36 protein-coding genes, 1 pseudogene and 2 riboswitches (2 of these 39 only partly in view) are annotated in these 57,671 nt (G+C 65.7%); of the genes and pseudogenes, 16 read left to right on the top strand and 21 right to left on the bottom strand.

The annotated features are described in order from the left end of the window. The 3 genes in view from YP76_RS12835 to YP76_RS12845 are tightly spaced (at most 12 nt apart) and all read right to left on the bottom strand, a layout consistent with a single transcriptional unit that may run on beyond the window. Positions 1–334, bottom strand: the beginning of a protein-coding gene (locus YP76_RS12835) for an efflux transporter outer membrane subunit (RefSeq protein ID WP_046763965.1). The gene continues 1,043 nt to the left of window position 1, outside the view; the window shows 334 of its 1,377 coding nt (coding positions 1–334); its start codon is at positions 332–334; its stop codon lies off the left edge, out of view. Continuing rightward, entirely contained in the window at positions 331–3,474 is a 3,144-nt protein-coding gene (locus YP76_RS12840; protein WP_046763966.1) for an efflux RND transporter permease subunit, read from the bottom strand. The genes YP76_RS12835 and YP76_RS12840 overlap by 4 nt, the downstream gene beginning before the upstream one ends. A gap of 12 nt (positions 3,475–3,486) precedes the next feature. After that, a complete protein-coding gene (locus tag YP76_RS12845; RefSeq protein WP_046763967.1) occupies positions 3,487–4,617 on the bottom strand; it encodes an efflux RND transporter periplasmic adaptor subunit in 1,131 nt (376 codons plus the stop codon). 246 nt (positions 4,618–4,863) lie between these two features. On the opposite strand from YP76_RS12845, the gene YP76_RS12850 reads away from it, so the two are divergent. The 6 genes from YP76_RS12850 to YP76_RS12875 all read left to right on the top strand — a co-directional run bounded on the left by YP76_RS12850 (position 4,864) and on the right by YP76_RS12875 (position 12,500). Continuing rightward, on the top strand, positions 4,864–5,595 hold the full coding sequence (locus YP76_RS12850) for a response regulator (protein ID WP_046763968.1): 732 nt from the start codon (positions 4,864–4,866) through the stop codon (positions 5,593–5,595). Positions 5,596–5,602: 7 nt separating this feature from the next. Beyond that, entirely contained in the window at positions 5,603–6,973 is a 1,371-nt protein-coding gene (locus YP76_RS12855; RefSeq protein WP_052757411.1) for an ATP-binding protein, read from the top strand. A gap of 345 nt (positions 6,974–7,318) precedes the next feature. Continuing rightward, entirely contained in the window at positions 7,319–9,262 is a 1,944-nt protein-coding gene (locus YP76_RS12860) for a PrkA family serine protein kinase (RefSeq protein WP_046763969.1), read from the top strand. Positions 9,263–9,281: 19 nt separating this feature from the next. Beyond that, positions 9,282–10,589, top strand: a complete 1,308-nt coding sequence (locus YP76_RS12865; RefSeq protein WP_046763970.1) for a YeaH/YhbH family protein — start codon at positions 9,282–9,284, stop codon at positions 10,587–10,589. Next, positions 10,586–12,127 (top strand): SpoVR family protein, encoded by a 1,542-nt coding sequence (locus tag YP76_RS12870; protein ID WP_046763971.1) that lies wholly within the window; start codon positions 10,586–10,588, stop codon positions 12,125–12,127. Before YP76_RS12865 ends, YP76_RS12870 begins: the two co-directional genes overlap by 4 nt. Before the next feature lie 166 nt (positions 12,128–12,293). After that, positions 12,294–12,500 (top strand): hypothetical protein, encoded by a 207-nt coding sequence (locus YP76_RS12875; RefSeq protein ID WP_046763972.1) that lies wholly within the window; start codon positions 12,294–12,296, stop codon positions 12,498–12,500. A gap of 82 nt (positions 12,501–12,582) precedes the next feature. Here the strand turns inward: YP76_RS12875 and cobF are convergent, their stop codons facing one another. From cobF to YP76_RS12900, 5 genes and pseudogenes are all read right to left on the bottom strand, one after another. Continuing rightward, on the bottom strand, positions 12,583–13,323 hold the full coding sequence (gene cobF / locus YP76_RS12880; protein ID WP_046763973.1) for a precorrin-6A synthase (deacetylating): 741 nt from the start codon (positions 13,321–13,323) through the stop codon (positions 12,583–12,585). Further along, positions 13,320–14,644, bottom strand: a pseudogene (locus YP76_RS12885) (cobyrinate a,c-diamide synthase). Before YP76_RS12885 ends, cobF begins: the two are co-directional and overlap by 4 nt. Then, positions 14,641–15,423 (bottom strand): precorrin-4 C(11)-methyltransferase, encoded by a 783-nt coding sequence (cobM, locus tag YP76_RS12890; RefSeq protein ID WP_046763974.1) that lies wholly within the window; start codon positions 15,421–15,423, stop codon positions 14,641–14,643. Before cobM ends, YP76_RS12885 begins: the two are co-directional and overlap by 4 nt. Beyond that, entirely contained in the window at positions 15,420–15,785 is a 366-nt protein-coding gene (locus YP76_RS12895; protein ID WP_046763975.1) for a cobalamin biosynthesis protein, read from the bottom strand. Before YP76_RS12895 ends, cobM begins: the two co-directional genes overlap by 4 nt. Beyond that, positions 15,782–16,987: a bifunctional cobalt-precorrin-7 (C(5))-methyltransferase/cobalt-precorrin-6B (C(15))-methyltransferase gene (locus YP76_RS12900; protein ID WP_046763976.1), complete on the bottom strand. Its 1,206-nt coding sequence runs from the start codon at positions 16,985–16,987 to the stop codon at positions 15,782–15,784. The genes YP76_RS12895 and YP76_RS12900 overlap by 4 nt, the downstream gene beginning before the upstream one ends. On the opposite strand from YP76_RS12900, the gene YP76_RS12905 reads away from it, so the two are divergent. Then, on the top strand, positions 16,986–17,735 hold the full coding sequence (locus tag YP76_RS12905; protein ID WP_046763977.1) for a cobalt-precorrin-6A reductase: 750 nt from the start codon (positions 16,986–16,988) through the stop codon (positions 17,733–17,735). The genes YP76_RS12900 and YP76_RS12905 overlap by 2 nt on opposite strands. On the opposite strand, the gene cobJ is transcribed toward YP76_RS12905, so the two are convergent. The 12 genes from cobJ to YP76_RS12970 all read right to left on the bottom strand — a co-directional run bounded on the left by cobJ (position 17,711) and on the right by YP76_RS12970 (position 33,019). After that, complete coding sequence (gene cobJ / locus YP76_RS12910; protein WP_046763978.1) at positions 17,711–18,460, bottom strand: precorrin-3B C(17)-methyltransferase; 750 nt, start codon at positions 18,458–18,460, stop codon at positions 17,711–17,713. The two genes, YP76_RS12905 and cobJ, sit on opposite strands and share 25 nt — an antisense overlap. Beyond that, a complete protein-coding gene (cobI, locus tag YP76_RS12915) occupies positions 18,457–19,176 on the bottom strand; it encodes a precorrin-2 C(20)-methyltransferase (RefSeq protein WP_046763979.1) in 720 nt (239 codons plus the stop codon). The genes cobJ and cobI overlap by 4 nt, the downstream gene beginning before the upstream one ends. Then, positions 19,173–19,802, bottom strand: a complete 630-nt coding sequence (locus YP76_RS12920) for a precorrin-8X methylmutase (protein WP_046763980.1) — start codon at positions 19,800–19,802, stop codon at positions 19,173–19,175. The genes cobI and YP76_RS12920 overlap by 4 nt, the downstream gene beginning before the upstream one ends. Further along, positions 19,802–20,866 carry a cobalamin biosynthesis protein CobG gene (locus tag YP76_RS12925; RefSeq protein WP_046763981.1) on the bottom strand — a complete coding sequence of 355 codons (1,065 nt, stop codon included), beginning with the start codon at positions 20,864–20,866 and terminating at the stop codon, positions 19,802–19,804. The genes YP76_RS12920 and YP76_RS12925 overlap by 1 nt, the downstream gene beginning before the upstream one ends. A 175-nt stretch (positions 20,867–21,041) precedes the next feature. Next, positions 21,042–21,264: riboswitch (cobalamin riboswitch) on the bottom strand. Between the two features lie 82 nt (positions 21,265–21,346). After that, positions 21,347–21,955 (bottom strand): 5,6-dimethylbenzimidazole synthase, encoded by a 609-nt coding sequence (bluB, locus tag YP76_RS12930; RefSeq protein WP_084733139.1) that lies wholly within the window; start codon positions 21,953–21,955, stop codon positions 21,347–21,349. Positions 21,956–21,972: 17 nt separating this feature from the next. Continuing rightward, positions 21,973–22,578: a cob(I)yrinic acid a,c-diamide adenosyltransferase gene (cobO, locus tag YP76_RS12935; protein ID WP_046763983.1), complete on the bottom strand. Its 606-nt coding sequence runs from the start codon at positions 22,576–22,578 to the stop codon at positions 21,973–21,975. 1 nt (position 22,579) lies between these two features. Continuing rightward, positions 22,580–26,383 carry a cobaltochelatase subunit CobN gene (gene cobN / locus YP76_RS12940; RefSeq protein WP_046763984.1) on the bottom strand — a complete coding sequence of 1,268 codons (3,804 nt, stop codon included), beginning with the start codon at positions 26,381–26,383 and terminating at the stop codon, positions 22,580–22,582. Further along, a complete protein-coding gene (cobW, locus tag YP76_RS12945; RefSeq protein ID WP_046763985.1) occupies positions 26,383–27,423 on the bottom strand; it encodes a cobalamin biosynthesis protein CobW in 1,041 nt (346 codons plus the stop codon). The genes cobN and cobW overlap by 1 nt, the downstream gene beginning before the upstream one ends. Then, positions 27,420–28,487 (bottom strand): HoxN/HupN/NixA family nickel/cobalt transporter, encoded by a 1,068-nt coding sequence (locus YP76_RS12950; RefSeq protein WP_046763986.1) that lies wholly within the window; start codon positions 28,485–28,487, stop codon positions 27,420–27,422. The genes cobW and YP76_RS12950 overlap by 4 nt, the downstream gene beginning before the upstream one ends. A gap of 154 nt (positions 28,488–28,641) precedes the next feature. Then, positions 28,642–28,871: riboswitch (cobalamin riboswitch) on the bottom strand. Positions 28,872–29,172: 301 nt separating this feature from the next. Beyond that, positions 29,173–29,415 carry a hypothetical protein gene (locus YP76_RS12960; protein WP_046763988.1) on the bottom strand — a complete coding sequence of 81 codons (243 nt, stop codon included), beginning with the start codon at positions 29,413–29,415 and terminating at the stop codon, positions 29,173–29,175. 22 nt (positions 29,416–29,437) lie between these two features. Next, positions 29,438–30,361, bottom strand: a complete 924-nt coding sequence (locus YP76_RS12965) for a formylglycine-generating enzyme family protein (protein WP_046764131.1) — start codon at positions 30,359–30,361, stop codon at positions 29,438–29,440. Positions 30,362–30,589: 228 nt separating this feature from the next. After that, positions 30,590–33,019 (bottom strand): TonB-dependent receptor, encoded by a 2,430-nt coding sequence (locus YP76_RS12970; RefSeq protein ID WP_046763989.1) that lies wholly within the window; start codon positions 33,017–33,019, stop codon positions 30,590–30,592. Positions 33,020–33,322: 303 nt separating this feature from the next. On the opposite strand from YP76_RS12970, the gene YP76_RS12975 reads away from it, so the two are divergent. From YP76_RS12975 to YP76_RS13015, 9 genes are all read left to right on the top strand, one after another. Then, complete coding sequence (locus YP76_RS12975) at positions 33,323–36,424, top strand: CHAT domain-containing protein (protein WP_408640438.1); 3,102 nt, start codon at positions 33,323–33,325, stop codon at positions 36,422–36,424. An 8-nt stretch (positions 36,425–36,432) separates the two neighbouring features. Beyond that, positions 36,433–38,469, top strand: coding sequence for an adenylate/guanylate cyclase domain-containing protein (locus YP76_RS12980; protein ID WP_232307533.1), 2,037 nt, complete (start codon positions 36,433–36,435; stop codon positions 38,467–38,469). Beyond that, a complete protein-coding gene (locus YP76_RS12985; RefSeq protein WP_046763991.1) occupies positions 38,456–39,217 on the top strand; it encodes a hypothetical protein in 762 nt (253 codons plus the stop codon). Before YP76_RS12980 ends, YP76_RS12985 begins: the two co-directional genes overlap by 14 nt. Before the next feature lie 164 nt (positions 39,218–39,381). Beyond that, a complete protein-coding gene (locus YP76_RS12990) occupies positions 39,382–41,184 on the top strand; it encodes a ShlB/FhaC/HecB family hemolysin secretion/activation protein (protein WP_046763992.1) in 1,803 nt (600 codons plus the stop codon). Continuing rightward, complete coding sequence (locus YP76_RS12995) at positions 41,184–48,056, top strand: hypothetical protein (protein ID WP_046763993.1); 6,873 nt, start codon at positions 41,184–41,186, stop codon at positions 48,054–48,056. The genes YP76_RS12990 and YP76_RS12995 overlap by 1 nt, the downstream gene beginning before the upstream one ends. 113 nt (positions 48,057–48,169) lie before the next feature. Then, positions 48,170–49,561, top strand: coding sequence for a multiheme c-type cytochrome (locus YP76_RS13000; protein ID WP_046763994.1), 1,392 nt, complete (start codon positions 48,170–48,172; stop codon positions 49,559–49,561). Then, complete coding sequence (locus YP76_RS13005; RefSeq protein ID WP_046763995.1) at positions 49,558–51,525, top strand: heme-binding protein; 1,968 nt, start codon at positions 49,558–49,560, stop codon at positions 51,523–51,525. The genes YP76_RS13000 and YP76_RS13005 overlap by 4 nt, the downstream gene beginning before the upstream one ends. Before the next feature lie 3 nt (positions 51,526–51,528). Further along, positions 51,529–53,352 (top strand): hypothetical protein, encoded by a 1,824-nt coding sequence (locus YP76_RS13010; protein ID WP_046763996.1) that lies wholly within the window; start codon positions 51,529–51,531, stop codon positions 53,350–53,352. Further along, the gene (locus YP76_RS13015) at positions 53,352–57,338 is read left to right on the top strand and encodes an LVIVD repeat-containing protein (protein ID WP_046763997.1); all 3,987 of its coding nucleotides are present in this window, start codon (positions 53,352–53,354) and stop codon (positions 57,336–57,338) included. Before YP76_RS13010 ends, YP76_RS13015 begins: the two co-directional genes overlap by 1 nt. Positions 57,339–57,419: 81 nt before the next feature. On the opposite strand, the gene YP76_RS13020 is transcribed toward YP76_RS13015, so the two are convergent. Further along, positions 57,420–57,671, bottom strand: partial view of a BLUF domain-containing protein gene (locus tag YP76_RS13020; protein WP_046763998.1) — the 3' portion only. It continues 165 nt past the right edge of the window; 252 of the gene's 417 nt are visible here — the last part of the coding sequence; the start codon falls outside the window, past its right edge; the stop codon is at positions 57,420–57,422.

A 57,671-nucleotide genomic window follows, 5' to 3' on the forward strand; every position in this document is an offset into this window, starting at 1 on the left:
GCCGGGAAAAGTTGGCGGATGCCTCGCCCGTGACGGCGGGAAGCTGGGCGGCGCGCTGGATCCGATATTGGGCGCGGGCCGCCTCGATGGTGGCCAGCGCGGCGCGCAGGTCGCGATTATCGGCGAGCGCGCGGTCGATCACGGTCCGGAGGCGCGGGTCGCCCACCAGCGCCGTCCAGGGCAGGCCGGGTCTTTCCGTGGCCGCCGCCGGAACATAGGCGGGGCCGCTGGGGAAGCTGGCGGGCACGGGGGGCGCCGGACGGACATAATGGGGCGCCATGTTGCAGGCCGACAGAGCGGTCATGGCGCCGAGGGTGAGGAACGCGCGCTTCATGCCGGGACCTCCTCGGCGGAGGTGGGGGCAGGCGGCTGTTGCTTGCGGTTGAAGATGCGCATGATCGTCAGGAAGAAGAGCGGAACGTAGAAGATGGCGAGTATGGTCGCGGTCAGCATGCCGCCGATGACCGCCGTGCCGATCGCGACGCGGCTTTGCGCACCTGCCCCCGTGGCGATGGCGAGCGGGATGACGCCCGCGATGAAGGCCAGCGAGGTCATCAGGATCGGGCGGAAGCGCAGGCGCGCCGCCTCCAGCGCGGCCGCCATGGCATCCCTCCCTTGCAGATAGGCCAGTTCGGCAAACTCCACGATCAGGATCGCATTCTTGGCGGCAAGGCCCATGGTCGTGAGCAGGCCGACCTGGAAATAGATGTTGTTTTCCAGCCCCCGCAGCGTCACCGCCAGCACCGCGCCGATCAGGCCGAGCGGGATGACCAGCAGTACCGCGAGCGGGATCGACCAGCTTTCGTAGAGCGCGGCGAGGCAGAGGAACACGACCAGCACGGAGAGGCCGTAGAGCAGCGGTGCCTGCCCGCCGGAAAGCTGTTCCTGATAGGAGAGGCCGCTCCACGCATAGCTGGTGCCTGCCGGGAGTTGCCGTTGCAGCTTCACCATCTCGTCCATCGCTTCGCCCGAGCTGGCGCCGGGTGCGGCCTGACCCTGGAGTTCATAGGAGGACAGGCCGTTATAGCGCGACAGGGTGGTCGGCCCCATCGTCCAATGGGCGGTGGCGAAGGCGGAGAAGGGCACCATCTCGCCCGTCGCGGCGGACCGCACCTGCCAGTTGTCGAGATCGGTCGGCAGGGCGCGGAACGGCGCGTCCGCCTGCATATAGACGCGCTTCACCCGGCCGCGGTCGACGAAATCGTTGATATAGGTGCTGCCCCAGGCGGCGCTCAGCACATTGTTGACGCTGCTTTGGGTGAGGCCCAGCACGGCGAGCTTTTCGGAGTCGATGTCGATCTTGAGCTGGGGCGTATCCTCCAGCGTGGCGGCGCGCACGCCCGCCAGTTTGGAACTGTCGGCCGCGGCCTTCATGAGCTGGTTGCGCAGGGCGAGGAAGCGTTCCCGGCTGAGGCCGCCGCTGTTGAGCAGTTCGAAGGTGAAGCCGTTGGACTGGCCAAGGCCGCGAATGGGCGGAGGGGTCATGGCCAGCGCCTTGGCATCGCGGATCGCGGCCAGTTGCTTGGTGGCGCGGTTGGCGATCATCGTCGCGCTGTTGGCGAAGCCCTTGCGCTGGTCCCAGGGCGCGAGGTTGATGAAGCCCTGCGCCGTATTCTCGCCCTGGCCGGCGAAGCTGAAACCCTGGGCGAAGAAGAGGAAGGAGACATTGTCCTTCTCATCGCTCATGAAATAATTCTGGATGCTCTCCATCGCGGCCGAGGTGCGGGAGGATTTGGCGCCCGCGGGCAGCGTGACCTGAACCATGACCTGGCCCTGATCCTCCACCGGCAGGAAGCTGGTAGGCAGGCGGACGAACAGCAGCCAGAGCAGGGCGAGCACGACGGCATAGCCGATCCAGAAGAAGGTCCGGCGAGCGATGAAGCCGTTGAGCCGCGTCATATAGCCGTGCGTGACGCGTTCGAACCAGCGGTTGAATTTGCCGGTCCAGCCGCGTTCGCGATGTTCGTTGGCGACGGGTTTGAGGATCGTGGCGCAGAGCGCGGGAGAGAGGATCAGCGCCACCAGCACCGAAAGCAGCATCGAGGACACGATGGTGATCGAGAATTGCCGGTAGATGACGCCGGTCGATCCGCCGAAAAAGGCCATGGGCAGCAATACGGCGGACAGGACGAGCGCGATGCCGACCAGCGCGCTGCCGATCTCCTCCATCGATTTGATCGTGGCGTCGCGGGGCGAAAGCCCCTCTTCCTCCATGAGACGCTCGACATTCTCGACCACGACGATGGCATCGTCGACCAGCAGGCCGATGGCGAGTACCATGCCGAACAGCGTCATGGTGTTGATCGAATAGCCGAACAGCGCCAGCACGCCGAAGGTGCCGAGCAGCACCACCGGCACGGCGATGGCGGGCACCAGCGTCGCGCGCCAGCTTTGCAGGAAGACGAACATCACGACGACGACCAGGCCGACGGCCTCGATCAGCGTCTGCACGACTTCCTCGACCGACAGCTTGATGAAGGGCGTGGTGTCGCGCGGATAGACGATGGTGTAGCCGTGCGGCAGGTGGGTGGAGAGCGCCTCCACCCTGGCCTTGACCAGTTCGGCGGTCTTGAGCGCGTCGGCGCCGGGCGCGAGCTGGATCGCCATGCCCGACGCGGGATGGCCGTTGAGGCGCGCCGACGAGCTATAGCTTTCATTGCCCAGTTCGACCCGCGCCACGTCGGACAGGTGGACGACCGAGCCGTCGTTCTGGGTCTTGACGACGATGTTGCGGAACTGTTCGGGCGTTTGCAGCCGCGCCTGGGCGGTCACGGTCGCGTTGATCTGCTGCCCTACGGGGGCGGGATCGGCGCCGATCTGGCCGGCTGAAACCTCTATATTCTGGGCGGCGATGGCGCTTTGCACGTCGGACGGCATCAGCTTGACGGTGGCGAGCTTATAGGGGTCGAGCCAGATGCGCATCGCATATTGCGAACCGAAGATCTGGGACGATCCGACGCCGTCGATACGGGCGAGCGAATCCTGGAAATTGTTGACCAGATAGTCGGCCATGTCGGTCTGCGACGCGGTGTCGGTCTTGTCATAGAGGCCGACCAGCATCAGGAAGTCGGTCTGCGACTTGGTGACGGTCAGCCCTTGCTGCTGCACGGCATTGGGCAGGCGGCTCAAGGCCTGCTGCACCTTGTTCTGCACCTGCACCTGGGCGGTGTCGGGGTCGGTGCCCTTCTTGAAGGTGACGGTGATCCGCGCCTGGCCGTTGGCGGTCGAGGAGGAGGAGAAATACATCAGGCCATCGATGCCGGTGAGCTGCTGTTCGATGACCTGGGTGACGCTGGTTTCGACGGTTTCGGCCGAGGCGCCGGGATAGTTGGCGCTGATATTGACCGAGGGCGGGGCGATGTCCGGATATTGCGCGATCGGCAGGGTCAGCATCGCGCCGAGGCCCGCCATCATGATGCCGATGGCGATGACCCAGGCGAAGATCGGCCGTTCGATGAAAAAGCGGCTGAGCAAGGTCCGGCTCCCTTACTTCGCGTTCTGGTTGATGGCGACGGGCTTGACGGTGTCGCCCGGCTGTACCTTGTCGGTGCCCTCCACGATCAGGCGGTCGCCCTTCTTCAGGCCGCCGGTGATCAGCCATTTGTCGCCCACCGCCTGCGCGGCGGTGACGATGCGGCGTTCGACCTTGCCGGACCTGTCCACGATCAGCGCGGTGGCATTGCCCTTGGGGTCGCGGCTGATGCCCTGTTGCGGCGCCAATATGGCATTGGGGACGACCGACTGCGGGGCGACGACGCGGACGAACATGCCGGGCAGCAGCAGGCTGTCGGGATTGGGGAAGCGGGCGCGCAGGGTGACGGTGCCGCTGTTGGGATCGACGATCGGTTCGGCGAATTCGATGCGGCCTTCCAGCGGATAGTCGGTGCCGTCGTCCAGCTTCAGGCGGATGGTCGCGCTGGCGGGCAGCGCGTTGCCGGCGGCGAGCGCCCGGCGCAACTGGAGCAACCTGGCGCTGGACTGGGTGATGTCGACGAAGATCGGGTCAAGCTGCTGGATGGTGGCGAGCGCCGTTGCCTGGCTGGCCGTCACCAGTGCGCCCGGCGTGACGGAGGAGCGGCCGATACGCCCGCTGATCGGGGCGCGGACCTGCGTGAAGTTGAGGTTGATGCCGGTCGTCTGGAGCGTGGCGCGGGCCTGCTGCACGGCGGCGGCGGCCTGGCGCGCGGTGGCGATCACATCGTCGCGGTCCTGTGCGCTCACCGCTTCGCTCGCGCCGAGCGTGCGGTAGCGTGCGGCCTTTGCCTGGGCGGCGGCGGCGGTCGCCTGCGCGCTGGCCAGCGTCGCCTGGGCCTCGTCGCGGGAGGCGCGGTAGAGCGAGGGGTCGATCTGGTAGAGCGGCTGGCCCGCCTTCACGAAGGAGCCTTCGGTGAAGAGGCGTTTCTGGACGACGCCGGCGACCTGGGGCCGGACCTCCGACATCATGGTCGAGGCGGTGCGGCCGGGCAATTCGGTGGAGACCGTCACATTCTCCGTCGCCAGCGTCACCACGCCGACCTCCACCGGACCCTTTTTCGGGGCTTCCCTGTGTCCGCAGGCGGCGATCAGGACGCAAAGCGCGAGCGGCGCGGTTCGGAAGGCGGAGAGGCGGCTGGGCATGGTCGGCGGGCGGGTCCAAGGCTTGAGACGAGGGATCTTCGCCCGGCGCAGGGGGAGGGGAGGGACGCGCCGGGCGAAGGTCGGCTCCCACACGGGGCGCCGACCTTGCCCTCATGATCTTTTGGCATGATGCATGGTAGCGCGACTTATTGTCCCGATGGTTCAATCTGTAGCGGATTGTATCTTTATGTATCTGCGCGGGCCGGGAGCGCAGACTTGGGACGAAAATGCGGTTAGGACAGGGTCATGCCCGATCCGTCCCGTCCACCCTGCGTGATTGTCGTCGATGACGATGAGGATATCCGGGACCTGATCGTCGGTCAGCTTGCCCAGGAACATTATGAGGTGTCGGCGGCGGGAAGCCTTTCGGAGCTGGACGCCGCCATGGCGGCGCGGACGATCGACTTGATCGTGCTCGACCTCAACCTTCCCGATGGCGACGGGTTGTCGCTGTGCCGCGACCTGCGCGCGCAAGGCAGCGCGACGCAGATCATCATGGTGACGGCGCGGGGCAGCGCCATCGACCGGGTGTTGGGACTGGAGCTGGGCGCCGACGATTATCTGACCAAGCCATTCGAGCCGCGCGAGTTGCTGGTGCGCATCCGCAACCTGCTGCGCCGGTCGCGCGGGGAGGACAGGGCGCGGCAGAAGACGGCGCGGATCGCCCGCTTCGGATCCTGGCGGCTGGATTTGTTCCAGCGCCGCCTGATCGCTGACGATGATCGCCTGATCATGCTGTCCTCCGCCGAGTTCCGGCTGCTGTCGCGCTTCATCGAGGAACCCAATGTGGTGCTGTCGCGCGAGGAGCTGGTGCCCGAACGACGGGCGACGGCCGCCTTCGACCGCTCGATCGACCTTCAGGTCAGCCGATTGCGGCAGAAGCTGGCCGGGGATTCAGGGGACGGGCCTGGCGGCGGCCTGATCCTGACGGTACGCGGCGAGGGCTATGTCCTGGCCAGCACGGTGATCTACGAATGACCGGCGCATGATGGTTCCGGTCCCGGCGCGGGCGCGCAATTTCCTTCGGTCGCTGGTGGGGCAGATCTTCCTGTTGCTGACGGTCGGCATGACGGCCGCCGCGGCGGCGGCGCTGGGCGTGGCGGAGCAGACCCGCCATCTCGATTTCGAGCGTTGGCGCCTGCAACGCGTGGTGGCGAGCGCGGTCGACATCGCCCAGCGCCTGACCCATGATCCCGAACGGATCGAGGCGATGCTGAGCGACCAGCAGATCATGGGGGCGAGAATGGCGCCCCCCGGCATCGCCCTGACCGATCCCGATCCGGCGTTGGCGGATGCATTGGAAGCACGCTTCGGTCCGGATTCCCATCCGGAAGCGGGGCAGGTGCCGGTCGGGCTGTGCTTTCCCGCCACGAAGATGGACCCCAACAACCGAGCCGCCGGGCTGATCGGGGCGCCGCGTCCCGATTGCTGGGTTGTCCGCTTCACCGATGGCACGGGCGAGCGGCGGTCGCTGGCGCTATATCTGCCGCATCTGGTGAAACCGCCCAGCACGCTGGCCAAACCCGTCTATCTGTTGCTGATCGTGCTGTCGTCGGCCGGACTGGCGATCGTCGTCGCACGGTTCGTCGCCAAGCCGCTGCGGCGGCTGGAACTGGCGGCCGAGGCCTTTTCGGTGTCGCTGGATGCCGAGGAAATTCCCGAACGCGGGCCGGAGGAGGTCCGCGCGGCGCTGTCCACCTTCAACCTGATGCAGCGCCGGGTCAGGGCGGGCTTTGCCGAGCGGACGCAGTTGCTGGCGGCGATCAGCCATGACCTGCAAACGCCGCTCACCCGGCTTCGGCTGCGGCTGGAACTGGTGGAAAATGAGGAATTGCGGGCGCGGCTGTTGCAGGATCATCAGGCGATGCAGACACTGGTGCGCGAGGGGCTGGACCTGGCGGCCAGCACGGAGGCGCAGGAGGATTGGTCCGTCATCGACATCGATTCGCTGCTGACCAGCATGGTGGAGGATGCGCAGGAACTGGGATCGCGGGTGCGTTTCCTGTCGGGCTGCGGCGGCACCGTCAGGGTCAAGCCCAATGCCTTGACCCGCTGCATCAGCAATCTGCTGACCAATGCGGTCAAATATGGCGGCGGCGCGGACATAAGCTGTTCGCGGCAGGCGGGGCGCGTGCTGATCGAGGTGCGCGACCATGGACCGGGCATTCCGCCCGATCAGTTGGACAAGATGTTCGAGCCCTTCACCCGCGGCGCCGCGGGCCAGCCGGGCGGGCGGTCGGGAACCGGCATCGGCCTGACCATCGCCCGGTCGCTGGCGCTGAGTTTCAAGGCGTCGGTGCGGCTGGCGAACGCGCCGGAAGGCGGGCTGGCCGCGACGATCGATATGAAGGCCTGAGGGAACTTCGGCCGGGTCGAGGCGATTGTCTCCTTTACCCTCTTTCCTCTTGCGGCCTGAGGTGACACTATGAGTCCAATCGCGGCGGGGGATCGTCGCGCCGATTTTAAGATGCTGCACGACGGTGGCGTGATCATGATGGTGTCGCCCGCCTGATCGATAGTCGTGCATGAGCCGGAAATGCACTTGCGTGGCCGGATGAGTATCGTGCGTTCTTGTGATAGAACTTGTCCGATTAAATTTTTGACAGTTTTGGATTTTTCCGGTCGCAAGTCTCTATTTGGCTGTTTTTACAGTGCATATGCGTCTATATTCAATTCATGGCTGCTTTAGCGGGAGTCGCCAGTGACAAAGAATGAGTTGTTTTCCAGCTTTACGCGGAAATATGACGATCGGCGCCAGGCCGAAATGTCCGTCGAAGACTATCTGCTCGGATGTCGCAACGATCCCTTGATGCATGCATCGGCGCCGGAACGGTTGTTGGCGGCGATCGGCGAGCCGGAGATCATCGACACCTCGCGCGACCAGCGTCTGGGCCGGATCTTCATGAACCGGACGATCCGGCGCTACAGGAGCTTCACCAATTTCTACGGCATGGAAGGGACGATCGAACATATCGTCAGTTTCCTGCGCCATGCCAGCCAGGGCTTGGAGGAGCGCAAGCAGATCCTCTACCTGCTGGGGCCGGTCGGCGGCGGCAAATCCTCCCTGGCGGAGCGGCTGAAGGCGTTGATGGAGGTCCATCCCATCTATGTGCTGAAGGCGGGGGAGGAGATCAGCCCGATCTTCGAAAGCCCGCTGGCGCTGTTCGACGCGGAAACCCATGGCGACTTCATCGAGGAGAATTACGCCATTCCCCGCCGACGGCTGACCGGCATGATCAGCCCCTGGTGCCGCAAGCGGCTGGACGAGTTTGGCGGCGACATTTCGAAGTTCAAGGTCGTCAAGATGATGCCGTCGCGCATGCGGCAGGTGGCGATCGCCAAGACCGAGCCCGGGGACGAGAACAACCAGGACATCAGTTCGCTGGTCGGGAAGGTCGACATCCGCAAGCTGGAGATGCTCTCGCAGAACGATCCCGATGCCTACAGCTATTCCGGCGGCCTCAACCGGGCGAACCAGGGGATGCTGGAATTCGTCGAGATGTTCAAGGCGCCGATCAAGATGCTCCACCCGTTGCTGACCGCGACGCAGGAGGGCAATTATATCGGCACGGAGAATATCGGCGCCATTCCCTTTACCGGGATCATCATGGCTCATTCCAATGAATCGGAATGGGCGAATTTCAAGAACAACAAGAATAACGAAGCCTTCATCGACCGTATCTATGTCATCAAGGTTCCTTATTCCCTTCAGGCGACCGAAGAACGGCATGTCTACGAGAAATTGCTGAGGGAATCCGACCTCAGCAAGGCGCCATGTGCCCCGGGGACGCTGGACATGCTGGCGCGCTTTTCCGTGCTGACGCGGCTGCGCGAGCATGAGAACAGCAATCTCTATTCCAAGATGCGCGTCTATGACGGGGAAATGCTGCGGGAGATCGATCCCAGGGCCAAGAGCATCCAGGAATATCGCGATGCCGCCGGCGTGGATGAGGGCATGGCGGGCATTTCCACCCGTTTCGCCTTCAAGGCGCTGTCGGCGACGTTCAATCATGACACCAATGAGATCGCGGCCGATCCTGTCCACCTCATGTACGTGCTGGAAGGCATGGTGCGGCAGGAGCAGTTCCCGGCCGAGGTCGAGTCCCGCTATCTGGAGTTCATCAAGGGCGAACTGGCGCCGCGCTATGCCGAGTTCATCGGCAATGAGATTCAGAAGGCCTATCTCGAATCCTATAATGATTATGGCCAGAACCTCTTCGACCGCTATGTCGCCTATGCCGATGCGTGGATCGAGGATCTGGACTTCAAGGACCCCGATACCGGCCAGTTGCTCGACCGGGACGTCATCAACCAGGAGCTGACCAAGACCGAAAAGCCGGCCGGCATCGCCAATCCTAAGGATTTCCGGAACGAGGTGGTAAAGTTCGCCCTGCGCATGCGGGCCAGCAATGACGGGCGCAACCCGAGCTGGACCAGTTACGAGAAAATCCGCGAGGTGATCGAGAAGCGGATGTTCAGCCAGGTCGAGGATCTGCTGCCGGTCATCAGCTTCGGGTCGAAGAAGGACGGCGACACCGCCAGCAAGCATGACGAATTCGTCGCGCGGATGATCGAAAGAGGCTATACTGAGCGGCAGGTAAGGCGGCTTGTCGAATGGTATATCCGCGTCAAGCAGGCCGGTTGATGGAGGGCGATTGAGCCCCATGCACATAGTCGACAGACGGTTGAACCCGGGGGGCAAGAGCCTGGTCAACAGGCAGCGCTTCCTGCGGAGGGCAAGGGCCTATGTGCAGCAGGCGGTGCGCGACAGCCTGAAGGACCGCAGCATCAAGGACTTGGACAAGGAAGGCCAGGTCACGATCCAGCGCGACGCCATCCACGAACCGACGCTGCATCGCGCATCGCAGGGCGGCAATCGCGAGCGCGTCTTTCCCGGCAATCACGACTATATGGAGGGCGACCGGATCAAGCGGCCCGATGGTGGGCAGGGGTCGGGTTCGCAGGCCGGACAGGGCGAGGGGAATGACGATTTCCAGTTCGCGTTGAGCCGGGAGGAGTTTCTGGGCCTGTTTCTGGACGATCTGGAACTGCCCGACCTTGCCAAGCGGCGGCTGATCGGCGGGGCGGTCGACGGGATCAGGCGGGCGGGCTATTCGGTGGTCGGCAATCCGTCCAATCTTTCCGTCCCGCGCACCATGCAGCGGGCGATGTCGCGGCGCATTGCGCTGCGGCGGCCCAAGGGCAGCGATCTTGAACGGATCGAGGACGAGATTGCCGAGATCGAGGCGCGCGCCCCGCCCTTGCCCGACGATGCGGTAAGGCTGGAGGCATTGCGGGAGGAGCGCGCCCATATCGTCCGGCGGCGCAATCTGATCGCCTATATCGATCCGGTCGACCTGCGTTACCGGCGGTTCGAAAATGTACCCAAGCCGGTGGCGCAGGCGGTGATGTTCTGCCTGATGGACGTGTCCGGTTCCATGACGGAGCATATGAAGGACCTCGCCAAGCGCTTCTTCGCCTTGCTCCATCTGTTCCTCTCGCGCTGCTACGAGCATGTCGAGGTGGTGTTCATCCACCATACCGACCGCGCGGCGGAGGTGGACGAGCAGACCTTCTTCTACAGCACGGTGACGGGCGGGACGCTGGTGTCGAGCGCGCTCGACAAGCTGCTGGAGGTGGTCAAGGAACGCTATCGGCCCGACGACTGGAACATCTATGTCGCGCAGGCATCGGATGGCGACACCATGCAGTCGGACAATGGCCGGGTGGTGAGCCTGATGCAGAATGAAATCCTGCCCATGTGCCAATATGTCGCCTATCTGGAGGTCGGGCGGGAGGAGTTCGCCGATATAGAGACGGTCGGGACGATGACCGGCCTGTGGCAGGCCTATGCGCCCGTGTCCGAGGCCAACCGCAATTTCGTGATGCGCAAGGTGCATCACCGCCGGGAAATCTACCCGGTCTTCCGTGAACTGTTCCAGCGCAAGGGTGTGGCGGAGCGGACGGCATGACGGGCAAACATGCGAAAGCGCCGCTGTTCACCGGGAGCGATTGGGACTTTTCGCTGATCAACCGCATCTACGACACGATCGAGCCAATCGCGCTCAAGGAAATGAAGCTGGTTATCTATCCCAACCAGATAGAGGTCATCAGCGCGGAGCAGATGCTGGATGCCTATTCCTCCATCGGCATGCCGCTCTTCTACAAGCATTGGTCCTTCGGCAAGCAGTTCGTCACCAATGAAATGATGTACCGCAAGGGGCTGCGCGGGCTGGCTTATGAACTGGTGATCAACTCCGATCCCTGCATCAACTATCTGATGCAAGAAAACAGTGCGACGATGCAGACGTTGGTCATCGCCCATGCGGCCTTCGGCCATAATCATTTCTTCAAGAATAATTATGTCTTCAAGCAATGGACCGATGCGGAGGGGATTCTCGATTATCTGGAGTTCGCCAAGCGCTATATCGCCGAGTGCGAGGAGCGGTATGGCCAACTGGCGGTGGAGCGGGTGCTGGATGCCGCCCATGCGCTGATGAACCAGGGGGTGCACCGCTATCCGCGCATCCGGCCCCGCGACCTGAAGAGCGAGGCGGCGCGGGAAGCGGAACGGCAGGCCTATCGCGACCGCATCTACGACGATCTGTGGCGCACGGTGCCGGTGGGCGCGCGCGCGGATGCGGTGCCCAATGAGGCGCGGCGCGCGGCCCTTGGCCTGCCGCAGGAGAATATCCTCTATTTCCTGGAAAAGACCGGCCCTCGGTTGCAAAGCTGGCAGCGGGAGGTGTTGCGCATCGTCCGGCTGATCGCGCAATATTTCTATCCCCAGCGCCAGACCAAGGCGATGAATGAGGGGTGCGCCACCTATACCCATTACCGGATCATGACCGCGCTGCATGAACGGGGGTGGATCACCGACGGCGCCTTCATGGAATTCCTGTCGTCGCATACCAATGTCGTCTACCAACCCACTTATGATTCAGGACATTTTGGCGGGTTCAATCCCTATGCGCTGGGGTTCGGCATCATGTCCGACATCGAGCGCATCTGCCTGGAGCCGACGGCGGAGGACCGCGAATGGTTCGGCGAGATCGCCGGATCGGGCGATCCGGTGGAGGTGCTCAAGGACATCTGGGCCAATTATCGCGACGAAAGCTTCGTGTCGCAGTTCCTCAGCCCGCATCTGATCCGGCAATGGCGCCTGTTCAAGATCATCGACCGCAGCGGCGAGTCGGAATTGCGGGTGGATGCGATCCACGACGAGCGGGGATACCGCCGGATCAGAAGGGCGCTGGCGCGGGAATATGATATCGGGCGGCAAGAGCCGGATATCCAGGTGGTGGACGTGGACCTGGCCGGGGACCGGAAGCTGATCGTCGAACATGGCGTGGTGGACGGGGTTCAACTGGACCCGAACGATGCGGCTATGGTCTTGCAAAACCTGGCGAATCTCTGGGGCTATGAGGTGGTGTTGAAGGAAGTCGACGCCGAACAGCGCAAGGAGCTGAAGAGCCATGGTGCACAGCCGCAGGAGGGCTGGTTGCGCTGAACCGGTATGGGTGGCCGATGGGTGCCGCCCACCAAGAAGATTCCATTTTCAATCGGACGGCGGACAGGCTAAGTTACGGGCCGATTTTACCGGTCCAGGCTCGTTTCTGGCGTTTTGGCAAAGCGGCAGGGCGAACCCAATCCGGCAGCAGGCAGGAGTTCGATTCATGACGAATGCTCTTACGCGTGAAGAGTGTCTTGAGCGGGCGAAAATGCATGAGCAGTTGGCGGCGACGACCGCTGACGCTTCTGCACGCATGATGCACCACGCCATGGCCGCGGAATTTCGCCGCCGGGCTGAGACCGGAGCCGATGACGGCATCAGGCAGGCGGTCAGCAGACCCATGATGGAACTGGTCCCCAACGTCGCCTGACGGTGTGACGGGTCGCCGCGCAGGCGCCCCGGGTCCACTCGATCTTGTGCAGCCGCTTCCGCGCGCGTGGCTTGCCGCGCGCCTAATCGCGTCGGCGCAGCAGATAGATGTCCATGATCCAGCCATGCTCCCGCCGGAGCGCGGCGCGATGGTCGATGATCTCCGCGCTGACGGCGGCCAGCGGGCCATGGGCAAGCGCCTGCTGCGGCATACCGAGATAGGCGCCCCACCATATGTCGATCCCTTCGGGCGGCAGGGTTTGGAAAGCGCAATGGCCGTCCAGCATGATCACCAGGCTGTCGGTGCATTCCGGCCAGCCCTTCTCGCGCAGGCGGCGTCCCGTGGTGATCAGCACGGGTTCGGCCAGGTCGTTGAGGCAGATGCCATGGGCTGCGGTCAGCGCCTGGATGCTGGTGATGCCGGGGATGACCCGGACCTCCAGGCCCGGCAGGCGTTCGGCTATGCGCAGGCTGCTGTCGTAAAGTGAGGGATCGCCCCAGACGAGCAGCGCCAAGGTGCCGCCCTGCGGCAGATGGCGGGTTATCTGCTCCTGCCAGAGCGCCGCGATGGCGTCGTGCCAGTCGAGTACGGCATCGACATAGGCGGGCAGGTCGGCGCGGCCGGGCATGTCGAATTCCACCAGCTTGACCGGCCGGGTCAGCACCTCCGCGCAGATGGCGCGGCGCAGGTCGATAAGGTCCGATTTCGCCTCGCCCTTGCGCGGCAGGAGGATCAGGTCGGCCTTGTTCATCGCCTTGATCGCCGCGCGGGTCAGATGGTCGGGATTGCCCGTGCCGATGCCGATGAGGTTCAAGCGGATCATGTTGCGCAAGCCTGGGCGATGAGATGGAAGAAACCGCCGGTGACGCGGCCGCGATGCGATCCCGTGGATGCGACGGCCTTGCCCTCCGCATCGGTGACGGCGGCGAGCGGGCTGTCGGGCTGGGCAAGGATCGTGGCATAGTGGAATTCATGGCCGTTGAGCATCGCGCCCGCGGCAAATCCGCCCATCGGCGCGAGCAGCCGGGCACGGCGATAGCCCAGATGCAGGCGGCGCTGCGCGAAGCTGGTGACGAGGCCGAGCAGGCCCGCCATGGCATGGCTTTCACCCCGCGCGTCGATCAGGGATTCGCCCAGCACCATATAGCCGCCGCACTCACCATGAACGGGACGGGTTTCGGCGTGACGGCGAAGCGCCGAGAGGAAACGATCCGCCTGGGCGATGCGTCCGGCGTGAAGTTCGGGATAGCCGCCGGGAAGCCAGACGACATCGGCCATTGCGTCCGGCTCTTCGTTCGCAAGGGGGGAGAAAGGCCGTATTTCCGCGCCCGCCGCGCGCCAGCCCGACAGCAAATGGGCGTAGGTGAAGGAAAAGGCGGCGTCTTGCGCCAGGGCGATGCGCCGACCGGGGGGCGGGCAGGCAAGGGCGAGGGCATCGTCCCGGCGGGGACGAGCCCCGGCGGCCCGGCAGCACGGCGGATGGCGGCCAGGTCGACATGGGCGGCGACATGTCCAGCCATGCGGTCGATGACGGCATCGGGGTCGGCATGCTCGGTGGCCTGCACCAGCCCCAGATGGCGTTCGGGCAGGCCGAGTTCCTCCAGCCGGGGGATCGCGCCGAGGACGGCTATGCCCGCCTCCGCCATGGCCGCGCGGATCAGCCTTTCGTGACGTTCGCTGGCAAGGCGGTTGAGGATGACCCCGGCGATCATGATGTCGGGGCGCAGGCTGCGGAAGCCCTGGGCAATGGCGGCGGCGGACTGGCTCTGGCCGGAAACGTCCATGACTAGAATGACCGGCCAGCCCAGGGCGGCGGCGATATCGGCGCTGGAGCCGTTGCCGCTTTCCCCCTGTGCCGGGGCGCCGTCGAACAGGCCCATCACGCCTTCCGCGACGATCAGGTCCGCATCGTCGGCATGACCGGCGATCGCGCCGACCAGCGGACGGGGCATGGCCCAGCTGTCGAGGTTGAAGGACGGGCGGCGGGCGGCGGCCTGCTGGAAGGCGGAGTCGATATAGTCGGGGCCGGCCTTGAAGGGCTGCACGCGCAAGCCGTTGCGGGCGAAGGCGCGCAGCAGGCCGAGAGTCACGACCGTCTTGCCCGACCCGGAACGCGGCGCGGCGATGAGGATGCCGGGGGTCATGGTTTGCCGACGAACGGGGAATCAGCGCTGGACGGGCGGAAGCGGCGATCATAGCCGGGGGCGTAAAGGCTGCTTTCCGCGAAATCCGCATTGTCGAGGACCGGGCCGATCAGGATGAGGGCCGTGCGCTCCGGCCCGTCGGCGGCGGCGCCCTCGACCGTGGCGAGGGTGGCCCGAACGATCTGCTGGTCGGGCCAGCTGGCGCGCCAGACGATGGCTACCGGACAGGCGCCGCCATAATGGGGGATGAGGTCCGCCACCACCCCGGCCAGATTGTGGATCGACAGATGGATGGCAAGGGTCGCGCCGGTGGCGCCGAAGGCGGTCAGGCTTTCGCCGGGCGGCATGGAACTGGCCCGGCCGGCCGTGCGGGTGAGGATGAGCGACTGGCCGATTTCGGGCAGGGTGAGTTCAGCCTCCAGCGCGGCGGCGGCGGCGGCGAAGGAGGGGACGCCGGGCGTGACGGTATAGGGGATGCCGAGCGCCTTCAGGCGGCGGACCTGTTCGCCCATGGCGGACCAGATTGAGAGGTCGCCGGAATGGAGGCGGGCGATGTCATGGCCTGCATCATGGGCTTCGCTGATGGTGGCGATGATCTCATCCAGTGTCAGCGGCGCCGTGTTCACGATCCGGGCGCCGGGCGGGCAATGGTCGAGCAGCGCGGCGGGAACCAGCGAACCGGCATGGAGACAGACCGGGCAGCGCGCGATCAGGTCGCGGCCGCGCAGGGTGATGAGGTCGGGCGCGCCGGGTCCTGCGCCGATGAAATGGACGGTCATGCGGGAACTCCTTCGGCAAGGGCGCAGGTGGCGAGGCGATCGCGCGAGATGGCGCGGGGCGCGAGCAGGCGGGCACCGGGGCCGGCCGCGGCAAGGGCTGCGGCTTCGGCGACGCTGCCGGTGCCATGGGCGTCAAGGCTTTGCCGCGAGCGGGTGAGGGTGGTCTGACGTGTCATCCGATCGGGCGCGACCGTGATGAGAGGCAGGGACAGATGGTCCGCGAAAGGCGCGAGCTGCGTGGATTTCCGGTCCAGCGTCGCCAGCGCGGCAATGGCGGTGCCACCGCCCGTCGCGGCTTCCAACGCCGACTGGAATGAGGCTAGGGTCGCGTTCGCACGGAAACCAAAGCCCGCGACGATCACAGGATGACGCTCCACTGCACCAGCGGATAGGCGGCGCGCCAGCCATGGCGGCTGCCAAGCGGGACGGCCTGTGCCAGTTCGATACGGAGAAGATCGCCGCCTTTGCGGCCATGCCATCGGGCCAGCAGCGCTTCGGATTCCAGCGTGACCGCATTGGCGATGAGGCGGGTCGGGCCGCCCGGAAGGGCGTACAGGGTTTCGAGCAGCGCTTCGCTTAAGCCTCCACCGATGAAGAGCGCGTCCGGGCGGGTGCGGTCGCGCAGGATATCCGGGGCCTCGCCCTCGATCACGGTCAGGCGGTCGGCGCCCAGCGCGGCGGCGTTGCCGCGGGCGCGGGCGGCGCGGGCGGGATCGGCCTCGAAGGCGAGGGCCTGCGTTGCGGGATGGGAGAGCAGCCACTCGATCGCGATCGAACCCGAACCCGTGCCTATGTCCCACAATGTTTCGCCCGGACGGGGCGCCAGGGCCGACAGGGTGAGGGCGCGGGCGGGGCGCTTGGTGAACTGGCCGTCATGGTCGAACCAGTCGTCGGCCAGGCCGCTGGCGCGGGGAAGCGTCCGGCCTTCGCCCGCAATGCCGAGGCCGACCGCGACCGGGTGAGCGATATCCGTGAAGTCGATGCCGTTGGCGGGGACCGTGCGGATGCGTTCGCGCGGGCCGCCAAGGGCCTCCAGCACATGGAGCGTCGAAGGGCCGAAGCCGCTGTCCGTCAGATAGGCGGCGAGGTCCGCGACCGCCCGGCCGTCCCGCAGCAGGATGAGGATGCGGCGGCCGGGGACGAGACTGGGGCGCAGACGTTGTAGAGGCGCGGCGTGGAGACCATGGCATTCCACCTCCTGTAGCGGCCAGCCGAGGCGCGCGGCGGCGAGGGCGAAGGTGGAGGGTGCGGGATAGGCCGTCCATTCCCCTGGCAAGAGGTGCCGGGTGATGCTGGCACCCGCGCCGAACCAGAAGGGATCGCCTGAGGCGAGCATCACCGTGGGCCGGCCCCGGCGGGCCAGCAGCGCGGCGATGCCGTCATCGAACGGGACTGGCCAGCTTAGATGTTCGGCCCTAAGGGGAGGCAGCAGGCTCAGGTGGCGGGGCGATCCGGCAACGAAGGTCGCCGCTTCCATTGCCTGACGGGCGGCGTGGGACAGACCGTCGGGGCCATCCTCCCCGATGCCGATGATCGTCAGCCAGGGATCGGGAGTTTCAGTCATGGCCCATATCCTCATATTGGGTGGGACCACCGAGGCGAGCGCGCTCGCCAGGGCATTGGCGGAGCGAGGCGCGCGGGCGGTGCTGAGCTATGCCGGGCGGACGGAAAAGCCGCGTCCGCAGCCGGTGCCGGTGCGGGTCGGCGGCTTTGGCGGGATCGCGGGCCTGGTCGAATATCTGCGCCGGGAGGGCGTGACCCATTTGGTGGACGCGACCCATCCCTTTGCCGCGACGATGAGCGGCCATGCCGTTGCCGCGGCGCGCGAAGCCGGGGTGGCGCATATCATGCTGACCCGTCCGGGCTGGGTCGCGGCGCAGGGGGACCGCTGGACCCATGTGGCCGATCTGGAGGGGGCCGTGGCGGCTCTCGCGGGACCTGGGCGGCGCGTGATGCTGGCTTTGGGGCGGATGCATGCCGATGCCTTCGCCGTTCGGCCGCAGCATCATTATCTGCTGCGCTTCGTGGACGTGCCGGACGAATTGCCGGTCCTGCCGCGACATGATCTGGTCGTGGATCGCGGGCCGTTCACCGTCGAGGGCGACATGGCCCTGATGCGCGCGCATGGGATCGATCTGGTCATATCCAAAAATGCGGGCGGTAACGGGGCGGAGGCGAAGCTGATCGCCGCACGGCGGCTGGGGCTGCCTGTCCTGATGATCGACAGGCCCCCTTGCCCCGTGGCGCGGATGACCCATGCGGTTGCGGACGTGCTGGACTGGCTGGATCATGCGGCCGAACGCGGGGTGTAGAGGATGGGCGGGCCGGACCGTTCGATCAGGCGGGTTCGGCTGGAACCGAGGATGACCATCGTGCGCATGTCGGCCATGTCCGGCCTGGCCTGTCCCAGGGGTAGGATGCGCAGATTTTCCTCCGGCGTGGAGACGGCGCGGGCGAAGAGTATCGGGCGGGTGTCGCCGCATTCTTCCCGCAGGATTTGGAGGGCGCGGGCGAAGCCGTCCGGGCGGGACCGCGAGCGCGGATTGTAGAAGGCCATGGCGAAATCCGCCTGGGCGGCGAGGCGTAGACGGCGTTCGATCAGCGACCACGGCTTCAGATTGTCGGACAGGTTGATGGCGCAGAAATCATGGCCGAGCGGCGCGCCCGCCCTTGCGGCGGCGGCGAACATGGCGGTGATGCCGGGGAGAACGCGGATGTCGAGGGCGCGCCACTCCTCCGGTCCCGCTTCGAGCGCTTCGAACAGGGCGGAGGCCATGGCGAAGACGCCAGGGTCGCCGGAGGATACGACCGCCACGCGCCTTCCCTGGGCGGCGAGGGTCAATGCATGGGCGGCGCGGTCCAGTTCGACGCGGTTGTCCGTGGCGTGGAGCGTCAGGCCGGGGCGCTGGGCGATGCGGGCGACATAGGGGATATAGCCGATGACGTCGGTCGCCTCCGCCAGCGCGTCCGATACTTCCGGCGTGACGAGCGCGGCCGCGCCGGGGCCGAGACCTGCTATGGCGATCCATCCGCTCATGGGCGGCGGCCCTGCCCATGGATCAGCAGGATCGAGAAATAGGCGGTGACGCCGGCCGCTTCGGCCAGGGGCGTGATGCGCTGATCGGCCATGGTCGCATATTCGACCAGCCAGGCGCAGTCCTGCTTGCCGGCAGCCTCTACGGCACGGCGGAGCTTGGGGAGGTTGCGGCCGATCTTCATCACGACCAGCGCATTGGTGTCGTGGATACGGCGGACCAGTTCCTCTTCGGGGAGGGTCGCCATCAGCACGGTCATCACATCGTCGCCCCAACTGATCGGCGCGCCGCTGGCGGTCCACGCGCCCGACATGCCGGTGATGCCGGGGACGATGCTGACCGGCGCGGCGAGGCGGCTGTGCAGGTGCATGAAGCTGCCGTAGAAGAAGGGGTCGCCTTCGCAGAGGACCACGACATCCTCACCGCTGGCGGAGAGGCCGTCGAGATGCGCAGTGCAACCGGCGTAGAAGCTGGATAGAAGGTCGTTGTAGCGGGGGTCGGTCAGCGGGATTTCCGTCGTCACCGGATATTCCATCGGATATTCGACGACATCATGACGCAACATGCCCTCCACGGTCCGGCGGGCATGGCCGGATTTACCCTTCTTGCGGAAATAGGCAATGTGGCGGGCTTCGCGGATCAGGCGGTCGGCGCGGACGCTCATCAGGTCCTGCGCGCCGGGGCCGAGGCCGACGCCGTGGATGGTGCCTTGGGTCATTCCGCCGGGCTCGCTATCGCATTGATGGCCGCGACCGTGATGGCGCTGCCGCCCAGGCGGCCCTCCACGATGCAGCAGGGAACGGTTCGGCTCCGCCAGAGCGCCTGTTTGGATTCCGCCGCCCCTACGAAGCCCACGGGGCAGCCGATGATCGCGGCGGGTCGCGGGCAGGTGGGGTCTTCCAGCATGTTCAGCAGATGGAAAAGCGCCGTCGGGGCGTTGCCGATGGCGACCAGCGCACCCGCCAGATGCGGACGCCACAGTTCGAGCGCGGCGGCGGAGCGGGTGTTGGACATGCGTGCCGCCAGCACCGGAACCGCCGCATCGTTCAGGGTGCAGAGGATGGGATTGGCGGCGGGCAGGCGTTTGACGGTGATGCCTTCCGACACCATGCGTGCGTCGCAGAGGATCGGCGCGCCTGCCTCCAGCGCGGCGATGGCGGCAGGCGCGAAGCTGGGGGAAAAGCGGATATGCGGCGCAAGGGCGACCAGTCCTGCCGCATGGATCATGCGGACGGCGATGCGCTCCTCCTCTTTCGAGAAGTGGGCGAGATCGGCCTCCGCGCGGATGGTGCGGAAGGACTCGCGGTAGATGGCGGCGCCGTCGGTTTCGTAGCTATGGGGCATCAGGGGCTTCCGAAGAGGGCGAGTATCTGGTCGGGGGCGAGGTCCCTCTTTTCCGGGGGCGATCCGGCGCGGGCCTGGCGGGCGAGGTCGAAGCGGCCCTGTCGCCCGGTGAGGACGATTTGGGCGGGCCGGGGACGGGCGCAGCCCTTGGCGCAACCCGAAATATGGAGCGGGCCCTTCACATGGGGTGCGAGCCGGGCGGCAAGGGCGCGCGTGGCGACGCTGGCCTGCGGGCAGGCGGGAGCGCCGGGGCAGGCGTCGACGCGGAGCAGCGGGTCGGTGGCCGCGTGACCGGGGCTGGTCGTGCCGCCTTCGGCGATCAGGCCCCGCCACGGGGTGAGGCGCAAAGCGATGACGCCCGGCTGTCCGGCCAGTGCAGCGAGGCTGTCGGCATCGATCTGGCCGAAGGGGATGCCGTGAAAGGGACCGGGGGCCTGCGCCAGCAGCCGTTCGAGCGGACGGGAAGGGGCGGGTTCGGCGGCCGGGCCCGGGGGCAGGGGCGCCTGGTGCCGGGCCATGCGGCCGGAGGCGATGCCGCCGGTTTCCAGGAACCAGCGGACAAGCACGATCAGGTCTTGCGCGGCGGTCTGGACGCTGGTGGGCATGCCATGGGGGCGGCCCTCCGCGCGGAGCAGCAGCGTCCCGCCTTCGCTGCGTTCGAAGCGGAAATCGGCAGGGACGAGGCCTAGGGCGGGCGCCGGACCGGCGTCGATCGCGACCCCGATCTTGGGAGGCAGGCGGGGAAGATCGTCCAGACGAGAGAGCAGGGCCCGGGCGATGCTGTCCGTATCGTCGCCGGGGGACCAGTCGGGGGCGAGGAGGAAATTGCGGCGGGCTTCGCGGGTTGGATCGGGATCGGTCAGGCCGAGGGCGATGAGGTGCCGAAGCAACGGGCGATGGCTTTGTTTCGTCACGCCGCGGATTTGCAGCCCTGACCGGTTGGTGAGGTCGAGCAATCCATTGCCGTGACGGAGGGCGGCCTTTGCCATATCGATGGCCTGCGCGGCGGTCAGGCGGCCCAGCGGAGGACGCACCCGCACCAGCAGGCCGTCGCCCGCCATCATCGGGCGCCATGCCGTCGGACACCAGCCGCGAATGGCGGCGGCATGAGCGCTTGGCGTGTCTGGCACTGGACTTCACCTCCCACGTCGCAACGACGACTGGAGGATGCTTCCCACCAGCCGCTTATCCGTCGCTCGTGCGGAGAACCGAGCCGTGACCATCCCCTGGACCATGGCTAGAGCGACCCTTGCGTTCGGCAGGTCTCCTGGCTTGCGGGTCATAGCCTTGGCAGGGGCCTTCCCGGATTGCTCCAGTGGCTGGCCGTCCCGATCATGGGGCGTCCGTCCTTGCCTTGCTCGCCGCTCACAGTTGCAGGGACAGCCACGGATTAGGGAGTTTCCTCCCGCACCGCGTTCCCATTTAAGCCCCTTTTGGGGGCACCGACGCGATCGATGGAGCGGGCGCAGCCCGATCCGGATGCGATTCATAAAGGCAGAGCGGTGGAAAGGGAAGTGGGCTTCTGCCCACCCACGGAAGGAGGATCAGCGCTTGACGATCGCGGAATGCCAGTCTGTGCGATGTTCCCAACCGCGCCGTTCGAGTTCCGGCGTCGCCTCCTCGCTCTGCGGATAGCCCAGGCACAGCAGGCCGAGGCAGCGCCAGTTTTCCGGAATGGCGAGCATCGCGTCCACCGTGGGCCGGTCCAGGATCGATACCCAGCCCATGCCGATGCCCCGCGTACGGGCGGCAAGCCAGATGGTATGGATCGCCATCACGCAGCTATAGCGCCGTGCTTCGGGCATGGTGATCGCGCCGAGGCGGTGGCCGGTTTCGGTCCCTTCGTCGCAATAGACGGCGAACAATATGGGCGCTTCACGCAGGCCGTGCAGTTTCAGGCTGCGGTAGAGCCTGTCTTCGTCGCCCTCATAGATGCTGCCAGCCTTGGCGATCTGGGCATCGACATGGGTGGCGAGTTGCTCGCGCAAGGCAGGGGTTTCGATCCGGACGAAACGCCACGGTTGGGACAGGCCGACCGAGGGGGCGCTGTGGGCGAGGGCAAGGAGCCGCTCCACCTCCCCCTCGTCCAGCGGATCGGTCAGGAAATGGCGCACGTCGCGGCGCAGGTGGACCAGTTCCTCGAAGGCGGCGATGTCGAAGGCGGTGCGTGTCAGAATTCGATTCCTGCCTGGGCCTTCACGCCGCTGCGGAAGGGATGTTTGACGAGGGTCATTTCGGTGACGAGATCAGCCGCCTCAATCAGCGCGTCGGGCCCGTTGCGGCCGGTGATGAGGACATGTTTCATGGCGCTTCTGGCGGTCACGGCTTCCAGCACCTCTTCGACCGGCAGATAGTCGTAACGCAGGACGATATTGAGTTCATCGGCAAGGACCATATCATAGGCCGGATCGGCAATCATCCGCTTTACCTCGTCCCATGCCTCGCGGGCGAGGGCGATGTCGCGGGTGCGGTCCTGCGTGTTCCAGGTGAAGCCTTCGCCCATGGGCTTGAATTCGACATTCCCCGGAAACGCGTCGAAGACGGCTTTTTCTCCGCTGGACATGGCGCCCTTCACGAACTGGACGACGCCGACCTTTTTGCCATGGCCGATGGCGCGCACGACCATGCCGAGTGCGGCGGTCGTCTTGCCCTTGCCCTTGCCGGTGTGGACGATCAGCAGGCCCTTTTCCTGCGTCTTGGTCGCCATGATCTTGTCATGGGCGGCCTGTTTCTTCTTCATCTTCTCGGCATGTTGTTCGGGCGTGCGTTCGATCATGTCAGGCGTCCTTGAGTTGGGTGAGGAGCATGGCGGCGCTGTTCGACCGGGGTTTCCACAGGCGCCGGTCGAGCGCTTCATGGAGGCGGGCGGCGGTTTCGCGCAGGGCGGCGGGGTTAGCCTCCGCCATGAAGGCGCGGACGGTTTCGTCCTCGATGAAGGCGGCGTGGACGGCGTCGAAATGATGGTCCTTCACCGCATGAGTGGTGGCGGCGAAGGCGAAGAGATAATCGACCGAGGTGGCGATCTCGAACGCGCCCTTGTAACCGTGACGCATCATGCCCGCGATCCATTTGGGGTTGGTGACGCGGGCACGGACGATGCGGCCGATCTCATCCTCCAGCGTGCGGACGACGGGGCGTTCGGGGCGGCTGTGGTCGTTATGGTAGTTGAGCGGCTTTTTGCCCGAGAGATGCTCGACGGCGGCGGCGATCCCACCCTCGAACTGGTAATAATCGTCGCTGTCGAGCAGGTCATGCTCGCGATTGTCCTGATTCTGGATCAGGGCGTCGGCCTGGGTCAATCGTTGCGAAAAGAGACTGCGTTCGGCATCGCCCTCGACCCCGCCGCCATAAGCATAGCTGCCCCAGTCGAGATAGACATTGGCCAGGTCGGCGCGATCGTGCCAGATTTTCTCGTCGATCATCGCCTGTAGGCCCGCGCCATAGGCACCGGGTTTCGAGCCGAAGATGCGGGCACCTGCGCGGCGCTGGGCGGTCTTTTCGGGCGTGCCTTCCGCGATCAGGGCGGCGGTTTCGGTGCGGTGGCGGGCGGCGGCGGGATTATCCTCCTCCGGCTCCTCCAGCGCCATGACGGCGCGGGCGGCGCTGTCGAGCAGGTCGATCTGCTCCGGGAAAGCGTCGCGGAAGAAACCCGAGACGCGGAAGGTGACGTCGACGCGCGGGTGGTTCAGTTCGGCGATCTTCATGACCTCGAAGCCGATGACGCGGCCCGAGGCCCAATCCCAGCGCGGGCGGACGCCCATGAGCGCGAGGGCCTGGGCGATGTCGTCGCCGCCGGTGCGCATATTGGCGGTGCCCCAGGCGGACAGGGCGATGGCGCGGGGATAGGCCCCCTCGCGCTGGAGATAGTCCTGCACGATGAGGTCGGCGGAGCGTTGGCCAAGATTCCAGGCGGCGACCGTGGGGACGGCGCGGGTGTCGACCGAATAGAAGTTGCGGCCGGTGGGGAGGACGTCTGGGCGGCCCCTTGTGGGCGCTCCGGAGGGGCCGGGGGGGACGAACTGGCCGTTGAGGGCTTTGAGCAGCGCGGTTTTTTCGGCCGCTCCGCAGGCGTCGACGCGGGGGGCGAGGTCTTGCTCGATCACAGTGAGGACTGCCGCGGTCCGGGGGCCTGGGATGCCTCCCCGTCCTTTGCCGTCATCCCCGCGCAGGCGGGGATGACGATGTTCTAATTGGTCCAGCAGCTGGATCGCGTAGAGTTCGAGCCGCTCTACCGTGTCGCCGGTGGTGCGCCATGAGGCTTCGGTGAGGTTCTGGAGGGGGGCGGGACGCGGACCCGCCCAGGGCGTGCCCATGGTGCAGTCGAGCGGGTCGAAATTCAGCACCAAGTCATCCGCCAGCGCGCGGAGGAGGGACTGCTGGCCTGCATCGTCCATGCCTCTGGGACAGCGGGCGAGGGCGATGAGAAGATCGCGGCGGAGGGTGCCCTCGGGGCTCAGGGTGAAGATATGCAGGCCATCACGAATCTGCATTTCCTTGAGGTCGCACAGATAGTTGTCGATTGCAGCTAAGGCATCGTCTCCGCTTCCTTCCGTGCCCGCATCCTTGTCGATGCCTTGCGAGGCGGCGAGGGCCAGAATGTCCTTGCGCAGTGTTTCCAGGCGCCGCGGGTCCATGCCGGCGGCGAGATAATATTCGTCGACCAGCGCCTCCAGTTCCTTGAGTGGGCCATAGGTTTCGGCGCGGGTCAGCGGCGGTGTCAGATGATCGATGATGCAGGCGCCGATGCGGCGCTTGGCCTGGGTGCCTTCGCCGGGATCGTTGACGATGAAGGGGTAGATTTGCGGGATCGGTCCGGCGCAGATTTCGGGGAAGCATTGTTCCGAAAGTGCGATCGCCTTGCCCGGAAGCCATTCGAGATTGCCGTGCTTGCCGACATGGACGACGGCATGGGCGCCAAACACCTGCGCCAGCCAGATGTGGAAGGCGAGATAGGCGTGGGGCGGCGGCAGGGCCGGGTCGTGATAGCTGCTCTTGGGGTCGATATGGTAGCCGCGCGAGGGCTGGACTGCGACCGCGATGTTGCCGAAGCGGTGGACGGGCAGGTGGAAGGCGCCGTCGCGGAAGAAGGGGTCGGTTTCCGGAGGGCCCCAGCGGGTCGTGATGGCTTCCTGGGCGGTTTGGGGCAGGGCGGCAAAGGCGGCGCGGTAATCTACGAGGGGGAGGGATGGAAAGGGTGACGACAGGTTCAGCCCGGATGGGGGAGGAGTGGGTTTGGTCAGGTCGTTGGTCGTGCCGGCGGTCAGGTGGCGCATCAGGGCAGCGCCATCGATTGGCGCGTCGGCGGTGGTGTAGCCGGACCCTGCCAGGGCATTCAGGATCGCGGCGGCGCTGGCCGGGGTGTCGAGACCGACGCCATTGCCGACGCGGCCATCCTTGTTTGGGTAATTGGCCAGGATCAGGGCAATGCGGCGGTCAGTGGTCGGAGTTTGACGGATTTTTGACCATTTTGCAGTGAGTTGAGAGACAAAGCTAACACGATCCGCCAGCACGCGGGGGACGATGATATTGCATTCGGTTCGCTCATCGAAGCGGGCGGAGGCCTTGAAGGCGACGGCGCGGGTGAAGAGGCGGCCATCCACCTCTGGGAGCGCGATGTGCATGGCGAGGTCGCGGGGGCCGAGACCCCGGGCGCTTGCTTCCCAAGCGCCCTGTTCCGCGCTGGCGAAGATGGTCTGGAGGATCGGGCAGTCCGCCTGTTCAAGGATTGAGGGCGTGCGGGATTCTCCCGGTGCGCTGGCGGCGAAGGCGGTGGCGTTGAGGATGACATCCGGCGGGGCCTCGCGCATCAGGCCGTGGAGGAAGTCCCTGGCGAAAGGTTCGCGCAGTGCCCGGATGTGGACGGGGAGGACGTTGAGGCCCGCGGCTTCGAGACCGACGATCATTGCATCGACCGCTTCAAGCGTCCCGGCGATCAACAGGGCGCGGTAGAAGAGAAACAGGGTCGTGGGCCGGCCTGCCCTCCAGCGGGCCTTCACCTGCGCCAGCGTGGGACGGTCGGTGCCCGGGAGGTAGAGGCCAGCGTCGGCCACGGGGACAGGAGCATCGGGCGCGCCGGCGTCAAAGCCGGCCAGACGGGCGGCGGTCTTGAGGAAGGCGATGGCATTGGGAATGCCGCCCTGCCGGAGATAGTCGCGGAGACGATCGCAAGTTTCGGCGGGCAGGGTCGAGGCGGCTTGCAGATCGGGATCATCTTCGCGGCCATCGGCTATGGCGGCGAAGGTGATGCCCTTTTCGCGCGCGATATAGGCAATTTCATCAATGCCATAGGGCCAATAGCTCTTACCCCCTAGCAGGATCACGCAGACGAATTTGGCGTGAGCGATCACCTTTTCGACATAGAGGTCGACGGAATAGGGATGCTTGAGCTGGAGGAGATTGGCGAGGCGGATCGTCGGGCCTGCCTCGCCCAGCCCCTCCGCCAGCGCATGGGCGGCGCTGGCGAAGCAGGCGAGTTCGCTGTCCGCCACGGTGAGCAGCACGATGTCGCCCGGCGACTGGCCGAGGTCGATCGCTTCGTCGCCATTGGAGACGGTGCCGGGCGTGGCGGTCAGCAGGTGCATCAGGCGGGGACCGTCTGGGCGTCGAGCGCCGCTTCGATGGCCGCGCGGTCAAGGCCCGCCCGGCCGATCACGACAAGGCGGGAGGCGCGTTGCTCGCCCGGCTGCCATTGGCGGTCATAATGGTACTGGATACGGGGGCCGACGGCCTGGACGACGAGGCGGGCGGGGCGGCCTGCGATCGCGAGGAAGCCTTTCACCCGCAACAGGTCGTGCGCGGCGATGACCTTTGCGAGCGTCGCCAGCACAGGCTCCGGATTGCCGAGTTCGCCCAGGTCGACGATGAAGCTTTCGAAATCGTCATGGTCGTGATCCTCCTCATTGTCGTGATGGGAGGGGCGGGCGTCGATCTGCTCCTCCACGCCTAAGTCGAGGCCGAGCAATATGGCGGGGTCGATCGCGCCCTTCGCCGTGCGGATGATGCCGACGCCGCGACGGGTTTGCGGGCCTAAATCGCGTTCCAGCGTGGCGAGAGTATCGGCGTCCACCAGATCGGTCTTGTTGAGCAGGACGAGGTCGGCGCAGGCGAGCTGGTCCTCGAACAGTTCCTCGATCGGGCTGTCATGGTCGAGCGTCGGATCTGCGGCGCGGGCGGCCGTCAGGGCGGCTTCGTCATGGGCGAAACGGCCCGCCGCCAGCGCTTCGGCGTCGATCAGGGCGATCACGCCGTCGACCGTGGCGCGGGTCCGGATGTCGGGCCATTGGAACGCCTTCACCAGCGGCTTGGGCAGCGCCAAGCCGGAGGTTTCGATGATGATGTGGTCGGGCGGCGTCGGGCGGTCGAGCAGGCGCTGCATGGTCGGCAGGAAATCGTCCGCAACGGTGCAGCAGATGCAGCCGTTCGCCAGTTCGATGATGTCCTCGTCCGGGCAGGCTTCGTCGCCGCAGCCCTGCACCAGTGCGCCGTCGACGCCGACGTCCCCGAATTCGTTGATGATGAGGGCGAGGCGGCGGCCGCCCGCATGTTCGATCAGGTGACGGATCAGCGTCGTCTTTCCGGCGCCGAGGAAACCGGTGATGACGGTAGCGGGAACCTTGTTCATGCGGGATTTCCTTGGGGTTCGAGGGTGACTTCGATCTCGTCGAAGCCTTTCCAGCGGTAGATGATCCAGCTTGCCAGCCAGCAGGCGGCGAACAGGCCGATGATGATGAAGCCGAGGCTGTTGAAATGTTCGCCAAGGTCGGCGGCAAGGGTCCAGATGCCGCCGGTGAGGCCGAGCTTGTCGCCCAGCAGTGCGGCTGCCTCGATCCCGCCGATGAGGAGGGCGACCAGTGCCGAGACCAGGGTGATGGTGATGTTGTAATAGAGTTTGCGGATCGGCTTCACGAACGCCCATTGATAGGCGCCCATCATCAGCGCCCCGTCCGCCGTGTCGATCAGCGCCATGCCCGCCGCGAAGAGCAGCGGGAAGATGAGGACGGTGGAGATGGAAAGGCCGCTCGCCGCCTGTCCCGCGGACAGGCCGAGAATGGCGACTTCGGTGGCCGTGTCGAAGCCGAGGCCGAAGAGAAAGCCGAGCGGGGCCATGTGCCAGCTTTGCCTCACCAGCCGGAAAAGCGGACGGAAGATGCGGGCGAGGAAGCCGCGATTGCCGAGGAGAATATCCATGTCTTCATCGACATAGGCGCCACCATTGCGGACATGGTTGAAGGTCTTCAGAACCGATCTCAGGATGATCAGGTTCATCGCCGCGATGGTGAAGAGGAAGGTGGCGGACACGATCGTCGCGATGGTGCCGCCGATCGCGCCCACGGCCTCGACGCGGGTCAGCGCATTGGCGGCAATGGCGATCGCGACGGCGGCGATCAGGACGATGCCGCTATGGCCGATGGCGAACCAGAAGCCGACCGTCAGCGGGCGCTGGCCGTCCTGCATCAGCTTGCGGGTCACATTGTCGATGGCCGCGATATGATCGGCATCGACGGCATGGCGCAGGCCGAGGCTCCAGGCGAGAAGCGCTGTGCCCAGCATGACCGTGTTGCCGGCGAAGACGATGAAGGCCCAAAGCCAGGCGGCCAGATTCGCGGCGATCAGGGCGGCGAACATGCTCGTCGCGCGACCGCGTGTGAGGCGCGGCGGGACCAGCGCATTGGAAAAGAATGTCATCGGGATCGATCCCCGTAGGCGTCGGCGAAACCGGACGGGAGCTGCCTTCATGCCGGGCGGACGCGCTTGCACCCGGCATGCGGACAGCAGCTCCCGCTGCGTGAAGCGTCGCTCAGACGGAGTACCGTGCCGCGGCCATCCCCTGGACCAAGGCAAGAGCGACCAGACGCAGGCAGGTTTCCTGGCTCGCGGGTCATCGCTTGACACATGGCCTTCCCAGGCCTCGCAGGATTTAGCGTCCGGCCCAGTGGCTGATCCTCTGGCATTTTCAGAGAATCGATATGCGTCTCGCTCGCCGCTTACAGTTGCAGGGACAGCCGCGGATTCATCACCGCATTCCCTATTAAGTCCCCTCGCGGGGACACCGGCGCGATCAGTGAAAGCCGGCCGAAGCCAACCTTCGCCCGACTGCATAAAGGCTGATGCGCAGGATGGGAAGGGGGTGCCGGCATCGGGCCGAGGTGCCGGATGCGCGGCGGGTGACGCTGACGGTGGAAATGCAAGGGATGCGGACCGGCGGCGCGCTGGAGAAGGCGCGGGGCGGACCGGCCGGGAGCGCGCCGCGTCAAAACGGACGCAGCCGCGCGCTCTGCTTCCTTGTTATCGCATCATGCGCAAAACCGGATTGCGCGCACGATGCTCCAGATTGGGATACGGCCTTCGAAGGCGCGTGATATTGACTCGTTCAATGCATCTCCGCCTTCAGCCGGTCGACCAGTTTTTCGATCTCCCAGGGTTCCAGCACCCAGGTCCGGGTCTTGCGGCCTTCGCGGTGGACGGGTTGGGTCAGCAGGACACGCGCCTGCTCCTTGGCATGGGGCTTGAAGATGGCGAAATGCTGGGCGCAATCGCGGATCGTGCCGATGATCGGCGCCTTGCCGTCAAGGTCGATCATGGTGGCGGGCTGGTCCCAGGGGATGTTGAGCATGCAATATTCCTGTTGTTGAAAGTCAGCGACCCGGTTCGCGAATGATGCAGCGGAACCCGATATGGCTGGTCGAACTGTCCACCGCCTGCGGATGGCGGGCGGCGGGGCGGTAGCGCTGGCAATAGCTTGGCGCGCAGAGATGGGAACCGCCCTTGAGCACTTTTCGCGGCATGGGCACATGGGGATTGGCGGGGTCCAGGCTTTCGCGCTTCGTACCCCCGCGCGGATTGGCGGGAACGCAGCAACTGCCCTTCGCCTTGCGCTCTGCCCTGGGCTGGGCATACCAGTCGGTCGTCCATTCCCAGACATTGCCGATCATGTCGTAGAGGTCATAGCCATTGGGCGCATAGGTCCGGACCGGCGAAGTCCGTTCATAGCCGTCCTCCAGCAAATTGCTGTACGGAAACAGACCCTGCCAGTAATTGGCGAGCATGGCACCACGAGGCGCCAGTTCATCGCCCCAGGCATAGTCCGCGCCGTCCAGGCCGCCGCGCGCGGCGAATTCCCATTCCGCCTCGGTCGGCAGCGTCTTGCCCGCCCATTTGGCATAGGCCTCCGCATCCTGGAACACGATATGGACCACGGGATGATCCCATAGCGCATCGAGATCGCTGTCGGGTCCATGGGGATGACGCCAGTCGGTGCCGAAGCTGAAATGCCACCATTGGCTGAAGTCGTGGAGGTCGACGGGCATCGCCGTCCGCTGGAACAGCAGCGATCCGGCCCGCGCCATTTCGGGCGGCATGCCCGGATAATCCTTCGGGTCGGGCGCGATCTCGGCAAAGGTGCGATAGCCGGTGGCCTCGACGAATTCCGCGAACTGGCGGTTGGTGACGGGCGTTTCGTCGATCCAGAAGCTGTCCACGCGGACCTGCCGGACCGGAGCTTCTTCCGGATAGAAGCGGTCGGAGCCCATGGCGAAGGCACCGCCTTCGATAAAGCGCATATCCTGCGTGATGCTGGTCCCGGTGTCGATCATCGGGCGACCATAGCGGCGGATCGGCCGGGTGTATCGGGCAAAAATAGGACGCCGGAAGCGGCAAGGCTCCCGGCGTCCTCATGGGCTGAGCGTCTAGAGCATCGTGCGCAAAAGTGGGAACCGGCTTTGCGCTTAAACGATGCGACAACAAAAACTTAGAGCGCGCGACTTGGGTATGATCTAACGCAGCGCGCTCTAGAAATCCTTGCGGACGGTCACGCCGATCTTGCGCGGGGTGCCGATATTATAGCCGAGCCGTCCCCGGCCGCCCCGTTCGCGGTCCAGCGAATAGAGCGCGTTTTCGTCGAACAGATTGTTGACGTAGAGCGTGACCGACAGGCCGCTGTCCCAGCTTACGCCCGTCGACAGGTTGACCAGATTATAGGCGCCAAGCTTGTAGGAGCCGAAGTTGAAGGCGCCGGTGCCATAGGCTCCGGTGGCCGGGTCATAATAGATGGAGTTGGGGAAGCTGCCCGAGCCTGGTTCCTGATCGGCAAGCTGGGTATAGCGATCACCCACATGCTGGAAGCTGGCGGTGAAGGACCAGTCGGTTTCCGCAGCGACCTCCATCGTATAGGTCGCCGCAGCCGCCATCTGGAATTTCGGCACGGTAGGCAGGCGGTTGCCCTTGCGGATGCCCGCGACGATCGCGCCGCCCGCGTCGGTGACGTTGCTGTCGATCTTCGAGTCGATATAGCTGCCGCTGAGCGACAGGTCGAGATTGGGGGAGAGGCGGGCGCTCAGTTCCGCTTCCAGGCCTGTCGTATGCGCCTTGGGTACGTTGAAGAGAACGCGGGATGAGCAACTGCCCGCATCCGCCGTGACCTGGAGGTTCTTGATTTCGTTGTGGAAGACCGCGGCATTCAAGGTGATGCCGCTGCCCGACGCCTTGACCCCGGCCTCATAGTTCCACAGCGTCTCGTCGTCGAAAGTCGGGCGGTTGCCGTAAGTGGCCGCGTCCGGCCCGGTCGCGCCGCCGTTGCAGAGCGGCAGGTTCAACGGATCGTTGACACCACCCAGGCGGAAGCCCTTTGACGCCTGGACGTTGAAGGTCAGGTCGCGATTGGCCTCATAGCTGGCGATGAAGCGCGGGGAGAAGCCGGTCGATCCGGTCTTGTCCCCCACCCGGTTGTCCCCATTGGAGAAAACGCCGCCGGTTTTGAAGTCACGCTCTTCCTTGAAGTCGTAATAGCGGCCGCCGGCGGTCAGCTTGAACTGGCCGATCTTGTAGCTTGCCTCGCCAAAGGCCGCATATTGTTTGATGATATAGGGGATGTCGGCGTTATAGGGCGAGTTGAGCGGGAAGCCGTTGGCCGCTCCGGCCGACGTTCCAGCGCCCAGCGCCGCGTCGACGATGGCATCATAGCCTGGTGTTGGCAGACGCTGCTCATATGTGCGGTCGACATGGCTGTAGAAGCCGCCCAAGACCCATTGGAGCGGTCCGTTGCCGGTCGAGGCGAGGCGCAATTCCTGCGTCCATTGCTTGAGCTTGGTCGTATCGCGCAGATTTGACGGCAGGTTGGCGAGCGCGGGCGCTGCACCCAGCGACAATATGAAGGGCGTGACCGACACCGATCCGGTCAGGGCAGAGGCATCGCGGCTGACCAGAATGTCGCGGTGGATGTAGGTGGTGATCGAGGTCAGCGCGACGTCGGAGCCGATATCGATATTCGCCGTGAAATCCGCCAAGGTCGTCTTGTCGCGGAATTCCTCGCGCAGCTTCAGATATTGGGTGCGTTCGGGCAGGATATCGAGCGGGCTGATCAACTTGTTATAATAAAGGTGATAGCTGTCTTCCCGGTTGAAGCCGTTGGTCCTGATATCCTGATAGATGATGCGCGGGGTCAGCTTGATGCCCGGCGCGGGTTCCCAGAGCAGGCTGAGGCGCCCGCCATAACGGCGGCCGTCATTGATATTCTTGCCCGCGGCGGGGCCGATGGCATCGATGAAGCCGGCATAATGCTCGCCATAGCCCACGGCGCGGATCGCTGCCGTCTCGCCCAGCGGCAGGTTGATCGCGCCCTTGCCCGAATAGCCGACATCGCCGCCCTTGAGGACGTTGACGCCGCCCTCCACCGTGCCTTCGGTCTGGCCGAGCTTGGGCTGTTTGGTGATGTAGCGCACGGTGCCGCCTTCGGAACCCGATCCGAAAAGCGTGCCCTGCGGCCCGCGCAGCGTTTCCACGCGGTCAAGGTCGAACAGGTCGAAATCGGGCGTGAACAGCGACATGGAGATGACGGATTCGTCGAGATAGACGCCGACCTGTTCCTTGACGCCCGGCTGGTCGCGCACGACCTGGCCCGCCGACACGCCGCGCACGGACACCTGGCTTTGGCCCGGCCCCAGATTCTGGACGGTCAGGCCGGCGACGCTGCGCGAGACATCCTCGATCGAGGTGGCGCCCATGCGCTGCATCGCCTCGGCGGTCTGCGCGTTGATAGAGAAGGGAACGTTCTGGATGGATTCATTGCGCTTCGTCGCGGTGACGATGATCTCGTTGCCGGACCAGTCGGAGCCGGCACCCGTTTGTTGGGCAAGGGCGCCGGTGGATATCGCCGTCATTGCCAGAACAAGGCATGAAGCGGACAGGCGATAGACGGAATTCTTGCGTGGAAATTGCTTCATTGCATCCTCCCTTTAGTGAACATCCTGTTATTTTTATTCCAAAGTGATCGGCATTTATCTTCCATTGCCGATGAATATTCACTCGTTGCTAATCTAAATCAGCTCTTTTGCACGTTGCAATGAAAATTGCGCGATGGAGATCGAATCTTACCAAACTGTCACTTCCTTGCCGCACCTTCCTCTCAGGCCGCCATTTCATCTTGCGACGCACCATGGGGCAGGGTTATGACGGCCACGACGATGCTAAGGGGGGTTTTGCAAGGACTGATCCTGCAAGGCCGAGGGGATAAGCCTTTGAGCGCTGTGGGGAAGATCATTTGCGGGCTGGCCGCTACGGGCGTCCTGAGCCTGTCGGTTGGGGTGCGGGCGCAGGCGAGCGATCCGTTGTTGCAGGACAGTTTCCGTGTCGGCAGCGAAGGCGGGGCGCTATGTCAGGCACAGAGCGCGACAGGCGATCCGGCGGCGCGGACCATGTTCGATCGCGCCTGGACGCTGGTATGCCGCGACGCGGCGCGCCCGGTTGGACAGGTCTATGCGCTGAGGCAGGGATCGGCCGATCCGGATACGGGACTGCTGGATCGGCTCAATGCTTCCCGCAAGGTGGCGGTGGAATGCAGCGCGGCCGGCAGCGCCACCTTGCCGCAGATCGGCGCGGCATTGATCCGCAACTGCACCGGGTCGCTCGGCGCCTATCGCATCGTCACGGTGAAGCGGGGCAAGACGCTTTATGCCGTGCAAGGCTATGCCGCCTATGCCAGCGCGCTCGACCTGGGATTGCGATCCGTCATGGCGGGGCGGATCGTGCCGGGAAAGGTCGATATCGCCACGGTCGGCAACAACGACACCGGTTTCGCGCGATTGCAGGCGGCGACACTCGATCCGCAGATCGTGATGGCAGAGGGCTACAGGCGGAACGCCTCAGGCAACTATGCCGAGGCGGCGGAATTTTTCGACAGCCTGACCGACCGTCTGGCGCGCGACCCCGATGCCCATCGGCTGACTCCGGCGGAACGAACCAACCGGGCGCATGAATATCTGGTCAATCGCGGGTTGCAATTGTCCAATCTGGGGCTGTTCGATCAGGCCGATGCCGCCTTTGCCAAGGCCCGTGCCGTGGCGACGGGCGATGCTGTCCAGTTGAGGCTGCGCCGGAATTTCGAGGCGATGCACCATATCAACCAGCGGGATCTGCAAGGCGCATTGGCGATATTGGATCGTCCGCTGACAGGCAGCGGCAATGGGCTGGAGCAAGGCGACGAGGTCGTCACGCTGACGCCGGAAGTCGCGGCGGAGATGAGCAGCGGCGTATCGCAGGCGCGGGCGCTGGGCGTGCGGCAGGATACGGTGCTGACGCCGGTCGAGCGGGCAGCGATCATCGATGCGCAGGCGCAGCAGTTGCGCGGCACGATCCTGCGCCTGTCGGGACAGCCGGGGCCTGCGCGCGAGGTGCTGGGCAAGGCATTGGCGAGCGCGGTGGCGATCCGCGACGGGCGCGTGACATCGATCACCCGGCTGCGGGCGCAATTGCTGGGCGAGATCGGGCTGACGTTCGAGGCGGAAGGGAATTTCGGACAGGCGGAGAGCCAACTCGACCAGTCGGTTGCCCTGCTGGGCGCGCAATATCCCGAGACGGTGGCGCTGAACGGAGCGCGGGCGCGGTTGGGCGCATTCCTTGTGCGGCGGGGACGCAGCGAGGATGCGTTGCAGGTCTATCGCGGCATCATGGCCTCGGCCCTGGGCAATCGCGCGACGCTGACCGGCATGGCGAACCAGTTGCAGCCCTATTTCGCACTGCTGGCGCGGGACATCCCGCAGCGGCCGGAACTGGCGGCCGACCTCTTCACGGCATCCCAGATGCTGGTGCGGCCGGGCGCCGCCGATACGTTGGAGCAACTCAGTCGCGAACTGTCCGCGGGAGACGGCGAGGCGGCGCGACTGTTCCGCCAGTCGGTTTCCCTGTCGCGCGATATCGAACGCGGACGGATCGCGCTGGCGCAACTGCGGCAGGCGGCCGAGACGGATGCGACGCTGGGGCAGCAGGTCGCGCAAGCGCAGGCGGAAGTCGATCAGCTCGCCACCGATCAGGCGAATACGCTGGCGGCGCTGGCGGCCTATCCGCAATATCGGGCGGTCAGTCCGCAAGTGCTGACGCTGGCGGAGATGCAGGCGACGCTGAAGCCTGGCGAAGGCTATTTCAAATTGGCGCAACTGGGTGACGCACTCTATGCGCTGTGGATCGACGGCGCTGGCGCGACCGGCTACCGGCTGGCGGCCGGCGCTGGCGACGTGGCGCAGAAGGTGGCGGCGCTGCGCGAGACGATTTCCATCGACGTGAACGGCGCGCAGACCACCTATGCGCTGGACGTGCCGATGGCGCGCAGCCTCTATCTCGATCTTTTCGGGCCGGTGGAACCGCGGCTGGCAGCGGTGCGGCACCTGATCTTCGAGCCGGACGGCGCCATGTTGCAACTGCCGGTCAACCTGCTGATCGCCGGGCAAAAGGGCGTCGATGCCTATCAGGCACGGGTCGCACAGGGCGGCGACGAGTTCGATTTTCGCGGGATCGAATGGCTGGGGCGCGACCATGCGGTGAGCACGGCCCTCTCGGCGCGCGCCTTCCGCGACGCGCGGGCGGCAGCGCCGTCCAACGCGGCGCAGAGCTATATCGGTTTCGGGGACAATGCGCCGCTCGCGGGGCCCAGGCTGACGGCATCGACCCGTGGCGTGCTGGCGGACGCTGGTGCGGACGATTGCGGCTGGTCGCCCATGCAGTGGAACCGGCCGATACCGGCGACCGAATTGCGGGAAGCGGCGCAGGCGATCGGCGGGCAGGGCAGCGAACTGGTGACCGGTGCGGCCTTCACCGACGAAGCCGTCACGGGGCGGCGCGATCTCGACAGTTTCCGTATCCTGCATTTCGCCACCCACGGGCTGGTGACGCCGCCGCATCCGGGCTGCCCGGCCCGGCCCGCGCTGCTCACAAGCTTTGCTTCGGACAAGGCTTCGGATGGGCTGTTGCAGTTCGGCGAGATTTTCGACCTGCGGTTGAATGCCGATCTGGTCGTGCTGTCGGCTTGCGATACGGCGGGCGCGGCGGGCGTGGAGACGACGCGTGCGGCGGGCCTTTCGGGCGGCGGCGGGGCACTGGACGGGCTGGTGCGTGCCTTCATCGGCGCGGGCAGCCGGTCGGTGATTGCCAGCCACTGGCCCGCGCCGGAGGATTATCATGCGACCGAAAGGCTGATGGCCGGCCTGTTCGCGGCCGCGCCCGACCAGCCGGTGGCGGAGGCGCTGCGGCAGGCGCAGGTGAAGCTGATGGACGATCCGGAAACCTCCCATCCCTTCTACTGGTCCGGCTTCGCGATCATCGGTGATGGTGCGCGTCCGCTGATCGCGCGTCGCTGATCGCCATGATGAGCGGCTTGTGGCGACGCGGTGCGCGAGTGGTTCGCGATGCCGGGCGCTGGCGGCTGGCCTCGACGCTGATCGTGTTGCTGCTGGCGTTGTTCGTGGCCGGCTGGGACTGGAACCGGCCGCTGGACGGCGTGTCCTCACAGCGGGAAATTCCGACCGCCGATGCCGAACGCGGGCTGTACGATTGGCGGGCGGCCACTTTCGCGCCGCGCGTGGCGCAGGACCCGCGCATATTGATGGTGGTCTATGACGACCAGACGTTGATCGCGACCCGGAAACGCTCTCCGCTCGACCGGGGGCTGCTTGCAAGGGCGCTGCGCAATATCGATGCGATGGGCGCGAAGTCGATCGGCATCGATATATTGTTCGACCAGCCGCAGGATGAGGATGCCGAACTGCTCGCCGCGCTGCACGCGATGCGCACGCCGGTCTGGCTGGGCTATGCCAATCTGGGCGACAATCGCGAACAGATCATCTTCGAGCAGCAGCAATTTCTCGACCGCTTCATGGCCCAGGCGCGGACGGATCGGGTGCACCCGGCCAGCATAAGGCTGGAAACCGATGCCGATAATGTCGCGCGAAGCTGGCCTGTTCCGACCAAGGGTCAGCCGCCGCTGCTGACCCTCGCGATGCAGCCTTCGCCGCCGTTCCGTGACTATCGGGGGGCGATCCGGTTCCGCTTGCCGCTCGCTCATGTGGATGGGTCGGAGGCGCCCGTGATCCCCAGCCTTCAGATCGATTTGCTGGCCGATCCCGCCATGGCGCCGGCCCTGGCATCGATGGTGCGCGGCCGCCATGTGCTGATCGGTGGAGACATCGTCGATATCGACCAGTTCGAAACGCCGTTGTCGGGGCGTCAGGCGCGATCGACCATGATCGGGCTGGAGGTGCATGCGACGATGCTGGCCCAATTGCTGGACGGCGCGAAGCTGCCCGCCGTGCCGGAGGGTGCGCGCTGGTTGGCGGCGCTGTTGGTGATCCTGGCCGCGGCGATCACCAGCCTGGCCGAATTGCGCTGGTTCACCCTGCTGCCGGCGCTGGCGGTGCAGGCGGGCGCGATCGCCGGGTTGCCGGTCTGGTTGCAGGCGCGGGGCTGGGATACCAAGGGGCTGCCCGCCGTCGGCTGGGTGCTTGGCTGGGTCTTGGCCTTTACCGCCATCGGGGTGACGGCGCGGGCGGTGACGTCGCAACAGCGCCGGTTCGCGCAAGCCGCGTTGGGCAAATATCTGCCGCGCGATATTGCCGCGCAAATCCTGGCCGAGCCTGAAAAACTGGCGCTTCACGGCGAGAAGCGGCCGATCTTCACCCTGTTCACCGATCTGGAAGGCTTCACCAAGCTCAGCCATGCCATCGCCCCCGAAATGGTGGCGCAACTGCTCAACCGCTATCTCGACATGCTGAGCGACGTGGTCCTGTCGCATGGCGGGACCATCGACAAATTCGTCGGCGACGCGGTGGTCGCCTTCTGGGGTGCGCCGATCGCGCGGTCCGACGACGGGCGCAATGCGGCGCTGGCGGCCTATGCCATGTGGCAGGCGGGGGAGGCTTTCCGCCGGGACCTGCCGCCCGGCGTGCCGCCGATCGGGCGGACCCGTGTGGGGCTGCATCATGGCGAGGCGATCGTCGGCAATTTCGGCGGGGAGGGCCGTATTCAATATACCGCGCTGGGCGACAGCATGAATACGGCCTCCCGTCTGGAAGCGGCGAACAAGGCGCTGGAAACCAATGTGCTGGCAAGCCGGGATGCGATGGAGCGGTCGGGACTGGACTGGTGGCGGCCGATGGGACGGGTCCGGCTGCGCGGACGGGCGACACCGGTGGATCTGTTCGAGCCGGCGCCGGATTTTCCGGTCGGGGATCGGGCGGAACTGGCCGAGATATTGGAGGCATTCGATGCGGAGGATGGCGCAGCGCGGGCCGAGGCCATGAAACGTCTTCAAATGCTGGTTAACCATCATCCGGAGGATGCGGCGCTCGCCAATCTGCTCTATCGTTGCGAATATATCGGGGAAGGAGGAATTTATGGCCTTGGCTAGGATCGCCGCGCGTGGGACTGCGGCAGGATGGGCGCTGGCAGGGTTGATCCTGGCGGTTTTCGGCACGTCGGCTTCGGCCGAAACCATGGTGGTCCGGGCGAGCGGTCCGTCGGCCGCGACCTATCGGCCCGGCAGCAAGCTCGCCGACGGCGGGATGGTCGCGCTCAAGGCCGGCGATGTGGTGACGCTGCTCGATGCGAAGGGCACGCGGACCCTGCGCGGGCCGGGCAGCTTCAGCGTGAGCGCCGCGGCAAGCGCTGCGCCCGCCAATGGAGTCATGCTTTCCGCGCTGCTCGATACCAAGCGGGTAAGGCGGGCGCGTACCGGGGCGGTACGGGGCAATGTCAGCGAAAAAGCTGCCGCGGCGCCCCGCCGTCCGAATTTGTGGATGGTCGATCTGGCCCAGCCGGGACCTTTCTGCGTGGCCGATCCGGCGGCGGTGCGGTTGTGGCGTGCCGATGCGGCCAACGCGGCAACGGTGCGGATCAGCGGCAACGGCGTCAATGCCAGCGCATCCTTCGCCGCGGGCGAGGCCGTGGCGGCATGGCCCGCTGCCGCTCCGATCCGCGAAGGTGCGGCCTATCATCTGGGCGATGGCGCCCGGAGCGCCGAGATCCGCTTCGCCCTGCTGGGCACGGCGGCGGCGCTGGACGGCGTGGCGGCCGGCCTGATCGCCCATCAGTGTGCGGCGCAGCTCGACCTTCTGGTCGACACGGCGGCGCTGGCGGACGGTATGGCGCGAAATTGACGGCCATGGCGCTTGTGGGCGCGTGGACGCGCTGATAACGCGCTCGGAACGGTCGCAAAAGGAGTGGGGGGTGACAGGCCGAAAGGGCCGGCGCCTGCCAAGAAGGACAGGGTAGGGACAAGGCGGCTTCAGGGACGAGCCTGCCGGACGGTTTGGGGACGTCTATGCGCGATAAGGGGTTGGCCAGGACAACGGGGCTGAAGCGCCTGGCTTTGGCGGCGACGATGCTGATGCCGGTGGCGGCCCTGGCGCAGGTCGCGCCGCGCGCGCCGACGCGTGAGGAACTGACTCGCGGCCAATTGCCCGGCGATGCGGCGCGGGAAGGCAGCCGGCTGAGCGTGGTGGGCGGAGTCGAGCGGGCGCCCTGTCCGCTGGCCGATCCGCGCTATGCCAATGTCACCGTGAATTTTGCCGATGTGCAGTTCGACGGCCTGCGTGTCGTCGATCCCGCAGCCCTGAAGGACAGTTGGAACGATCTGGCTGGCCGGGACGTGCCGATCGCCAGCCTGTGCGAAGTCCGCGACCGGGTGGCGACGGCCTTGCGCACCATGGGCTATCTGGCGGCCGTGCAGGTGCCGCCCCAGCGCATCGGGAAGGGCGGGACGGTTCGCTTCGACATCTTCATGGCGAAGCTGGTCGCGATCGAGATACGCGGCAATGCCGGGTATAGCGAGAAGCTGATCGCTGCGCATATGGAGGCGCTGAAGGGGCAGCCGGTGTTCAATGTGCGCGAGGCGGAGCGGCATCTGCTGCTGGCACGCGACCTGCCGGGCTATGATGTGCGACTGGCATTGCGGCCGGCGGGGACTGCGCCCGGCGAAGTCGTCGGTGAGGTGCAGGTGGTGCGGCAACGCGTCGAGATGGACGTCAATGTCCAGAATCTCGGCAGTAACGCGGTCGGGCGTTTCGGCGGGCTGGCGCGGGTGCGTTTCAACGACATGACCGGCATGGGTGACAGCACGGTCTTCAGTATCTTCAACACCGCGCAGCCCAGCGAACAGACCGTGCTCCAGGTCGGACACAGTATGGCGCTCGGCCATGACGGGCTGCGGCTGTCGGGTGACCTGACCTATGCGTGGAGCAAGCCGGGCATAGCCGGGGCGCCCCTATCCTCCGAAACACTGATCGCGACGGCGGCGCTCAGCTATCCGCTGGTGCGGCGGCAGGTGCATACGCTGCTGGCCACGGGGGGGCTAGACGTTGTGAACCAGGATCTGCGGTTCGGCACGGGCGGGGTGAAGGTGCCGCTGTCGCGCGACCGCATCCGCGTCCTGTTCCTGCGGCTGGAGGGGGAGGTGATCGATCCCGACAGCATCGTCAGCACCACCGGCTATTCGGGGATCGAACCGAAATGGCGGATCGGCGGAGCGATGGAGGTGCGGCAGGGTGTGAGCGCGCTGGGCGCCAGTGAGGCTTGTGGTCCCGCCGCCGCGAATTGCGCCTATCCCGCCATTGCGATCAGCCAGCTGGATGGCGATCCGTCCGCCTTCGTCCTGCGGGCGAGCGCGCTGGCGGAATATCGGCCGGTGCCGGACGTCACCTTCTCGCTCGCGTCCAGGGCGCAATATAGTCCGGATATATTGCTGTCCTACGAGCAGATGAGCGCCGGCAACTATACGGTCGGGCGCGGCTATGACCCCGGCATATTGACGGGCGACAGCGGTGTCGGCATCGCGGCGGAACTGCGTTACGGCAGGATCACGCCCAAGGGACCGGGTGCCGTCGCCCTCCAGCCCTTCGTCTTTTTCGATGGCGCGTGGATGTGGCATCAAAGCGCCAATTATGCCGGGCTCGATCCGCAGAAACTGTATTCGGCGGGCGGCGGCGTCCGTGTCACATGGTCCAACCATGCGCGGCTTGACCTGACGGCGGCCACGCCGCTGCGCAAGGCCGGATTCCAGACGGAGCGGGGCGATACGCGCCTGCTCTTTTCGTTCACCACGCAGCTCGTGCCGTGGAGGCGTTGATGATGAACAGATCCCCCGCAAGGCTGCTGCGTGGTTGCGCCAGCGTGATTGCGTTCGCCGCCGTGTGGAGCGCCCCGTCCCATGCGCAGACCGGATTCCAGGGCACGCCTTCCGTCATAACGGGATCGGCATCCATCAATCCCGGCCGCGACACCATCACGGTGAATACGGCCGAAACCGTCATCAACTGGACACCGAGCGATACCAGCGGAACAGGCGTCGTCGATTTCCTGCCAGCCGGAAACGCCGCGCAGTTCCAGACCAATGTGAGCGTGCCGTTCAGCGATTACACGGTCCTCAATCGTATCCTGCCGGTCGATGGCGGCGGCCTGCCGGTATCACGCATCGTGGCGCTCAACGGCACGGTCCAGTCCAGCCTGTTCGGCAGCACGGGCGGGAAGATCTGGTTCTACGCGCCCGGCGGCATCATCGCGGGGCCGAGCAGCGTCTTCAATGTCGGATCGCTGGTGCTGACCAGCAACGACATCGATACGACCGGCGGACTTTACGGCAGCAATGGCGAAATCCGCTTCCGCGGCACGGCGGGCAGCACGTCCGCAGTCGAAGTTCAGTCTGGCGCGCAGATCAATGCGCTGGCGGCAGGCAGCTATGTCGCCCTGGTCGCGCCGCGCGTGGTGCAGGCGGGCACCGTCAATGTCGACGGTTCGGTCGCCTATGTGGGCGCGGAGGAAGCGGACGTCCGTATCAATAGCGGGTTGTTCGACATCACGATCACGGCCGGGACGGGCGATGCCAACGGCGTGGTGCATAGCGGCACGACGACGGGCCCCGGCTCCAGCGGCATCGGAGATTCGCAGCGCATCTACATGGTCGCGGTGCCCAAGAACAACGCGCTGACCATGTTGTTGTCCGGCTCCATGGGATATACGCCGGCCGTTTCCGCGACCTCCGACGATAACGGGGTCGTGCTTTCCGCCGGCTTCGATGTCGCGGGTGGCTTTGCCGATTTCGCCCCCAACGGCACCCAGGGTGGCAATGCCAGCGGGCATATACTGGTCCAGTCCGGATCGGGGACGCCCACTCATTTCCTGAACAGCGTCACGGCATCGGCCGAGAATGGCATCGCCCTGAACGCGGCCCAGTTCGGGTCGATCGTCGCGGATGGCGACATGATCCTGACCGCGAGGAACGGGGCGAAAGGTGGCACGATCGACCTGCTGACCTTTGGCGGGACCGGCGATGCTGCGACCAATGGGCAGATCAGCATTGCGGGCAGCCTGGGATTGAACGCCAATGGCCTTGGCAATGCCGGGGTGAGTGCGCCGCCTTTGATCGGGGAAGACGCCAATGGAGGCTCGATCAATCTGATCGCCACGGGCGGATTGATCCAGGCGGCATCGCTGAACGCCAGCGCATCGGGCTATGCCGGTTTCGGCAGCGACCGTTCGGGCAATGCCACCGGCGGCGCGATCGCCTTGTCTGCGCTCACCGCGGCAGGCCCCAGCGGGGCGGAGGGCGGCACGCTGCGCTTTGGCAGTACGACGCTGGACGCGTCGGCGGCCATGGGCTTCCAGTCCCCGGCGCCGCCGATCGACGGCGGCAATGCCATGGGCGGCAGCATCATGCTGACAGGCACGGCCGGGGTGGCCGGCATCGGCGCGACCGGCGGCCTCGACCTGGGGTCCGTGACCCTCTCGGCGCTGGCGACGGGGGGTGACGCTGGTGCAGGTCTGGCGGGCAGCGCGACAGGCGGCAATATCGGCCTGATCCTGTCCAGTGGCACGCATTCATGGTCGACTCTTGATGCCGATGTGTCCGCGACGGCGGGTTCCGCGGGCGACGGCGGCCGTTTCGGCGGGGTAACGCCGGGTGCGACCGGAATCGATATCGACGTCGGCGGGACCGGCAGCCTCGTCATCAGTGGCGGCGTATCGCTTTATGCGGACGCCGCCGGGGCGGGCGGCCTGGCATCGGGCGCGACCTTGCGGGGCGGACGAATCGCGGTGGCCGCGCATGACGGGGGAAGCCTGAGCATCGCCCAAAGCCTGTATGCGACCGCCAATGCAAGAGGTTATTCGGGGGATTCCCTGGCGCTTCCGGCGCCGGGTACGCCCGATGCGGTCGGCGGGACGATCAGCATCGGCGCGGCGGGCGGCAGTTTCAGCGCGGCCGATCTTTCCGTCTATGCCAATGGGTCGGCAGGTGACGCACCGGGCGCAGCGGGCAATGGAACCGGGGGCAATATTACCCTGTCCGCCAGCATGTCCGGCGGACAGCGGGGCAGCTTCTCGCTCGATTGCACGAGTTTCTTTTGCGAGGCCTCCGCCAATGGCGACGGCGGCTACGGGCTCAACGGTGGCAATGGGACGGGTGGCACGATCCTGCTCTATGCCGCAGATGCCGATTTTTCCGCCTTGGGCGATTTGCAGATGCACGCCGAAGGCCATGGCGGGGGAACCGCCTATGACGGACTGCCCGGCCGCGGCGGCGATGGACTGGGCGGCAGCGTGACGGTGGAGAGCCGTGCCGGAACCGGCGTGATGACCTTTGGCAATCTCTCCTTGTCGGCGTCCGGCACCTCGGTGCCTTCCATCGAGGGGATCAGCTTCAACGACGGCGATGGCGGCAACGGCACGGGCGGCACGGTGAACCTCAACGTGCTGGGCGGCAGCCTGACCGCCGGCATGGTCGATGTGCAGGCCGCCGGTTTTGGCGGGGCGTCGGCCATGAATTGCCCGAGTCCGATCTGCGAGGGTGGGGGGACAACGCCCTTCCATGCGGGCAACGGACTTGGCGGAACGGCCGGATTCCTGATTTCAGGCGGCACGGCGACCATCGGGACGCTGACCATCGGCGCTTCCGGGTCGGGCGGCGCGGCCGATGGGATGGACGTCGCCCCGTCAGCGGCGGCACTGGCCGGAACCGGGCAGGGCGGCACCGCACGGATGGAATCGCGTGGTGGCGACTTGCAGATCACGACGCTGGATATCGATGCGAGCGGCTTTGGCGGCGAAGGCATGGCCTATTACGCTCCCAACGGTGCCAATGGCGGAACCGGCACAGGCGGTAATGCCGGATTGCTGATGACCGCGGGCAGCAGCGGGCAAGTGCGGGTCGATGGCGGCGTGACCGTTCAGGCCCTGGGCAATGGCGGCAATGGCGGCCAGAACGGTTTCGATGACCAGGGCCTTTACAGTGCCGGCGCGGGTGGCGGCGGGACCGGCGGCACGGTCGACGTGACGTTGGCGGGCGGCATGCTCACAACCCCGTTCCTGTCAGTGTCGGCCGTGGGCACGGGCGGCAACGGAGGCAGCGACAACAATGGCGGCGCGGCGGGTGACGGCGCGGGCGGCACGGCGCGCTTTTCCTATCTGAACGAAGGCCATCTCATCGGCGATGTCACGATCAAGGCCGACGGGCTGGGCGGTCAGGCGGGCAGCAGCCGCATCTTCATCGGCTATGACAGCAATTTCAAGCCGATCTACGACAATGGCAATGGCAGTGGCGGCGCGGGCGGCAACGGTGCGGGCGGCAATGCCGCCATGCTGGTCGACGTCGATCCGGCCTTCACGACCCTGATCGTCAGCGCGGATGGCATCGGCAGCACCGGCGGTAACGGGGTGACGGGCAGTGACGGGGGCGTGGGCACGGGCGGTATCGCGGCGCTCAACCTGGCCTTCGGCGCGACCACGGTGAGCGATACGTTGAGCGTGACCGCCAATGGCCTGGGCGGCCTGGGCGGTTCGGGTTATGACGATGTCGGCGGGCGTGGAGGCGATGCCTCTGGCGGATCGGCTACCCTTGCCCTGTCGGGGACATCGACCGTGCTGGATGCGGGCGATATCGCTGTGTTGGCCCAAGCGCTGGGCGGAATGGGCGGCGCTGGCGGATTACGCAGCGGTTCCGGGCTTGCCGGGGCCGCGGGCGGCCATGCGACCGGCGGCAATGCCTTGTTCGACATCAGCGCGGGTGCGACGGCGGTCCTGGGCGCCGCGTTGCGGATCAGCGGCGATGCGACGGGCGGCGCCGGGGCGCCGGGCACAGCCGGGGCGCTGGGCGGCGCTGGCGGAGCAGGAGGCAATGCGAGCGCGGGGTCCGCCACCTGGCGCATCGATGGCGCGCATCTTGGCTTTGCAACGGGTTTGCCCAGAACGCCAGGCTATACCATCACGGCGGTCGGTCAGGGCGGCATGGGCGCGGATGGCAGCGCGGGGAGCAATGCGGGCCTGAGTGGCGGCACGGGCGGTCGCGGTGGCGATGGCCAGGGAGGCACCGCGGCCTTCCAGGCCAATGATGGCGATTATGCGCTGGGCGGTCTAGACCTGCTGGCTGATGGGTCGGGAGGGGTCGGCGGTACTGGCGGAAACGGACCGGCAGGCGCGTCGGCGGCGGGTCTGACTGGTCTTGGCGCGGGTGGCGCGGCCAGCTTCGTCAATGGCGATGGCGGCACGCTGATGCCGGGGGCTCAGCGGCTGATCGACGCGCTCACCATGCGTGCCAGCGGCACGACGGGCGGACGCGTGACCTTTGCCGACAACAGTATGGCGGTCAATGGTGGACTGCGCGTCAGCGGATCGGTTGGGCTGGTCAGCGCGGGTGCGCCGGTGGCGGGCTTTTCCGGCATCTCCGTCAGTGCGGCCAACAGGGTGCAGATCGGCGGCAACGCTGATTTCACGAGCGACGGTCCGCTCGCTTTCGCCTTTGCGGGGATAGGCGGTGTGGCGGTGACGGGGGCACTGACAGGCACGTCGGGAACGAATATCGCCCTCAGCCATAGTGGCCGACCGGCAGGGAGCGACAGCCTGTCTGCCGACAGCATCCTGTTCACCACTCCGGGGGATGTCAGCCTGCTTTCCGCCGGATCGCTGCGGGCGGTCAACAGCCTGACGATCCTGAGCCAAGGTGGCAATATCAACCTCGCCAGCGGCAGCGTGCTGGATGCAGGCACCGACTTGCGGCTTTATGCGCTGGGCAGCCTCGATGGCGCGGGCGCCAGCGTGGCAGCGGGCGGAGCTGTGGCGATCGGCCTGGGAAGCGCGGGTGATATCCTGCTGGGCAATCTGACCTCCGGCGGATTGCTGGATCAGGCCGATGCCAGCGGCAATGCGCTGGGCACAGGTGGTATCGCGATCGGCGGCGATTTCGCCGTCAGCGGACAATTGAGCATCGGTGCGGGCAGTGGAACCATCTCCGCCGCCAGCATCGTTATCGGCACATTGCTGGCGGACAGCCAGTCGCTGACTGCAAGCAGCGGCGGGATACGGGTCGGCAATGCCGCCCTGACCGGACTGTTGCAGCTTCGTGCGCTGAATGGTCTGGCGCAGTTGACCGGGCAGGTGACGGCCGGGTCCATCGATATCGCCGCCGCCGGCATCGCCAGCAATGGCCTTGGCGCATTGACGGGCGATCTGCTGCTGCAATCCGGCACCAGTCTCACGGTCACGAATGCGCAGGCGGCGGGTGCCATCGGGATGATCGCCAGCACGGGTGGTCTCACGATCGGCAATGCCATCGCGGGCGGCAATCTGAGCCTGACAGGGCTTGGGATCAGCGCCCAGCGGCTTGGCGCGGGCGGGCAGAGCCTGTTGAATGCCGGGACGGGTGTGCTGAGCGTGGCTGACATCGCCTCCACCGGGGCTATCACCGCAAATGGTGCAGCCGTGAGCCTGGGTGCGGGCGGCGCCATGATCATCGCGCAGGCCACGGCCACTGCGGGGGCATTGACGCTGGATGCAGGCGGTGATCTGAGCATCGCCAATGCCTCTGCCACTGGGCCGACGACTTTGAACGCCGGCGGCCTGGCGAATATTACAGGGACGCTCGGCGCTCCGACGATCGCCATTGCGTCCGGCGACATCGCTATCGGCAACGCCGCGCAGATCGGCAGCCTCAGCGGCACGACCAGCATCGGCTTCCGGTCGGTGAATGGGCAGCAACCGGCCTATATCGGCGGCGGCGATGTGACGGGAGCCTATAGCCTGTCGGCGGCGGAACTGGCGCGGGCGGCGGCGGGCAATATCGCCATCGATGCGCCGTCGCGCGGGACTGCGACGCCCGATCTGATCGTCCAGGACCTGACCTTGGGCGCGGCCAATCTTTCCGGCGGGGGGACGCTGAGCATCGGTACGGGCGGGCGCCTCAGAGTGCAGGGTGCGCTGCGGCTGACCGGACGGTCGGGACAGGGCGGGCTCGCATTGTCGGCGGGACAGGCATTGGAAATCATCGCCGGCCCCGGACTGATCGATATCAGCGATGTGAATGGCGGTCTGGCGGGCGTATTGTCGTTAAGCGCCCCCAGCGTCATCGCGGCCACCCTGTCGGCACTGTCGGATGTGGCGGCCACACCGACCCTGAACGGCCGGGAATTGCGGCTGGCGCAGAATGACGGACTGGTGAGCGATGCGGGAACGTTGCGTGCCGGGACGATCAGCGTCGATGTGAGCGATGCCTTCTATATCCAGAATAGCGGCATTTCGAACCTTTTCACCGACCGGCGCGGGTTTACGGCCGACCGATTGCTGATCGCATCTCAAGGCACGAGTCCGCAAATCGCCATCAACGGCCAGCTTGTCCGCTCGACCGGCGGTTTTGCGACCGGGCTGGAGACCATTCCGCTGGTGGCGATCGCCGGAGGCTTTGCTCCGGGTTCGAAGATCAACGGCTGCCTTATCGGGGGGGCTTGTTTCGCCTCGACGCTGGAAAATCGCGATACTCTGGATGCGGTGCTCGATCCCTCGGTGGCGGTGGGACGCATCTTCACCTTGTCCCTGATCGAACTGCGCGACATCATCGCCCAGGGTTATCCGCCGCTGATCGACGAGCCGGTGACGGGCGCGGGCAATGAGGATCTGTGGGAGCGGTCCTGCGGCAGCGCGGACGAACCGGGCTGTGGCGACAATGACAAACGCTGATGCGCGGCCACAGACAAAACGGGATTGAAACAACGGGTTGAACCCGTAGAGAGAAGCGCACGGTTGGACGCTACGGATAGGGCGTCCGAATCACCGGCACGGGGGCGTGACGAATGGGGGGCGGTAAGGGCAGGGTGATCAGCAGCTCCTTCGGCGGCGTGGCATTGGCTGTCATGCTGTTGGGGGTGTTGCTGCTGTGGGGCTTGCCCGGCGGCGGATCAGGCGTGGCGGATGCGGCTTCGTCAGCGCGGACCTATGTCGGGGTTGCTTCCTGCGCCGGATCGACCTGCCATGGCCGGATGGAAGGCGACGGCAAGGTCGTGCGCCAGGACGAACTGATGCGCTGGCAGGAGCCCTCGACGCCGGGTGGAGCGCACAGCCGGGCCTTTGCGGTGTTGAACGGCGCGCGTGGGCGGCAGATCGCGGCGACCCTGGGGTTGGGCGATGCGGCGTCGGCGCCCGCCTGTCTGGGGTGCCATTCGACCCCGGCGGCGGCGCGCGGCACGCGCTTTCTGGCGCAGGACGGGGTGGGCTGCGAAGCCTGTCACGGTGCGGCGAGCGGGTGGATCGCATCGCACTATGCGGTTGGCGCGAGCCATGCCGCCAATGTCGCGGCAGGCATGACCCCGCTCGACCGGCCACAGGCGCGGGCGTCTGTCTGCCTCGATTGCCATTTCGGCAGCGCGCGGGACGGGCAGTTCGTCACGCACCGGATCATGGCGGCAGGGCATCCCCGCATCTCCTTCGAACTGGACCTCTTCTCGTCGATGCAGGCGCATCATGACGAGGATGCCGACTATGCGCAGCGCAAGGGACGGACCGACAGCCTGAGGCTATGGGCCGTAGGACAGGCCATGGCGGTGGAACGGGCGCTGACGCTCTATACGGGAGCGAAGGGGACGGAGGGGACCTTCCCCGAATTCTATTTCTTCGACTGCCAGAGCTGCCATCGCCGCATCTATGACCAGGCCGAGCGCAGCAAGACGTGGGAAGCCAATCCGGGACGGCCGATTCCGGCGGGCATGCCGCCCTTCAATGACGAGAATATGATCATGCTGTCGGCGGCGGCCCGCGTGGCTGCGCCGGGGTTGGCGGGGCGGTTCGATGCCGATAGCCGGTCTTTCCACGCGGCGATCGCGCAGGATCGGACGGCGGCCGTCGCAGCGGCGGCCAAGCTGGCCCAGAGCGCCCGTGCGCTGGCCGACATTTTCGCCGCGAACGGGATACGGGGCGATATGGCCTTCGCCATCGTGCGCGAGATTTCCGGCAGCGCGATATCGGCGCGCTTCACGGATTATGAAGGGTCGGTACAGGCGGTGATGGCGATCGACACGTTGCTCAACGGTCTGGTGAAGTCAGGGCGTGTGACGGTTGGCGCCGCGGCGGGAATCCGGGCGGACGTCAATCGCGCCTATGCGGCGGTCAAGGAACCGAACGGCTATCGGCCGGGTGATTTCCGTTCCGCCCTGGGTAGCGCGGCGCGCAGCATCGGGGCGCTCCAGTGAAGGGCCGGCCTCTGAGCGCGCTGGCAGCGAGCGCAGCGCTGATCCTCTCCTCCTGTGGCGGTGGCGGTGGCGGAGGCGGCGGGGGCAGCAGCACGCCGACGCCCGGGCCGACGCCCACGCCCACCAGCCTCTATGCGGTCCCCGCGCAGGAAGCTCTGACGGTGGCCGATGTCGAAACGGTGGTGGCGCATGCCGTGGCGGAAGCCAGTGCGCGCAATCTGCCCGCCGTGATCGCGGTAACGGACCGTGTGGGCAATGTCCTCGCGATATTCCGCATGACCGGCGCGCGGGCGACCGCGACCACCAGCGCCGCGCCCAATGGCGACAATATCGACGCGCAGAACCTGACCGTCCCGGCGGAAGCGGGCGCGATCGCCAAGGCCATTACCGGCGCCTATCTGTCGAGCGGCGGCAATGCCTTTTCCACGCGCACGGCGAGCATGATCGTGCAGCAGCACTTCCCGCCCGCGCCGACCACGGCGGGGCTGGAGAGCGGGCCGCTCTTCGGCGTGCAGTTCAGCCAGTTGCCTTGTTCGGACCTCTCCGCCCGCTTCGTGTCATCGGGGACGATGGCGATGATCGGGCCGAAGCGTTCGCCGTTGGGGCTGGCGGCCGATCCCGGCGGCTTTCCGCTCTACAAAAATGGTGTGGTGGTCGGCGGCATCGGCGTGATGGCGGACGGGGTCTATGGCTCCGACACCAATGTCCTCGACGATGACAATGACCCGGAGGAATATATCGCTCTTGCCGGGACGCTCGGTTTCGAAGCGCCCGAAGGCATTCGCGCCAATCGCATCACCGTGGACGGCACGTCGCTGCGCTATTCCGACGCTGCCTATGGCGGCTTGCTGGCGACAGGCGCGGTCAGTTTCGCCGCGATCAACGGCAGCAGGGGGGCGTTGGTCGCCGTGCGCGGCTATTATGGCGATCCTGCGCCGATGATCCTTGCCGGGGCCGCCTATGGCACGGAGGCGTCGGGTGTCCGTCCCGCGCGGACCAGCGAGTTCTCCAAGACCGACGCCTTCGTCCTGACCGACGGGTCGGGCAATGACCGCTTTCCCATCCGTGCCGGGACCGATGCAGGCGATGTGGCTCAGCCGCTGACGGTGGCGGAAGTGACCGCGATCCTGGAGGAAGCCTTCACCATCATGAGCCGGGCGCGGGCGCAGATTCGCCAGCCGCTCGACAGCCGGGCGCAGGTGACGATCAGCCTGGTCGACACCCGCGGGCAGGCGCTGGGCATCGTCCGTTCGCCCGACGCACCGATTTTCGGCACCGATGTCAGCTTGCAGAAGGCGCGGACCGCGGCCTTCTTCTCCGGCTCCCATGCGGGTCCCGACCTGCTGGCAAGCAGCAGCGCCGATGTGGCGGCTTTTGTGGGGAAGGCGCGCACCTTCCTCAACGATCCCTCCGCTCTGACGGGGCGCCATGCGTTCAGCGACCGGGCAAACGGCAATCTGTCGCGTCCCTATTTCCCGGATGGTGAGGTCGGACGGCCCAACGGCCCATTTTCCCGCCCCATCGCTCAGTTCAATCCCTTTTCGACCGGGTTGCAGTCGGCGCTGGTGGTGGGCGATCTTGCCGCGCATCTGGCCTATGTGACCGGCGCCAGCGCGACCGACACGCCCCAGCGTTGCTCTGCGGTGCCGACCGTCTCCCATCAGAACCGGGTGCAGAACGGCATCCAGATATTCCCCGGTTCCGTGCCCATCTATCGCGGCAATGTGCTGGTGGGCGGGATCGGCGTGTCGGGTGACGGCATCGATCAGGACGACATGATCAGCTTCCTCGGGCTCCACAATGGCGGGGTGCGCGTGGGCGGGATCGGCAATGCGCCCGCCGCGATCCGCTCCGACCAGATCGTCGTCGACCTGGGCAATGCGACCGTGCGGCTGCGTTATGTGAGTTGCCCGTTCGCGCCCTTCCTCGACAGCGCGTCGCAAAATGTCTGCGCGGGGTTGTAGGATATGGGCCTGCCCTCGTTCCTGCCCTTGCTCGCGCTGGCCCAGCCGGGGGAGCCGGTGCCGCCACCGCCGCCGGAAAACTGGCAGGAGATACTGGACGTCGACCAACAGTCCATCGAGGGCCGCCGCCGTCCCGGCTATGAAGCGCCGCTGCCCGAAGCGGTGACACAGGATAATAAGGGCGCCGTCCGCGCGCCGCCGCCCGAAGCCTTTCCGACCGATCAGGTGCCGATCCCCGATCGCTGGCGGTTGATCGAAAGCCTGGGCGTGGTCAAGGAGCGCTGGTTCGATCCCTATCATCAGAACACGCTGAAGGGCGACCGGCCGATCGACCGCGAAAAGGTGAAGTGGCTGCCGATCAAGGGCGACGACTGGTTCTTCGTCGCCAATGCCGTGAGCGATACGGTGCTGGAGCCGCGCACCTTCCCGATCCCAGTCGGAGTCCAGACGACGGAGCGGCCCGGCAGCATCAATGTGTTCGGCAAGGATGCGAGCTATGTGCTGAGCCAGACCTTCATCGGCGGCGTGGCATTGATCAAGGGGGCCACCGCCTTCAAGCCGCCGGAGATCGAATATCGGCTGACGCTGGCGCTCAACGTCAATCATGTGAATGTGCCCGAACGGCGCGTGCTGTTCGTCGAGCCGTCCAGACCCTCCCACCGCACCGACCATTTTCTGGGCGTGCAGGAGGCCTTTGTCGATTATCATCTGGCCAACACATCGGATCGTTATGATTTCCGGTCGCTGCGCGTGGGCATCCAGCCTTTCCAGTCCGATTTTCGCGGCTTCCTGTTCAACGACCAACAACTTGGCATCCGGCTGTTCGGCAATCGCGACAATAACCGCTTCCAGTTCAATCTCGCGGCCTTCTGGCGATTGGAGAAGGACACCAATAGCGGGTTGAATTCGGTCGTGCAGTCGCCGCGCAACGACTGGCTGTTCGTCGCCAACCTCTACCGGCAGGATTTCCTGATTCCCGGCCTCACCAGTCAGATCACGGCCGTCTACAACATGAACCGCGAAAAACGGGACGTGGAGATCGACGATAATGGCTTTCCGGTCCGTCCGGCGCTGCTCGGCGACTTGCGGGGGCGGGAATATGATGTCGTCTATCTCGGCTATAATGCCGACGGACGGATCGGGCGGATGAACCTGACGGCGTCGCTTTACGGCGCGCTGGGGGAGGACCGGAACAGTTTCTTCACATCGAAACCCGCGCAGATCAGGGCTTTCTTCGCCGCGGCGGAGGCGAGTTACGACAAGGATTGGATGCGTTTCCGCCTGTCGGGGCTTTATGCCAGCGGTGATGGCGACCCCTATGACAATCGCGAAAATGGCTTCGACGCGATCTTCGAGAATCCGGTCTTTGCCGGCGCCGACACCAGCTATTGGATCAGGCAGTCCATTCCTTTCGCCGGGGGCGGGCGCGTCATCGGGATCAACGGCCGCAACGGCCTGTTGAATTCGCTGCGATCCTCGAAGGAACAGGGACAGTCGAACTTCAACAATCCCGGCACGATGTTGCTGGGGGCGGGGGCGGACTTCGATCTGATGCCGCAATTGCGCCTGTCGGCCAATGCCAATCATCTCTGGTTCCAGAATACGGCGACGCTGCAGGCGCTGCGCAATGAGGGCAGCATTCCCAAGTCGATCGGATGGGATCTGTCGACGGCCGCGATCTGGCGGCCCAAGGCGACACAGAATATCGTCTTCCGCCTGTCGGGCGCCACTCTACTGCCAGGTGCGGGCTTCCGCGATCTCTTCACCAACAGCGAGGCTAACCGGAATTATTATTCGGTACTCGCCAACCTGATCCTGAGCTATTGATGCGCGCGCTCCTTGCCTTCCTGCTGTTGATCGTCGCCGCATTGACGGTGCCGGTGGTCATGCTCCAGGCCTCCGACGCGGAAAAGCCGGTCGAGCGCCATTACACTGCTGCACCGCCCGCGCCGATGAGCCAGACAGCCGATCAGGTCGCGGGGAAATCCGACGGCTGCTATAGTTGTCACACCAAAACCGACGAACCGTCCATGCATGCCACGCCGGCGGTGATGCTGGGCTGCACGGACTGCCATGGCGGCAACGCGGCGGTGCGGGGCGACCCGGCGCTGGGTTTCGACGATCCCGCCTATGTCGCCGCGCGAGAGAAGGCGCATGTGTTGCCGCGCTATCCCAAAAGCTGGCACTATCCCTCCTCCGCCAATCCTCAGCGCAGCTACACTCTGCTCAACCGCGAAGCGCCGGAATTCGTGCGTTTCGTCAACCCCAGCGACTATCGTGTGGCGCGGGAAGCCTGCGGATCATGCCATATGCAGGTGATCGAGGCGGCCGAGCGCTCGCTGATGGCGTCGGGCGCGATGCTGTGGGGCGGGGCGGCCTATAATAACGGCATCGTTCCCTACAAGAATTACATTTTCGGGGAGGCCTATACCAAGGACGGCAAACCCGCGAAGATCGTCTCCCCCGGCAGCCCGCCCGGCACGTTGACCGCCGGGCAGAAGGCGCGCGGCGCGCTGGCCGAACTCTATCCGCTGCCGACATGGCAGGTGATCCCGCCCGGCGACGTCTTCCGCGTGTTCGAACGCGGCGGGCGCAACATCAATACGCAGTTTCCTGAGATCGGTCTGCCCAATCCCACCGGATCGATCCAGCGGCTGGAGGAGCCGGGGCGGCCCGACCTCAAGCAATCCAATCGCGGCCCCGGCACCGGGCTGCGCGTGGCGATCCCGGCGCTCAACATCCACAAGACCCGCCTCAACGATCCCTATATGTGGTTCATGGGCACCAACGACCAGCCGGGCGATTATCGCCATTCGGGCTGTTCGGGTTGCCATGTCGTCTATGCCAATGACCGCGAACCGCGCCACAGCCTGATCTATGCGCAATATGGCCGCGATGGGCAGACCGCCACGGTCGATCCCACCATCGCCGGCAAGATCAGCCATGGCGGGTTGAAGGGGCCGCATGGCGAAACGGTGGCGCCGGATCATCCGGTCGGCGCGGTCAAGGAAAGCGGCCATCCGATCCGCCATGCCTTCACCCGCGCGATCCCGACCGCCCAGTGCATGAATTGCCACATGCACCAGCCCAACATCTTCCTGAACAGCTATCTGGGCTATACCATGTGGGACTATGAGTCCGACGCGCCGTTGATGTGGCCGGAAAAGCAGAAATATCCGACTGCTGCCGAGGTGCACCAGACGCTGGAGCGTAATCCCGAAGGCGCCAGTCCTCGCGGCAAATGGTCGGATCTGGAATTCCTGCGCAACGTCTATGATCTGAACGACAAGGCGAAGGACACGCAGTTCGCGGATTATCATGGCCATGGCTGGAACTTCCGCGGCGTGTTCAAGCGCGATCGCGAGGGCAATCTGCTCGACGCGGACGGCAAGATCGTGTCGCCCGAAGACCCGGAAAAATGGCGCAAGAAGGGCGAGGACAAATTCGTTCCGGTCGGCACCAATCCAGGCAAGACCGTGCACCTTATGGACATTCACGCCGAAAAGGGGCTGCAATGCGCCGATTGCCATTTCGCGCAGGACAGCCATGGCAACGGCTTCATCTACGGCGAGGTGGCCAATGCGATCGAGATCGGCTGCAAGGATTGCCACGGGACCGCGGACGCCTATCCGACGTTGCTGACCTCCGGTCCGGCCGCGCCGCCCAAGGGGACGAACCTCGCGTTGCTCCGCAACCCGGATGGCAAGCGGCGCTTCGAATGGTATTATGACGCCAGCGGGCGGCAGCGGCTGATCCAGCGTTCCATCGTCGATCCCAAGCTGGAGTGGGAAGTGTCGCTGGTGAAGGATTCGGTCGATCCGGCCAATCCGCATTTCAACGCAAAGGCCGCCCGCGCCAAGTTGATGAGCCGGTCGGGCGCGGAGGATGGCAGCTTTGCTTTCGGTCCGGGTGTTGCGAAGGAAGATCGCGCCCATGGCGATGACAGCATGGCCTGCTTCACCTGCCACCTCAGCTGGACGACCAGTTGCGGTGGCTGCCACCTGCCGATCGAGGCGAACTGGAAGACGTCGCTGCACCATTATGACGGGGAGGAGACGCGCAACTTCGCGACCTATAATCCGCAGGTGGCGCGGGACGAGATGTTCCAGCTCGGCAAGCATATGACCACCAAGGGCAATGAAACCGCCCCGGTGCGATCGACATCGGCGCTGGTCCTGTCCTCGACCAATATCAATCGCGAGCGCATCTATATTCAGCAGCCGCCGGTGTCCGGCATCGGTTTCTCGTCCCAGGCCTTCGCGCCGCATTTCCCGCATACGGTGCGCCGGACCGAGACGAAGACCTGTAGCGATTGCCATTTGTCGGTGAAGGACGACAATAATGCGATCATGTCGCAACTCCTGCTGCTCGGCACCAATTTCGTGAATTTCGTGGGCCTGAATGCCTGGACCGGCCTGGAAGGCGGGTTCGAGGCGATCCGCGTCACCGAATGGGACGAACCGCAGGCGGTGATCGGCAGCTATCTTCAGAAATATGCCTATCCCGATTATTGGAGGCTGCATGTCGATCAGAACAAGCGGGAGTTGAAGGACTGGGTACGCGGCAAATATTTCGACAGGAAGGCTTCGGGCGAGACCCATGCCGTCGAGGAATTCCGCAATGTGGTGAAAAGCACGGCGGATCGCGTCGGCTGCCTGCAACTGCGCGGCGAATATATGTATGTGGCCGAAGGGAAGGGCGGTTTCCGCGTCTATGACGTGGCGTCGATCGCCAACAAGGGTTTTTCCGAACCGATCGTGAGCGGGCCTTTCTCGAAACTCGGCCATAATACGGGCGTGCCGTCGAAGAACGCGACCTGCATGGCGCTGCCGACCAACCAGCCGATCAATCCGCTGCGCAACACCAGGGAACTGCGAGAGATCAACCAGGAGCAGCCTTTCCTGGCCGTCTACAGCTATGCGGCGGTGACGGACAGTGTCGAGGGCCTGATCATGGTCAATATCGAGACCATGGCCGATGGGGAGTTCCGCAACAATTTCCTGAAGCGGGCCGTCACATGGAACCCCAATGGCGTGTTGAATGGGGCGCGGCATATCCAGTTGGCCGGGCAGATCGCCTATATCACGGCGGATGTCGGGCTCGTGGTGGTCGATCTGGCCGATCCGCTGCACCCGCGCCTTGCCGCCGTCCGTCCGATGAAGGATGCGCGGGCGAGCGCGATCCAGTTCCGCTATCTCTGGGTGACGGACGCGGAGGGGTTGAAGCTGTTCGACGTGACGCGCCTTGCTGATCCCGTAGCGGTTCCGTCCGCGACGGTGCCGCTGGCCGACGCGCGGCGCGTCTATCTGGCGCGTACCTATGCCTATGTCGCCGCCAAGGCAGAGGGGTTGGCGATCGTCGACATCACCAATCCACTACGGCCCAAAATCTATGCCAAGGAGACGTTCGGCGGTCAGATGACCGATGTGGAGGATGTGATCGTCGGCACGACCAATGCCTCGCTGTTCGCCTATGTCGCGGATGGACGGAATGGCATGAAAGTCCTCCAGCTTACCAGCCCGGCGAGTCAGCCCAATTTCTATGGCTTCTCACCTGCACCCAAGCCGGAACTGATCGCCTGGGCACGGACGCCCTCGCCGGCAGTGGCACTATCCAAGGGGCTGGACCGCGACCGGGCGGTGGACGAGACGGGCGGGCAGATCGCGGTGTTCGGACGACTCGGCTCGCGGCCCTTCACCCGGCCGGAGATGGAGCGGCTGTTCCTGAATTCGAGGGGAATTCCCTACAAGGTCAGAGACGAGGTGGACATGAAGGGGTGGCGGCCGCCCCTGAAGGCACCGCTCGGCCTGTAGGTCATGGGTGACGAAGGTGATGCGACAGAGGTGCGGAAAGGCATCGGTTCCTGACAGGGCCGCCGGGAATGCGGGGGCGTTTCAGGAATGACCCTCGATCGCAAATCCTGCCAGCATCTCGGCAAGGGCTTCGATCTCTTCATCGCCCTGATCGAGCACGGCGCTCAGGGCTTTTTCAACCTTGGCGGCAACGAAACGGGATGGTCCGGCATAGGCGAGTGACCAACCCAGGAACCGTCGATGGTCGAACGGCCCATAGGCTATCGTATGGATCGCCTCGTGCCGCGCATCCCGGCTGATGCTCTGCTTGAGCTCCGCGATCGCCGCCGGAGA

It is taken from the genome of Sphingobium chungbukense, assembly GCF_001005725.1.
Lineage (GTDB): Bacteria > Pseudomonadota > Alphaproteobacteria > Sphingomonadales > Sphingomonadaceae > Sphingobium > Sphingobium chungbukense.

What these genes read in the sequence shown, in the direction of transcription:
- cobO (WP_046763983.1), bottom strand. Translation starts at nt 22,578, where the DNA reads ATGATCGAACGCACGCCCGAACAACATGCCGAGAAGATGAAGAAGAAA.
- cobI (WP_046763979.1), bottom strand. Translation starts at nt 19,176, where the DNA reads ATGACCCAAGGCACCATCCACGGCGTCGGCCTCGGCCCCGGCGCGCAG.
- YP76_RS12875 (WP_046763972.1), top strand. Translation starts at nt 12,294, where the DNA reads ATGACGAATGCTCTTACGCGTGAAGAGTGTCTTGAGCGGGCGAAAATG.
- YP76_RS12845 (WP_046763967.1), bottom strand. Translation starts at nt 4,617, where the DNA reads ATGCCCAGCCGCCTCTCCGCCTTCCGAACCGCGCCGCTCGCGCTTTGC.
- YP76_RS12985 (WP_046763991.1), top strand. Translation starts at nt 38,456, where the DNA reads ATGGCCTTGGCTAGGATCGCCGCGCGTGGGACTGCGGCAGGATGGGCG.
- YP76_RS12980 (WP_232307533.1), top strand. Translation starts at nt 36,433, where the DNA reads ATGAGCGGCTTGTGGCGACGCGGTGCGCGAGTGGTTCGCGATGCCGGG.
- YP76_RS12965 (WP_046764131.1), bottom strand. Translation starts at nt 30,361, where the DNA reads ATGCGCTTTATCGAAGGCGGTGCCTTCGCCATGGGCTCCGACCGCTTC.
- YP76_RS12865 (WP_046763970.1), top strand. Translation starts at nt 9,282, where the DNA reads ATGCACATAGTCGACAGACGGTTGAACCCGGGGGGCAAGAGCCTGGTC.
- YP76_RS13010 (WP_046763996.1), top strand. Translation starts at nt 51,529, where the DNA reads ATGGGCCTGCCCTCGTTCCTGCCCTTGCTCGCGCTGGCCCAGCCGGGG.
- YP76_RS12870 (WP_046763971.1), top strand. Translation starts at nt 10,586, where the DNA reads ATGACGGGCAAACATGCGAAAGCGCCGCTGTTCACCGGGAGCGATTGG.
- YP76_RS12850 (WP_046763968.1), top strand. Translation starts at nt 4,864, where the DNA reads ATGCCCGATCCGTCCCGTCCACCCTGCGTGATTGTCGTCGATGACGAT.
- YP76_RS12905 (WP_046763977.1), top strand. Translation starts at nt 16,986, where the DNA reads ATGGCCCATATCCTCATATTGGGTGGGACCACCGAGGCGAGCGCGCTC.
- YP76_RS12855 (WP_052757411.1), top strand. Translation starts at nt 5,603, where the DNA reads ATGATGGTTCCGGTCCCGGCGCGGGCGCGCAATTTCCTTCGGTCGCTG.
- cobM (WP_046763974.1), bottom strand. Translation starts at nt 15,423, where the DNA reads ATGACCGTCCATTTCATCGGCGCAGGACCCGGCGCGCCCGACCTCATC.
- YP76_RS13015 (WP_046763997.1), top strand. Translation starts at nt 53,352, where the DNA reads ATGCGCGCGCTCCTTGCCTTCCTGCTGTTGATCGTCGCCGCATTGACG.
- YP76_RS12990 (WP_046763992.1), top strand. Translation starts at nt 39,382, where the DNA reads ATGCGCGATAAGGGGTTGGCCAGGACAACGGGGCTGAAGCGCCTGGCT.
- YP76_RS12950 (WP_046763986.1), bottom strand. Translation starts at nt 28,487, where the DNA reads ATGACATTCTTTTCCAATGCGCTGGTCCCGCCGCGCCTCACACGCGGT.
- YP76_RS12960 (WP_046763988.1), bottom strand. Translation starts at nt 29,415, where the DNA reads ATGCTCAACATCCCCTGGGACCAGCCCGCCACCATGATCGACCTTGAC.
- cobJ (WP_046763978.1), bottom strand. Translation starts at nt 18,460, where the DNA reads ATGAGCGGATGGATCGCCATAGCAGGTCTCGGCCCCGGCGCGGCCGCG.
- YP76_RS12995 (WP_046763993.1), top strand. Translation starts at nt 41,184, where the DNA reads ATGATGAACAGATCCCCCGCAAGGCTGCTGCGTGGTTGCGCCAGCGTG.
- YP76_RS12970 (WP_046763989.1), bottom strand. Translation starts at nt 33,019, where the DNA reads ATGAAGCAATTTCCACGCAAGAATTCCGTCTATCGCCTGTCCGCTTCA.
- YP76_RS12925 (WP_046763981.1), bottom strand. Translation starts at nt 20,866, where the DNA reads ATGATGGCGGGCGACGGCCTGCTGGTGCGGGTGCGTCCTCCGCTGGGC.
- YP76_RS13000 (WP_046763994.1), top strand. Translation starts at nt 48,170, where the DNA reads ATGGGGGGCGGTAAGGGCAGGGTGATCAGCAGCTCCTTCGGCGGCGTG.
- YP76_RS12900 (WP_046763976.1), bottom strand. Translation starts at nt 16,987, where the DNA reads ATGACTGAAACTCCCGATCCCTGGCTGACGATCATCGGCATCGGGGAG.
- cobF (WP_046763973.1), bottom strand. Translation starts at nt 13,323, where the DNA reads ATGATCCGCTTGAACCTCATCGGCATCGGCACGGGCAATCCCGACCAT.
- cobN (WP_046763984.1), bottom strand. Translation starts at nt 26,383, where the DNA reads ATGCACCTGCTGACCGCCACGCCCGGCACCGTCTCCAATGGCGACGAA.
- cobW (WP_046763985.1), bottom strand. Translation starts at nt 27,423, where the DNA reads ATGAACAAGGTTCCCGCTACCGTCATCACCGGTTTCCTCGGCGCCGGA.
- YP76_RS12920 (WP_046763980.1), bottom strand. Translation starts at nt 19,802, where the DNA reads ATGCCCCATAGCTACGAAACCGACGGCGCCGCCATCTACCGCGAGTCC.